This window comes from Burkholderia diffusa (assembly GCF_902499115.1).
Classification (GTDB): Bacteria; Pseudomonadota; Gammaproteobacteria; order Burkholderiales; family Burkholderiaceae; genus Burkholderia; species Burkholderia diffusa.
In genome coordinates this window covers 57,672-103,307 of the sequence record NZ_CABVPN010000029.1, presented here as the reverse complement: position 1 = coordinate 103,307, position 45,636 = coordinate 57,672, and the positions used below count along the sequence as shown (strand labels likewise).

General features: G+C 67.3%; 44 protein-coding genes and 3 pseudogenes (1 of these 47 cut by a window edge). 21 read left to right on the top strand and 26 right to left on the bottom strand.

The genetic code is table 11. The annotated features are described in order from the left end of the window. The first annotated feature begins 304 nt into the window (after positions 1 to 304). Both BTE28158_RS26375 and BTE28158_RS26370 read left to right on the top strand, forming a co-directional pair. A complete protein-coding gene (locus BTE28158_RS26375; protein ID WP_151049049.1) occupies positions 305 to 1,600 on the top strand; it encodes an MFS transporter in 1,296 nt (431 codons plus the stop codon). 54 nt (positions 1,601 to 1,654) lie between these two features. Continuing rightward, entirely contained in the window at positions 1,655 to 2,437 is a 783-nt protein-coding gene (locus BTE28158_RS26370) for a substrate-binding domain-containing protein (RefSeq protein ID WP_151049048.1), read from the top strand. 24 nt (positions 2,438 to 2,461) lie between these two features. On the opposite strand, the gene dctA is transcribed toward BTE28158_RS26370, so the two are convergent. Together dctA and BTE28158_RS26360 are read right to left on the bottom strand one after the other, a co-directional pair. Next, complete coding sequence (dctA, locus tag BTE28158_RS26365; protein ID WP_151049047.1) at positions 2,462 to 3,784, bottom strand: C4-dicarboxylate transporter DctA; 1,323 nt, start codon at positions 3,782 to 3,784, stop codon at positions 2,462 to 2,464. A 43-nt stretch (positions 3,785 to 3,827) separates the two neighbouring features. After that, positions 3,828 to 4,751, bottom strand: a complete 924-nt coding sequence (locus tag BTE28158_RS26360; protein ID WP_059605973.1) for a LysR family transcriptional regulator — start codon at positions 4,749 to 4,751, stop codon at positions 3,828 to 3,830. Between the two features lie 539 nt (positions 4,752 to 5,290). Between BTE28158_RS26360 and BTE28158_RS26355 the strand changes: the two genes are divergently transcribed. Further along, positions 5,291 to 5,938 carry a UdgX family uracil-DNA binding protein gene (locus tag BTE28158_RS26355; RefSeq protein ID WP_151049046.1) on the top strand — a complete coding sequence of 216 codons (648 nt, stop codon included), beginning with the start codon at positions 5,291 to 5,293 and terminating at the stop codon, positions 5,936 to 5,938. A 74-nt stretch (positions 5,939 to 6,012) separates the two neighbouring features. Further along, positions 6,013 to 6,138 (top strand): annotated as a pseudogene (locus BTE28158_RS33000) (divalent metal cation transporter); the annotation flags it as partial. 121 nt (positions 6,139 to 6,259) lie between these two features. On the opposite strand, the gene BTE28158_RS26345 reads toward BTE28158_RS33000, so the two are convergent. From BTE28158_RS26345 to BTE28158_RS26315, 7 genes are all read right to left on the bottom strand, one after another. Then, positions 6,260 to 6,871: a hypothetical protein gene (locus BTE28158_RS26345; protein WP_124901567.1), complete on the bottom strand. Its 612-nt coding sequence runs from the start codon at positions 6,869 to 6,871 to the stop codon at positions 6,260 to 6,262. A 59-nt stretch (positions 6,872 to 6,930) separates the two neighbouring features. After that, a complete protein-coding gene (locus BTE28158_RS26340) occupies positions 6,931 to 7,542 on the bottom strand; it encodes a DUF4142 domain-containing protein (protein ID WP_151049045.1) in 612 nt (203 codons plus the stop codon). A gap of 28 nt (positions 7,543 to 7,570) precedes the next feature. Continuing rightward, positions 7,571 to 8,428 carry an SDR family oxidoreductase gene (locus tag BTE28158_RS26335; protein ID WP_151049044.1) on the bottom strand — a complete coding sequence of 286 codons (858 nt, stop codon included), beginning with the start codon at positions 8,426 to 8,428 and terminating at the stop codon, positions 7,571 to 7,573. Positions 8,429 to 8,540: 112 nt separating this feature from the next. After that, positions 8,541 to 9,107, bottom strand: a complete 567-nt coding sequence (locus BTE28158_RS26330; RefSeq protein ID WP_151049043.1) for a hypothetical protein — start codon at positions 9,105 to 9,107, stop codon at positions 8,541 to 8,543. A gap of 67 nt (positions 9,108 to 9,174) precedes the next feature. Then, positions 9,175 to 9,474, bottom strand: a complete 300-nt coding sequence (locus BTE28158_RS26325; protein WP_059605954.1) for a DUF2795 domain-containing protein — start codon at positions 9,472 to 9,474, stop codon at positions 9,175 to 9,177. 46 nt (positions 9,475 to 9,520) lie between these two features. Then, on the bottom strand, positions 9,521 to 10,549 hold the full coding sequence (locus BTE28158_RS26320; RefSeq protein WP_151049042.1) for an SDR family oxidoreductase: 1,029 nt from the start codon (positions 10,547 to 10,549) through the stop codon (positions 9,521 to 9,523). Positions 10,550 to 10,576: 27 nt separating this feature from the next. Then, positions 10,577 to 10,984, bottom strand: coding sequence for a BON domain-containing protein (locus tag BTE28158_RS26315; protein WP_151049041.1), 408 nt, complete (start codon positions 10,982 to 10,984; stop codon positions 10,577 to 10,579). Between the two features lie 243 nt (positions 10,985 to 11,227). Here BTE28158_RS26315 and BTE28158_RS26310 point away from each other — a divergent pair. Beyond that, positions 11,228 to 11,791, top strand: a pseudogene (locus BTE28158_RS26310) (glycosyltransferase); the annotation flags it as partial. Between the two features lie 8 nt (positions 11,792 to 11,799). Next, positions 11,800 to 11,955, top strand: coding sequence for a hypothetical protein (locus tag BTE28158_RS26305; protein ID WP_174920159.1), 156 nt, complete (start codon positions 11,800 to 11,802; stop codon positions 11,953 to 11,955). Between the two features lie 17 nt (positions 11,956 to 11,972). Here BTE28158_RS26305 and BTE28158_RS26300 read toward each other — a convergent pair whose 3' ends face one another. Continuing rightward, positions 11,973 to 13,340: a sigma-54-dependent transcriptional regulator gene (locus BTE28158_RS26300; protein WP_124625462.1), complete on the bottom strand. Its 1,368-nt coding sequence runs from the start codon at positions 13,338 to 13,340 to the stop codon at positions 11,973 to 11,975. A gap of 351 nt (positions 13,341 to 13,691) precedes the next feature. Here BTE28158_RS26300 and BTE28158_RS26295 point away from each other — a divergent pair, with 351 nt between their 5' ends. Next, positions 13,692 to 14,756, top strand: a complete 1,065-nt coding sequence (locus tag BTE28158_RS26295) for a sigma-54 interaction domain-containing protein (RefSeq protein WP_151049040.1) — start codon at positions 13,692 to 13,694, stop codon at positions 14,754 to 14,756. A gap of 26 nt (positions 14,757 to 14,782) precedes the next feature. Here BTE28158_RS26295 and BTE28158_RS26290 read toward each other — a convergent pair whose 3' ends face one another. The 5 genes and pseudogenes from BTE28158_RS26290 to BTE28158_RS26270 all read right to left on the bottom strand — a co-directional run bounded on the left by BTE28158_RS26290 (position 14,783) and on the right by BTE28158_RS26270 (position 18,694). After that, positions 14,783 to 15,733: a glycosyltransferase gene (locus BTE28158_RS26290; protein WP_124625466.1), complete on the bottom strand. Its 951-nt coding sequence runs from the start codon at positions 15,731 to 15,733 to the stop codon at positions 14,783 to 14,785. Then, positions 15,723 to 16,799, bottom strand: coding sequence for a glycosyltransferase family 9 protein (locus BTE28158_RS26285; RefSeq protein ID WP_151049039.1), 1,077 nt, complete (start codon positions 16,797 to 16,799; stop codon positions 15,723 to 15,725). The genes BTE28158_RS26290 and BTE28158_RS26285 overlap by 11 nt, the downstream gene beginning before the upstream one ends. After that, complete coding sequence (locus BTE28158_RS26280) at positions 16,796 to 17,797, bottom strand: glycosyltransferase family 2 protein (protein WP_151049038.1); 1,002 nt, start codon at positions 17,795 to 17,797, stop codon at positions 16,796 to 16,798. Before BTE28158_RS26280 ends, BTE28158_RS26285 begins: the two co-directional genes overlap by 4 nt. 37 nt (positions 17,798 to 17,834) lie before the next feature. After that, positions 17,835 to 18,050: pseudogene (locus BTE28158_RS26275) on the bottom strand (BON domain-containing protein); the annotation flags it as partial. Positions 18,051 to 18,328: 278 nt separating this feature from the next. Further along, a complete protein-coding gene (locus tag BTE28158_RS26270) occupies positions 18,329 to 18,694 on the bottom strand; it encodes a chemotaxis protein (RefSeq protein WP_170296428.1) in 366 nt (121 codons plus the stop codon). Positions 18,695 to 18,945: 251 nt separating this feature from the next. On the opposite strand from BTE28158_RS26270, the gene BTE28158_RS26265 reads away from it, so the two are divergent. Next, a complete protein-coding gene (locus tag BTE28158_RS26265; protein ID WP_151049037.1) occupies positions 18,946 to 20,535 on the top strand; it encodes a PAS domain-containing hybrid sensor histidine kinase/response regulator in 1,590 nt (529 codons plus the stop codon). 4 nt (positions 20,536 to 20,539) lie between these two features. Here the strand turns inward: BTE28158_RS26265 and BTE28158_RS26260 are convergent, their stop codons facing one another. From BTE28158_RS26260 to BTE28158_RS26240, 5 genes are all read right to left on the bottom strand, one after another. Then, positions 20,540 to 20,872: a four-helix bundle copper-binding protein gene (locus BTE28158_RS26260; RefSeq protein ID WP_108064785.1), complete on the bottom strand. Its 333-nt coding sequence runs from the start codon at positions 20,870 to 20,872 to the stop codon at positions 20,540 to 20,542. Positions 20,873 to 20,901: 29 nt separating this feature from the next. Continuing rightward, positions 20,902 to 21,111, bottom strand: a complete 210-nt coding sequence (locus tag BTE28158_RS26255) for a hypothetical protein (protein WP_151049036.1) — start codon at positions 21,109 to 21,111, stop codon at positions 20,902 to 20,904. A 26-nt stretch (positions 21,112 to 21,137) separates the two neighbouring features. Continuing rightward, entirely contained in the window at positions 21,138 to 22,673 is a 1,536-nt protein-coding gene (locus BTE28158_RS26250) for an FAD-dependent oxidoreductase (protein ID WP_151049035.1), read from the bottom strand. Positions 22,674 to 23,037: 364 nt separating this feature from the next. Further along, positions 23,038 to 23,490 (bottom strand): phosphate-starvation-inducible protein PsiE, encoded by a 453-nt coding sequence (locus tag BTE28158_RS26245; protein ID WP_151049034.1) that lies wholly within the window; start codon positions 23,488 to 23,490, stop codon positions 23,038 to 23,040. Next, positions 23,487 to 23,861 carry a LysR family transcriptional regulator gene (locus BTE28158_RS26240; protein WP_151049033.1) on the bottom strand — a complete coding sequence of 125 codons (375 nt, stop codon included), beginning with the start codon at positions 23,859 to 23,861 and terminating at the stop codon, positions 23,487 to 23,489. The genes BTE28158_RS26245 and BTE28158_RS26240 overlap by 4 nt, the downstream gene beginning before the upstream one ends. Before the next feature lie 416 nt (positions 23,862 to 24,277). Between BTE28158_RS26240 and BTE28158_RS26235 the strand changes: the two genes are divergently transcribed. The 5 genes from BTE28158_RS26235 to trpS all read left to right on the top strand — a co-directional run bounded on the left by BTE28158_RS26235 (position 24,278) and on the right by trpS (position 30,779). Beyond that, positions 24,278 to 25,348 (top strand): Dyp-type peroxidase, encoded by a 1,071-nt coding sequence (locus BTE28158_RS26235; protein ID WP_059605917.1) that lies wholly within the window; start codon positions 24,278 to 24,280, stop codon positions 25,346 to 25,348. Then, the gene (locus BTE28158_RS26230; protein ID WP_059605914.1) at positions 25,341 to 26,156 is read left to right on the top strand and encodes a family 1 encapsulin nanocompartment shell protein; all 816 of its coding nucleotides are present in this window, start codon (positions 25,341 to 25,343) and stop codon (positions 26,154 to 26,156) included. The genes BTE28158_RS26235 and BTE28158_RS26230 overlap by 8 nt, the downstream gene beginning before the upstream one ends. Before the next feature lie 399 nt (positions 26,157 to 26,555). Continuing rightward, entirely contained in the window at positions 26,556 to 28,835 is a 2,280-nt protein-coding gene (locus BTE28158_RS26225) for an FdhF/YdeP family oxidoreductase (protein ID WP_151049031.1), read from the top strand. Positions 28,836 to 29,401: 566 nt separating this feature from the next. Continuing rightward, positions 29,402 to 29,557 carry a hypothetical protein gene (locus tag BTE28158_RS26220; RefSeq protein ID WP_170296427.1) on the top strand — a complete coding sequence of 52 codons (156 nt, stop codon included), beginning with the start codon at positions 29,402 to 29,404 and terminating at the stop codon, positions 29,555 to 29,557. A gap of 208 nt (positions 29,558 to 29,765) precedes the next feature. After that, positions 29,766 to 30,779 carry a tryptophan--tRNA ligase gene (gene trpS / locus BTE28158_RS26215; protein WP_059605907.1) on the top strand — a complete coding sequence of 338 codons (1,014 nt, stop codon included), beginning with the start codon at positions 29,766 to 29,768 and terminating at the stop codon, positions 30,777 to 30,779. A 115-nt stretch (positions 30,780 to 30,894) separates the two neighbouring features. On the opposite strand, the gene BTE28158_RS26210 is transcribed toward trpS, so the two are convergent. From BTE28158_RS26210 to BTE28158_RS26195, 4 genes are all read right to left on the bottom strand, one after another. Continuing rightward, a complete protein-coding gene (locus BTE28158_RS26210) occupies positions 30,895 to 31,308 on the bottom strand; it encodes a VOC family protein (RefSeq protein WP_151049030.1) in 414 nt (137 codons plus the stop codon). Between the two features lie 115 nt (positions 31,309 to 31,423). Beyond that, positions 31,424 to 32,344 carry a bestrophin family protein gene (locus tag BTE28158_RS26205; protein ID WP_151049029.1) on the bottom strand — a complete coding sequence of 307 codons (921 nt, stop codon included), beginning with the start codon at positions 32,342 to 32,344 and terminating at the stop codon, positions 31,424 to 31,426. Positions 32,345 to 32,520: 176 nt separating this feature from the next. Beyond that, complete coding sequence (gene cydB, locus BTE28158_RS26200; RefSeq protein WP_151049028.1) at positions 32,521 to 33,528, bottom strand: cytochrome d ubiquinol oxidase subunit II; 1,008 nt, start codon at positions 33,526 to 33,528, stop codon at positions 32,521 to 32,523. A 3-nt stretch (positions 33,529 to 33,531) separates the two neighbouring features. Beyond that, positions 33,532 to 34,932 (bottom strand): cytochrome ubiquinol oxidase subunit I, encoded by a 1,401-nt coding sequence (locus BTE28158_RS26195; RefSeq protein WP_059605895.1) that lies wholly within the window; start codon positions 34,930 to 34,932, stop codon positions 33,532 to 33,534. A gap of 407 nt (positions 34,933 to 35,339) precedes the next feature. On the opposite strand from BTE28158_RS26195, the gene fdhD reads away from it, so the two are divergent. The 5 genes from fdhD to moaD all read left to right on the top strand — a co-directional run bounded on the left by fdhD (position 35,340) and on the right by moaD (position 39,682). Beyond that, the gene (gene fdhD, locus BTE28158_RS26190; protein ID WP_174920161.1) at positions 35,340 to 36,209 is read left to right on the top strand and encodes a formate dehydrogenase accessory sulfurtransferase FdhD; all 870 of its coding nucleotides are present in this window, start codon (positions 35,340 to 35,342) and stop codon (positions 36,207 to 36,209) included. Further along, positions 36,209 to 37,423 carry a molybdopterin molybdotransferase MoeA gene (locus tag BTE28158_RS26185; protein ID WP_151048121.1) on the top strand — a complete coding sequence of 405 codons (1,215 nt, stop codon included), beginning with the start codon at positions 36,209 to 36,211 and terminating at the stop codon, positions 37,421 to 37,423. Before fdhD ends, BTE28158_RS26185 begins: the two co-directional genes overlap by 1 nt. Positions 37,424 to 37,625: 202 nt before the next feature. Beyond that, positions 37,626 to 38,744: a GTP 3',8-cyclase MoaA gene (moaA, locus tag BTE28158_RS26180; protein WP_151048120.1), complete on the top strand. Its 1,119-nt coding sequence runs from the start codon at positions 37,626 to 37,628 to the stop codon at positions 38,742 to 38,744. A gap of 46 nt (positions 38,745 to 38,790) precedes the next feature. Next, entirely contained in the window at positions 38,791 to 39,354 is a 564-nt protein-coding gene (locus BTE28158_RS26175; protein WP_124625499.1) for a molybdenum cofactor biosynthesis protein MoaE, read from the top strand. 70 nt (positions 39,355 to 39,424) lie between these two features. Continuing rightward, positions 39,425 to 39,682: a molybdopterin converting factor subunit 1 gene (moaD, locus tag BTE28158_RS26170; RefSeq protein ID WP_124625502.1), complete on the top strand. Its 258-nt coding sequence runs from the start codon at positions 39,425 to 39,427 to the stop codon at positions 39,680 to 39,682. A 58-nt stretch (positions 39,683 to 39,740) separates the two neighbouring features. Here the strand turns inward: moaD and BTE28158_RS26165 are convergent, their stop codons facing one another. Then, positions 39,741 to 40,403 carry a glutathione S-transferase family protein gene (locus tag BTE28158_RS26165; protein ID WP_151048119.1) on the bottom strand — a complete coding sequence of 221 codons (663 nt, stop codon included), beginning with the start codon at positions 40,401 to 40,403 and terminating at the stop codon, positions 39,741 to 39,743. A 169-nt stretch (positions 40,404 to 40,572) separates the two neighbouring features. Here BTE28158_RS26165 and BTE28158_RS26160 point away from each other — a divergent pair, with 169 nt between their 5' ends. From BTE28158_RS26160 to acnB, 3 genes are all read left to right on the top strand, one after another. Beyond that, positions 40,573 to 41,583 (top strand): helix-turn-helix transcriptional regulator, encoded by a 1,011-nt coding sequence (locus BTE28158_RS26160; protein WP_151048118.1) that lies wholly within the window; start codon positions 40,573 to 40,575, stop codon positions 41,581 to 41,583. Beyond that, complete coding sequence (locus BTE28158_RS26155; protein ID WP_170296393.1) at positions 41,580 to 41,741, top strand: hypothetical protein; 162 nt, start codon at positions 41,580 to 41,582, stop codon at positions 41,739 to 41,741. The genes BTE28158_RS26160 and BTE28158_RS26155 overlap by 4 nt, the downstream gene beginning before the upstream one ends. Before the next feature lie 348 nt (positions 41,742 to 42,089). Then, positions 42,090 to 44,675 carry a bifunctional aconitate hydratase 2/2-methylisocitrate dehydratase gene (gene acnB, locus BTE28158_RS26150; RefSeq protein WP_124625504.1) on the top strand — a complete coding sequence of 862 codons (2,586 nt, stop codon included), beginning with the start codon at positions 42,090 to 42,092 and terminating at the stop codon, positions 44,673 to 44,675. Between the two features lie 122 nt (positions 44,676 to 44,797). On the opposite strand, the gene BTE28158_RS26145 is transcribed toward acnB, so the two are convergent. Further along, positions 44,798 to 45,636, bottom strand: partial view of a LysR family transcriptional regulator gene (locus tag BTE28158_RS26145; RefSeq protein ID WP_151048117.1) — the 3' portion only. 85 nt of this gene lie beyond the right edge of the window; 839 of the gene's 924 nt are visible here — the last part of the coding sequence; its start codon lies beyond the right edge, outside the window; the stop codon is at positions 44,798 to 44,800.

Below are 45,636 nucleotides of genomic sequence, written 5' to 3'. Positions count from 1 at the left end.
GGCCTACGGGTATCGCGACGAGGAATACTTCTTCCTCAAGATCCGCGCCGCGTTCCCCGGTAATCCGCGATGAACCTTTTTTTGGGGCTTTTTGACGGATCTACGAGGCGTGCCGATCCTTTGAGGCCGGCGTCGTCGGTCGCCGGCCGTGCGCGACTGGCGTAGCGCGCTCCCCGATTGATAACCAAACAACATCAATCCTTCCGAAAATCGCACTTATCGTTTTCTCGTCTTCGGGTGAAGATTACCGAAACGACAATCGATCGTTCCCCGCGCATTTCCCGCATTTTCTGGAGACACCCTGATGCACCCCTCGCCCAGCCTTCCGACCGGACGTTCGAAGGCCGCCGCGGTATTCCGCGTGACGGCCGGCAACTTCCTCGAGCAGTTCGACTTCTTCCTGTTCGGCTTCTACGCCACCCAGATCTCCGCCGTATTCTTTCCCGCCGCGAGCGAGTTCGCGTCGCTGATGATGACCTTCGCCGTCTTCGGCGCGGGCTTCCTGATGCGGCCGCTGGGCGCGATCGTGCTGGGTGCGTACATCGACGACGTCGGCCGCCGCAAGGGCCTGATCGTCACGCTGGCCATCATGGCAAGCGGCACGATCCTGATCGCGTTCGTGCCGGGCTACGCGACGATCGGCCTGCTCGCGCCCGCGCTCGTGCTCGTCGGGCGCTTGCTGCAGGGCTTTTCGGCAGGCGCCGAGCTCGGCGGCGTGTCGGTCTATCTCGCCGAGATGGCGACGCCTGGCCGCAAGGGCTTCTACACGAGCTGGCAGTCTGCCAGCCAGCAGGTCGCGATCGTCGTCGCGGCAGCCCTCGGCTTCGCGCTCAATCAATGGCTGAGCACGTCGGCCATCGCCGCGTGGGGCTGGCGCGCGCCGTTCTTCGTCGGCTGCATGATCGTGCCGTTCATCTTCATGCTGCGCCGCAACCTCGAGGAAACGCAGGCGTTCAAGGCCCGCAAGCATCGTCCGGGCATGAAGGAAGTGTTCGGTACGCTGGCGCGCAACTGGGGCGTCGTGGTCGCCGGCATGATGCTGGTCGCAATGACCACCACGAGCTTCTATCTCATCACCGTCTACGCGCCGACCTTCGGCAAGACGGTCCTGCACCTGAGCACGGCCGACAGCCTGCTCGTGACGCTGTGCGTCGGCGTGTCGAACTTCGTGTGGCTGCCGATCGGCGGCGCCCTGTCCGATCGCATCGGCCGCCGGCCGCTGCTCGTCGGCATGACGCTGCTTGCGATCGCCACCGCGTACCCGGCGCTGTCCCTGCTCGCTCATGCGCCATCGTTCGTCAACATGCTGCTCGTGCTTCTGTGGCTGTCGTTCATGTACGGGATCTACAACGGTGCGATGGTCGTCGCCCTGACGGAAGTGATGCCCGTCGAGGTGCGCGTGGCGGGTTTCTCGCTCGCCTACAGCCTCGCCACGGCCGTGTTCGGCGGCTTTACGCCGGCCATCTCGACGGCGCTCATTCACATGACCGGCGACAAGGCCGCGCCCGGTTACTGGATGAGCCTCGCCGCGGTATGCGGGCTGCTCGCGACGTTCGCCCTGTATCGCCGGCGGACGGTCACGCTGACGCCGGCGCACTGAAACCTCCTCATGCCGAACGACCTGTCCCGACTCCACACGGCCAAGACCACGACCATGAAAACCCTGCTCCTGAAACTCTGCGCCACAGCGCTCGTCGCCACCTCGGCGGTCACCGCGAACGTGCAGGCCGCCGACCTGCACGTGATGAGCTCGGGCGGCTTCACCGCCGCCTACAAACTGCTCGGCCCGCGGTTCGCGTCCCACACGGGCAACACACTCGATACCGCGCTCGGCCCGTCGATGGGCAAATCGCCTGAAGCGATTCCGAACCGGCTCGCGCGCGGCGAGCCGGCCGACGCCGTGATCATGGTCGGCTATGCGCTCGACGATCTGATCCGGCAAGGCAAGGTGATCGCCGGATCGCGCGTCGAGCTGGCCGATTCGCGCATCGGCATGGTCGTGCGCGACGGCGTGGCGAAACCCGACATCAGCACCGCCGAAGGCCTCAAGCAGGTTCTGCTGCATGCGAAGTCGATCGCCTACTCGGACAGCGCGAGCGGCGTCTACATCGAGCGGGAGTTGTTCAGGAAGCTCGGCGTCGAGGACCAGGTGAAATCGAAGGCGACCATGGTCCCGCGAATCCCGGTCGCATCCGTGGTCGCGAACGGCGACTACGAGATCGGCTTTCAGCAGGTGAGCGAACTGCTGCCCGTGAAGGGCGCGACCTTCGCCGGGAAGATTCCCGAGTCGCTGCAGTCCGTCACGCGCTTCGCGGCCGGCATCCCCGTGGGCGCGCAGCACCCGCAGGAAGCGAAGGCACTTCTCGACTATCTCGCGTCGCCCGACGTGCAGGCGGAAGTGAAATCGACCGGGCTGGATTCGGTCTCCGCACACTGAGCACGCACGACGGGAAGGTGCGCGTCAGACCGCCTTCCCGTCGGGCCGGGCGCCGGACTCCGCTCCATCGGCGCCATTCGGGCCAACAGGTCCGGTCCCGTTCAGCATCTGCGCGAGACGCGCACGATCGCACGCCCCTTCCCGCATTGAAACGAAGATCACCGCGCACGCGTTGCTGATCACGCTCGTCAGTGCACGCGCCTCGGACATGAAGCGATCGATGCCGACCAGAAGCGCGACGCCGGCAACCGGCAGGTCGGGCATCACGGCGAGCGTCGCGACGAGCGCGACGAGCCCGCTGCCGGACACGCCGGCCGCGCCCTTCGACGTCAGCAGCATGATGGCCAGCATCGCCGCGATCTGCGGCGCGGAAAGCGTCACATCACACGCCTGGGCGATGAACAATGCCGCGAGCGTCAGATAGATCGCGGTGCCGTCCAGGTTGAACGAGTAGCCAGCCGGCAGCACGAGCCCCACGACGCCCTTGTCGCAACCGAGCGACTCCAGCTTGACGATCAGCCGCGGCAATACCGGTTCCGTGGACGACGTCGCGAGGACGATCAGCAACTCCTCGCGGATGTAGCGCAACAGCCGCCACAACGCGAAACCGTGCAACCGCGCGAGCGGCGCGAGCACCAGCGCGACGAACAGCCCGCAGGCCACGTAGAACGACACCATCAACCGTGCGAGCGAGCCGACCGAACCGATGCCGAAGCGGCCCACCGTGAAGGCCATTGCGCCGAATGCGCCGAGCGGGGCGAGCCGCATGATCATCGCGAGCACGCGAAAGACGATCTGCGCGACGCCGTCGATCAGCGCCAGCACGGGCCGCCCGGCCTGCGGATACGCGTTCAGCGAAAAACCGAACAGCAGCGACAGCAGCAGCACGGGCAGCACCTCGCCCTGCTGGAACGCGCCGAGCATCGTATCCGGGATCACGCTCAGCGCGAACGCGATGAGTCCGCGCGGTTGCGCATGCTGCGCGTATTGCGCCAGAACGCTCGCGTCGAGATGGCGCACGTCGACGTGCATGCCGGCGCCGGGCCGCAGCACGAACGCGGTGACGAGCCCGAATGCGAGCGCGGCGGCGGTCAGCAGGTAGAACAGCACCAGCGCGCGGACGATCGTGCGCCCGATGGCCTTCCCGTTCGCCAGCGACGTGATGCCGGAGACGATCGTGCAGAACACGATCGGCGCGATCATCATCCGCACGAGACCGACGAATGCATCGCTGAGCGGCTTGAGCGACGCGCCTGCCGACGGCCAGAAGTGGCCGACGCTCACGCCGAGCGCCATCGCCAGCAGAACCTGCACGTAGAGCGAATGCAGCGGTCTTCCCAGCCTCACGGTGTGGTCTTCCTCGATGTTCCGGTCGTATTCGTCGCATGCATCACTTCGATGCATCGCTGTGTGGCGCACTGCCGCGTCTGGCGTCGACGATCGCCCGGTGAAACTCCTCCGCGGCCGGCGTCAGCGGGCGTCCACGCCGTTTCACGATGCCCACGCGGCGCTTGACCGCCGGTTCGACGAGGGGCACGCTCGTGAGCAGCGGATGGTCGTGTCCGGGCATCGCCATCGACGGCACCGCGGCGACGCCGAGCCCCGCCTCGACCAGCCCGAGCATGGTCGTCACGTGGCGCGTCTCGCACACGCTCGGCGCACGCGGCGCGACGCTCGTCAATGCCTGATCGAGCAACAAGCGATTGCCGGATGTCTTGTCCACGGACACATACTCGTACTCGTAAAGCTCGTTCCAGGTCACGCGCTTCTTGCGCGCGAGCGGATGATCGCGCCGGCACGCGGCAACGAATCGCTCCTGCAGCAGCAGCTTGAACTCGACCTCGGACTCCTGGCTGCCCATGAAGCTCACACCGAAGTCGGCCTCGCCGCTGATGACGGCACTCAGCACCTCGTTCGCGCTCGCATCGAGCAGCTTGACCCTGATGCGCGGAAAGCGGCGATGATAGCTCGCGATCACGTTCGGCAGAAAGTAGTAGGCCACCGACGGCACGCACGCGATCGTCACGTGACCGAGGCGGCTCGACGAGACGTCGCGGATGCCAAGCAGCGCGACGTCGAGATCGTCCAGCAGTTGCTCGGCGCTCGGCGCGAACACGCGGCCGACCGTCGTCAGCGTGACGCTGCGCGTCGTGCGCTCGAACAGCCGCACGCCGAGCGCTTCCTCCAGTTTGTCGATCCGGCGACTCAACGCGGGCTGCGAAATGCTGATCGCCTCGGCGGCCTTCCGGAAGCTTCCCAGCTCCACCACCGCGCGAAACGCCTGCAAGTCGGTCAAATCGAAGTTGATTCCCACGGGCCTGGTCTCCGCATCTCTGATGCCGGGTATTTTGCACGATTCGGACAAGCACACCCAGCCGGGAAATGCCCGGCTGCGATGCGCCAGCCGCGCCGCCGTATCGCATGCGGCGGGCGAATGCGCTCGGCACGGCGACGCCCGATGCCGTTTTACACGTGCCGTGTAAGGCGCCCGATCGGCCACGCCTGATCGTCCGCGGCCACTCGCCGGTTCCGGACAGGTGCGGCGTCCGCGGCACGGCCGCGCATCACGGCAGCACGTCGCCGGCGCCCGCATCGTCGTAGGGGTCGAATTGTATCGCGGCGTTCTCCCGTAACCGGATGCTGCCCTCAGCGCCAACTGCACACGCGTTTCAACTGCATGCGGCACGCCGGTTGCTGTACGAAGTGCACAGCGTCGATATGGGAACCGTCAATGCGCGCACTACCGATATTCCGACCCGGACAGGCTTTCGATCCGCTGGCCGCCCACCGGCGAGCACGCCGTCGTGCGCACGCCGACGCGAGCCCGGCGCCGACGGGTGCAGGAAGCACCGCATGATGCGCGAAGCGTCCGCAAAGCGCTCGGCGGTCTCGCTCGTCGACGCCGACGATGCACCAGCCACGCTCGACGCCTGCCGCCGCTGCGGGCTGTGGGAACATGCGACGCAGCCAGTGCCCGGTGCGGGGCCTGCTGACGCGCGCATCATGCTGGTCGGCGAGCAGCCGGGCGATCAGGAAGACCGCAGGGGCATCCCGTTCGTCGGCGCGGCGGGCCGCATGCTCGACCGCGCGCTCGACGAAGCCGGGATCGAGCGCACGTCCGTCTATCTGACCAACGCGGTAAAGCACTTCAAATGGGAGCCGCGCGGCAAGCGTCGGCTGCACAAGACGCCCGCGCAGCGAGAGGTCGCGGCGTGCCGCTACTGGCTCGAACGCGAACTCGATGCGATCCGCCCGCGGGTGATCGTCGCGCTCGGCGCGACGGCACTGCGCGCGGTGCTGCAGGACAACGAAGCAACGCTCGAGCGCACGCGCAAGCCGGTTCGCTCACCCGACGGCTGTTTCGTCGTCGCAACCTATCACCCGTCCTACGTGCTGCGCACGCGCGGCGCCGATTCGCGCGAGCACGCATACCGGACGCTCGTGGACGCGCTGCGCACTGCGTCGCGCCTCGCGCGCGGCGCAGCAGGGGACGCCGAATGAGCGGCCCGCGCGGCAACGACGCGGCGCGGGAAACCACGACCGCCGCATCCACCGGTCAGCCGTGGTACCGACGGCTGTCACAGCGACGCGATGCGGCCGGCCAGCCCGGCAGCGGCATCGCATCGAACGTGTTCGGGTGGCTGGCGGGCGTGCTGATGGCGGGATCGGTGATCGTGATGGCCGTGGACATGCTGACCTGACCGGCACGGTGTGGTTGCGTCAGCAACCGTTCAAGCGAGGCGGACGGGGACGGCAGAGCAACGATATCGGACAGCCGGGCGGCCGCGCAAGCAGCATGGCCCGGTTGCCCGATCGGCATGGTTACATCATCTTGCCGCGCGACTTTTCGGCACGCGCCGCGTCGGCCGCCGACTCGACCTTCTTCACTTCCTCCGGCGGCGGGAGCACCGCCTTGAAGCCCATCGATTCGATCCACATCTCGCGCGCCCAGCCGCGAGTGTGATACAGGTGATGGTCCTCGTCGGCCTCGACTTCATCGTGTGCAGCCTTCAGTGCCTTCGCCGCGTCGCCGTCGCGCAACTGGTCGGCCGCATAGCCGATCAGTTCCCAGTTCAGGTGATCCTTGGTTTCGGCCAGCACCACGCATTCGGCCGCGACGACCTGCGCGACCGCCGGCTCGGCCTGCTTCCTCGCCTGCTCGATCACCTGGACGAGCGACTTGCCGGTCGCCTCCACGGCGGCGCGGCCCGGCGACTTCGTATCCGGGTCGAGGCCGAGTGTTTCGAATACCTTGCGCAGTACGTCCTGGTGATGCATCGTTTCGCGGTGGTACTTCTCCCATTCCTTGTGCAGGTCCTCGTCGGTCGCGCACTGGAGCGCGGCCTCGTAGATCTTCGCGCCGCCAAGCTCGGTCTCGTATGCCTGGCAGAGCAGTTCGAGGATGCCTGCATGCTTCGATTGTCGTTGGGCCATGACTGCTTCTCCGAAAGAACGGGCCGCCCGCGCGGCCCTGGGGTTGAAACGGACGCGCGTTACTGCGCGCCCACCTTGCGCTGGAGTGCCTCCGCCATGCTGAGGTGATGCCTGAGCGTCGGCAGCGTGGATGTCGCGAACGCACGCAGTTGCGCGTCCTTGCCGTCGCGCGCCTCTTCCTCGAACAGCGCAACCGCCTTTTTGTGCGCGTCCGGGCCGACCGCGGCAACATAGGCGGTGTCGAAGTCGTGCCCGCGCTTGCCGCGCAATGCCTCGACGTCCGGATCCGTGATCTGCTCGACCTGCGGTTTCATGCCCTTGCGCGCGGCAATCTCGTTGAGCTTCATAGCGGCCTTGCCATGGTCGGCCACCATCCTCTTCGCGAACGTGCGCACGTCCGCGGACTGCGCCTGCTCCAGCGCGAGCTGGCTCGCCTGCACCTCGGCCTTGCCGGCCAGCGCGGCCTTGTCGACGAATTCCGCATCGACGCCCTGCGGTGCTTTCGCGATGCCCGGATCGCCCGCGCCGGCACCCGACGTCGGGTTGATCACGCCGCCCGGCACGTGCGAATTCGATGCGGGCGGCTCGCTCGGCATCTGTGCATGCGCGAATCCCGACACCGCGAGTACACCCGCGGCGAGCGCCGCGATCGTCCAGTTGGGCTGTTTCATGCGCTTTCTCCTTGTGTGGGCAGAATCGTCACCCGCCGACGATCGACCCGCCGTTCGGATGCAAGGTCTGTCCCGTCATGTAACTCGCGCCTTCGGACGCGAGCAGCACGTAGCAGCCGATCAGCTCGTCCGGCTGCCCCGGCCGCTTGAGCGGCACGTTCGCGCCGAACTTCGATACCTGTTCGGCGGTGAAGGTCGACGGAATCAGCGGCGTCCAGATCGGGCCGGGCGCGACGGCATTCACGCGAATGTCGCGCTCGGCCAGCTCGATCGACAGCGAGCGCGTGAACGCGACGATCGCGCCCTTGGTCGCCGAGTAGTCGGGCAGCTTCGGGCTGCCGTGATACGCGGTCACCGACGCGGTATTGACGATGCGCCCGCCCGCCTTCATGTGCGGCAGCGCGGCCTGCGTGCAGAACACCATTCCGTACACGTTCGTGCGGAACGTGCCTTCGAGCTGTTCCTCGGTCACGTCCTCGATGCCCTGCTGCGGATGCTGTTCGCCCGCGTTGTTGACCAGCACGTCGAGGCGTCCCAACCGCTCGACCGTGCGCGCGACCGCGTCGCGTGCCTGCCGGCGGTCGCCGACGTCGCATGCGATCGCCTCGCAACGCCGCCCCGCCTGCTCGATCAGGCGCTTCGTGTGCGCGGCATCGTCCGATTCGTTCAGGTACACGATCGCGACGTCAGCGCCCTCCTTCGCGAAACCGATCGCGACCGCGCGGCCGATCCCGCTGTCGCCGCCCGTCACGAGCGCGACCCTGCCGGCCAGCTTGCCGCTGCCGACGTAATCGGCCGCTTCGTCGCGCGGCTTCGGATGCATCTCCCGCTCGTGGCCCGGCTGTTGCGTCTGCGTCTGGGACGGCGGTGTCCTGGCGATGGTCATGGGTTCCTCCTTGAACGGGTGTCGCGAATGCATCGCAAGCTGCGTGCCGTGTACCGCGCACCGGCCCGCGCTGCGGCACGCCGCGCTGCAGGCGCAGGCGGAAACGACTCGTTCAGCGCGGGCGGCCCTGCGCGGTGCCGTCCGGCCGGCGCACCGGATCGAAGTCGCGCCACTCGCCGTCGTGCCAGTCACCCTCGACGCGCTCGATCGATTGCGCGCCGGTCGCACGCAGCACGTCTTCCGCGGCGGCCGCGTTCGTCGCCGTCACGCGTGCGGCCAGAATCACGCCGGTTTCGGTATGCGCAAGCGTGCCTTTGCCTTCGGCCTGCTCGCCGCGCATCCGCCCGAGCGCGCCGCCGAATGCGCCGAGATACGCACCGGCGAGCGCGCCGGCGGCCGGCACGAACCAGTAGTGCACGCCGAGCGCATAGACGATCAGCCCGACGATCGCGCCGATCAGCAGCCCGCGCAGCGCGCCGACCATCGCGCCGCGGCCACCCGGCTTCGCGGCCGTATCGGCATATACGTCGCCGCCGATCGGAAAGCGCGCGTGCTGGCCGCCCGGGTTCAGGAAGAAGATCGACACGTCGTCCGGGCCGAACGCGCGCTCGTAAAGGTGGCGCGCGCCACCTTCCGCTTCATGGAACGTCGTGAAGCGTCCTGCGACGATCATCGCCATGTTCGTGCTCCTCGTGACCGTAAGCTGCCGCACACGCGACGGCGTGCGCGACGCGACGTGGCGGCGCTCACATCAGCCGCCCGAGCTCCTTCGATACCGATGCCGGCGTGCCATATTCGCGATCGGGTATCTGCCTGAGCATGTCGATTACGCGCGGGTCGGCGTGCGAGCGCTCCGCGCACTGGACGACTTCCGACTTGCTCGCCGGATAGTCCATCCCCTTCAGCGCCTTCTGCACGTCGACCGGGCCCGGCGCCTTGCCGTGCCCCGTCTGGTGGCCGCCCTTGTCGTGGTCCTGCTGCGTGCGCTCGCCTTCGTGCGCGCGAGCGTGGCTGTATTCGTGGCCCGTATGTTGTCGGGATGACATGGAAACCTCCTTCGAATGAGAAACCGGGATACGGAAACGAACGCGGTTACGTCGAGGCACGCCGCGCACGTGCCAGCGCGGCAACCACGAGCGCCGCGGCGCCGAGCGCGACCGCGCCCGCGACCTTCGGCTGCTGCACCACCGCGTTGTACGCACAGCCGCGCAGCACGAGCCCTTCCATTCCTTCGCGCTCGTGCAGCGCATGGCGGGACTCGTACAGCGCGTTGTCGTCGCGCGGGCGCGCCGGTCGCACCGTGCGCTGGCCGCGCGAGAACAGCGTGGCGGCGACGCGATCGAACAGGCGCGGCGCGTGATAGGCGCTGGCCGACGTCAGCTTCGCGGCGCCGCCGACGAACAGCGCTCGGCGCGGGTGCGCGGCGGCGAACAGGATCGCGTCGGCAACGAGGTCCGGGTCGTAAATCGGCGGCGGCAGCTTCGCCTCGACGTTCATGTAGTTCTTCGCGTGCATCACGAACATCGTGTCGATCGCGGCCGGTTTGATGAGCGTGACGGACACGGGCAAGTGATCCGACTCGATCTCGAGGCGCAGCGAATCGGTGAAGCCCTTCACTGCGTGCTTCGACGCCGCATACGCACTTTGCAGCGGCACCGGCGCATCGGATGCCTCGCTGCCCATGTTGATAATCGCGCCGCCGTGGAAATCGCTCTTGCGCCGGAAATGGTCCGACGCGACGAGCGAGCCGTGCACGACGCCCCAGTAGTTGGTGTCGAACAGCCGGCGCTGATCCTCGAGCGGCACGGCCGCCGCCGTGCCGAAGATCGACACGCCCGCGTTGTTGACCCACGTATCGAAGCCGCCATAGGTATCGGCCGCCTTCGCGGCCGCGCGTTGCAGGTCCTCGAGAATGCCGACGTCGCCGGCGACCGGCACCGCAAGGCCGCCGTGCTGGCGGATTTCCTCGCACAGCGTGTTCAGCGCGGCCTCGTTGCGCGCGAACAGCACCAGCTTCGCCCCGCGCCGTGCCGCCTTGCGCGCGGTGACGAGGCCAATGCCGCTCGTGGCGCCCGTGATCACGATCGTCTGCTCGCCGACCGGTTTGAGCATGCAGTTCATCACTGGACTCCTTCTACGAGGCCGAAGTTATTTCGGGCGGATGGTCAACTGGTTGCGCACGTCCTGCACGCCGTCGATCTGCTTGACGACGCTGACGGCCTGCGTGCGCTGCTGTTCATCCGGCACGCTGCCGGTCAGCATCACGATGCCGTGGCGCGTCTTTACATGAATGTCGCCGGCCGACAGGCCGCTCGTGCCGACCAGCTCCGCTTTCGCCTTGGTCGTGATGGTCGCGTCGCGGATCTTCGTACCGGTGCTCGAATGCGTCGCCGACGACATGGATGACGATGCCGTGCCGTCGTCGCCTGCGGCGAACACGTTCGGCGCGACGGCGATACAGGCAGTGGCCGCGGCGATCGCGACCGCCATGCCGAGACGCTTCGCGGCACGACGGCGGAATCGCGGAGCGCGGGCTTGCAACGGGAATACCTTCATCGTGACCTCCTGTCGGGTGATGCCGGCATGGCCGGCGGACATCCGGGTGGCGCAAATCGCGTGCCGCGCGCAATACGCGGCGCGCACGCGCGACGCGCTGACCAGACGCCCTTTCATCCAACGCGTTGTAATTTTTTCGGCACGGGGGCGGGGCATGCGCCCAGCAAAGTGGCGGGTATGGTGATTGCCGAAGGGGGACGCAACGGGGCTGGCCGGCGTGGCCCCGATCTCGGGAGCAGCACCATGCAAGGAATCGCGTTGATCGGTGAAGATGCGTCGCCGCTGGGGGTGATCGGCAGCGTGGATGCGGGCGTGCAGAACATCTACGTCGCGAACGTCACGAAGCGCCGAGCGCGGCCTCGACGTCGACGTCCGCACGCGCTGCGACAATCCGCACCTGCTGGAAGTCGCGCGGATCGGTCCGCGCATGCGCGTGATCCACGTGCCGGTCGGGCCGCCCGCCGATATCGCGAAGGAACGGCTGCTGCCTTATACGGGCACGCTTGCGGACTACATGACGGCGCGCATGCGGCAGGAGCCCGACCCGGTCGACGTGATGCACGCGAACTGCTTCGCGTCGGGCGAGGCCGTGCTACGCGTGAAGAACCATCTCGGGATTCCGCTCGTCATGACGTTCCATTCGCTCGACCACGTACACCGGCTGCATCAGGGTGTGCCGACGGTTTCCCCGACGAACGCTTCGCGATCGAGGACACGCTCGCGCGCCGCGCAGACCGGTTGATCGCGGAGTGCCCGCAGGATGCGCTCGACCGGACCACGCCCTACCGCGCCGATGCCGCGCGCATATGGTCCGCATGTTTCCGCGCCTATGGCTCGAACGCGGCATCGCGCCCGCGTTCGCGAGCCTGTTGTGGATCCTGGGCGAGCGGCGCACGTTGCCGCCGCATGTCGAGCGCATGCGCCGCCGGCTCGACGAAGAAACGCGTCGCCGTGCGGGTGCGCGCGCATGAGCATGTCCGGCACGACATCAGGAATCCGGTTTCTCCACTTCGTCTTCCAGTTGCGCGAGCCGGTTGTAGATCGTCTTCAGGCTGACGTCGAGCACCTCCGCCGCCTGCGCCTTCACGCCGCCGCATTGCGCGATCGTGCCGAGGATCAGCTTGCGGTCGACTTCCTCGAGCGGCGTGCCGAACGGTACCGTCACGCGCTCCTCGTCCGAGTCGACCATGTTCGACAGTTCTTCCATGATCGGCGGCGGCAGCGTGTCGATCACGTCCGCATCGGTGAAGATGCTCGCGCGCTGCACGAAGTTGCGCAGCTCGCGCACGTTGCCGGGCCACGCGTAGGTCTTCAGTGCTTCGCGCGCGGCCGGCGCGAAGCGCAGGTTGCGGCCGCTTTCCTCGTTGTAGCGCTGCAGGAACGCGTCGGCGAGCATCGGGATGTCCTCGCCGCGCTCTCTGAGCGACGGCAGCGGGATCGGAAACACGTTGATCCGGTGAAACAGGTCGGGCCGCAGCTTGCCGTCCGCCATCGCGGCTTCCGGATCGCGGTTGGTGGCCGCGACGATGCGCACGTCGACGTCGATCTCGCGCGTCGAGCCGAGCCGCGTGAGCCGCCCGGTTTCCAGCACGCGCAGCAGCTTGACCTGCGATTCGACCGGCATCTCGGTGATTTCGTCGAGGAACAGCGTGCCGCCGTCGGCGCGTTCGAAGAAGCCCTTGTGCTGCCGCTCGGCGCCGGTGAAGCTGCCGCGGTCGTGGCCGAACATCTCGCTCTCGACGAGGTTCGCGGCGATCGCGCCGCAATTCACCGCGAGGAACGGGCCGCGGCGGCGCAGGCTCAAATCGTGAACCGTCTGCGCGGCGAGCTCCTTGCCCGTGCCCGACTCGCCGGTGAGCAGCACCGACGCTTCGGTGCGCGCGACGCGGCCGATCGCATCGTAGACGGCCTGCATCGCGGGCGAACTGCCGAGCATCCGGCCGAAGCGGCCGAGACGCTTCAGCTCGGAGCGCAATTCGGCGATTTCCTCGTGCAGCGCGGTGGTGCGCGGCACGCGCGCGAAGATGCTGTTCAGCCGCTGCATGTTGAGCGGTTTCACCAGATAGTCGGTCGCGCCCCGCCGCAACGCGTCGATCGCGGTTTCGAGACTTGCGTGACCGGTGGTCAGCACCATTTCGCAATGCGCGTGCTTGGGCAAAGCGTCGAACAGATCCATCCCGTTGCCGTCCGGCAGCACGAGGTCGCACAACACGAGATCGGGGGTATGCGTCGAAACGAGCGTGCGCGCTTCTTCGAGCGTCGCGGCCGTGTCGCAGGCGAGTTGCTGCGCCTGGGCGAGCGTCGCGAGCATCATGCGCGTATCGGCATCGTCTTCGACGATCAGGACATAAGGCATCGAAGCTCCTTGTGATGCGGCCCCGGCGCCAAGCATCGGCCGAAACCGCGGCTGGCATGCAATGCGGGGGCATGACGCCGGTACTTGGCATGCACGTCCGCACTGCACACGAATGAGCAGACTAGCTGTCCTGCCATGACAATCGAGTGCTTAGCAGTATAGAAGAAGCACGTCGCGCAATCGCCACTCATCGAATAAATTTATCCGGCGGCGGCGGTGGCATTGCCAGATTCAATCCGCCTATTTCGGCATAAAAGGTATGATCTCCACATGAAAAAACGACGCGTGCCGGTCATTTTTTCATCGAGTCTTCGACGGTTTCGGTCAATATTTCCCGACGCGATATCACTCATGTCGAAATCCGACGATGACGGCACGCGACTGTTCGGCCGCTCGCGAACGATTCAGAACTTGCTGCTGAAAGTTTCGCGCGTCGCAAGCACACGCGTCAGCGTGCTGGTGGTCGGCGAGAGCGGCGCCGGCAAGGACATCGTCGCGCGGCTCATCCACGACATGAGCCCGCGCCGGCGTGGCCCGTTCGTGCCCGTCAATTGCGGTGCAATTCCGAAAGACATCGCGGAATCCCATTTGTTCGGACATGAGAAAGGCAGCTTCACCGGCGCCGTTGCACAACATGTGGGCATGTTCGAAGCCGCGCGCGGCGGGACGCTGTTTCTCGACGAAATCGCGGAAATGCCGGCGGAATTGCAGGTGAAATTGCTTCGCACGCTCGAGTCGAACACGATCATGCGCGTCGGCGGTCACGAAGCGATTCCGCTCGATGTGCGGATCGTCGCGGCCACTCGTCACGATCCCGTGGAGGCCGTGCGCAGCGGTCGGCTACGCGAGGATCTCTTCTACCGGATCGCGACGATCGCGCTGCACGTGCCCGCGCTGCGGCAGCGCGAGGACGACGTCGGCGACATCGCGCTGCAGATCGTCGAACGGCTGAACGCGCGGCACCGCACGCGCAAGCGTCTGTCGATGCAGGCGATGAAGGCGCTGCGCGCGTATACGTGGCCCGGCAACGTGCGCGAGCTGCGCAACGCGCTGGAGCGCGCGTTCATCCTCGCGGACGAACAGATCGAACTGCAGTTGCCGCGTCGGCAACAGCCGCGAGAGGAAGTCCGACACAATGCGATGACGCTGCATATCGGCACGACGCTCGCGCATACGCAGCAGCGCTTCATCGTCGCGTCGCTGCGTCATTTCAACGGCGACAAGCCGCGCACCGCGAAGGCGCTCGGCATCAGCCTGAAGACGCTGTACAACCGCCTCGCGCTATTGCCCGAACACGAGCGCAATGCCGCGAGCGGCGCGCCAGCACCGGCGTCAGGCGCGAATGATGCAAGTGGTGCAAGTGGCGCCGGCGGCGCCGCGAGCGCGGGCGCGCCACCGAGCGCGACGAGCCCGTAAGCGCGCCGCCTCGGCGGCTGAACCGCTCACGACGCGACGTCGCGCAACGCGCTATCCCATTCACGCACGAACCGCTCGATCCCGAATCGCTCGCACGCATCGCGCTTCGCCGCCGCGCCCCACTCGCGCGCGAGGTCCGGATCGCGGATCAACATGCGCATCGCGTCGATCAATACGGCAGGTCGCGTATCGGCGACCCCGTTGCAGCCACTCTTCACGAGCTGTGCCATCTCCGTCGTTGCGAGCGCAACGATCGGCAGCCCGATCGTCATCGCCTCAATCACCGCGAGCTCGAGGCTCGCGTAGCGGATCGGATTGAAGAAGAAGCGGTAGTGCGACAGGAACTGCGGCAGCGCCGGGTTCGGCACCTCGCCGATGCCGCCGAGCTCGTTCGACCCAATGCCCACCAGATCGAGCGGCACGCTGTGACGCACGACCTCGAACAGGTCAGCACCGAGACACCGCCCGCGCCGCGCGATGTTGTTCACGACCGTCACGCCCTTCGGCAGCGTGCCCCGATACTCCACGCCGTCGGGAATCCGCACGCCATGCTCGATCACGCGCGTCGGCGTGACGCCGTTGTCCCACATCAGCGCGTTGAACGGCGTGACGTGCACCAGCAACACGTTCGGATCCTGCACCGGGTGCAGTGTGTCGGTCGGATGTTCGCGCGGTGGATCGTGTTCGACGAACAGCGCCGGCAACGCACGCTGCGCGTCGCTCAGGAGCCGCAACCGGTCGTGCGCGTAGTGATCGTGATGCTGGTACAGCACGCAGTCGAACTCGGTGTCGCGCACGCACTCGACGCTCACCTCGTGCACGTTGTCGCCCCATGGCAGGTGCCCGGCCCGCCCCGCGTAGCCGGGCGGATGCTGCGGCTTCGTCACGATATGGAAATCGTGCGGCGCCTGCGACAGGTAATACAGATAGTTGCCATGCACGTGCCAGGTGAGCACGCGCAACCGCTTACGTGACATGACGTCTCTCCTCGGCGAGCAGTTCGCACGCCCGTTCCATCACGTCGTCGACACCGATCGCCGTCGCGCACGCGTGCCCGTACGGACACGTGTCGAACGTGCACGGCCGGCAAGCCGGATAGTTCGCGAGCACGCGATGGCGTTCGGCGTCGAGCGGTGCCCGGCGGGCCGTGTCGCTGCCGCACGCGACGACGATGCTCGGCGTGCCGAACGCCGCCGCGACATGCGACACGCCCGTGTCGTTGCACAGCACGAGCCGCGCGCGGCCGATCAGCGCGGCCAGCGCGCCGAGCGGCGTGCGCCCGCACAGGTTCACGCACGGCCGCGCGAGATGTTCGACGAACGCACCGGCCAGCGCAAGCTCCGCTCGCGTACCGGTCAGCACGATCTGCCAGCCGTCGTCCGCGAGCTGCCGTGCCACGCTCGCGAAGCGCTCGGCCGGCCAGCGCCGCGACGCCATCCGTGCGCCCGGATGAACGATCACGTAGCGGCGCGGATCAAGCGCATGTTCGTCGCACAGCACATGCCATAGCGCATAGTCGAGGCCGCCGAGCGGAAATTCCAGGTAATCGCCCCAGTCCGGATACCCGAGCTTGCGCATCAGCGACAGGTAGCGCGTGACCTCGGGCTCCCCGTCGCGCCAGACGAGCGAACAGTCGAGCGCGGTCGTGCCGCCGTCAGGCGGCACGAAGCCGGCGGTGCGCGTCGCACCGAGCGACGCGACGATCGCGTTGGTCTGCGCGCCGCTGCCGTGCAACTGGATCGCCAGATCGAAGTCGCGCGCGCGGCATTCCGCGACGAACGCCTCGCGCGCGGCCGGCTCGGCGTCCGGCTGCTCGTCGAGCCCCGGCGCGCCGGGAAACGGGATGAAGTTGTCGACGTAGTCCGAGAAGCGCGATGCGAACTCGCGAGCCCAAGGCAGCCCGATCAGCGTGATGCGCGCAGCCGGTTCGCCACGCCGCAACGCGCGCAGCGCCGGCACCGCACACAGCATGTCGCCGAGCTGCAGCGCGCGGAATACCGCGATGCGGACCGGACCGGACGACGAAACGGATTCGAGCATCATAGGAAGAACACCCGGAAGTGAAGCGCGCCGCGCATGCGCCAGTACAGCGACACGGGCGGAATCGCGATCGACGTGACGATCATCTCGGCAATGTGCGACGGGGTGAGCCGCGTGCCGCGCAGCCGGTTCGCGCAGAACGCGGCGGTAATCACGGCCCAGGCCGCCGCGCAGGCGATGCCCGGCGCGCGCCACCCGGCCACGAAGCAGCCGATCGCGCCGAGCACGAACAGCACGGCCGCGTAGTAATGCCATGGCGGCATCGGCCGGATATGACGCCGGTAGGTCGCGCGATGCTTCTTGTACAGCAGCGCGTCGAAATACACCTTCGATTGCTGGCCGATGCTTGCGCCCCAGCGCGCGGGGCGCACCGGATGCACGATCCGCGCGGCGTCGACCTCGACGATCGGTCCCGCATGCTCGCGCAGCGCGAACATCAGGTCGGCGTCTTCGCGCCATGCGCGCGTGAAGCGCTCGTCGAACCCGCCGACGCACTCGAGCGCCGTGCGCCGTACGAAGCAGTTCGCGGTCGCGAATTCCGCGCGCGCGACGCCGGCCGCGTCGCGCTCGTAGTCGGTCGGGTGCGCACGCAGCGGCACGTCGATACGCCCCGCCGCAGCCACCGCGGCCGGTTCGGCGAGCAGCGCGGCCGCGCCATGACGCAGCCAGGTCGGATCGGGAATCGTGTCGTCGTGGGTGAACGCGATCAGCGCGCCGCGCGCGCTGCGCCAGCCGATGTTGCGCGCGCCCGCCGGCCCCTGCGTATCGGGTGCGGTCATATAACGGATCACGGGCACATCGCTCACGCGTGCGCGGCACGCGTCGACGGTCTCCCATGCGCTGCCGGCCGGGTCGTCGTCGACGACGACGATCTCGTAGGTGGTCGGATCGAATACCTGCACGCACAGCGCTTCAAGGCAGCGCTCGAGCAAATCGGGCCGCCGATACGTCGGCACGACGACCGACACGACCGGCGGCAGTTGCACGTCGCGCATGTTCATCTCGGCTTCTCCTGCAAGAACGAGCCGGTCACGAGCCCGCCGGGCGCTCGCTCCATTCGCTGCCCCAGTCTTCCGGGCCGACGTCCTCGCTCGCGAAGCGCCGGTGCGCGGATTCGTAGTCGGCATCGTCCCGTCGGAATGGGTCGCCACGGAGATCGCGCTCGCCGGTGTCCCCGTACGCGCGTTCGCGGCGCGCCTGCCAGTCGGGCAGGCCGCTCCGTTCGGCTTGCGGTCCGGGATATCGCCGTTGCATCGTGTCTCTCCTTGATCCGCGCCTGTGCCGCGCACGGCCCCACGTCGCGTCGCGGCGCGCGTCGGGCAACCGGTTGCAAGTCATGTGCCGCCTGCCGGCGCGAAGGGACGGCACGCCGACGTCAATATTCCGGTCGACGCCTTGATCCCCGCACCTCGCGCCCGATGCCCGCCGACGGGCGGCGCTGATCGGCCACTCGTCGCCGCACGTCTCTTGCCGGGCGTCCCTATCTGCAACGGGATTGCAGTTTTTGCGCAGCCGGTCGTCCTGCTATGGCCCTATACGCCGCCCGTGCCGGGTTCCCCCGGCGCGTCCGGATCGTCGATGCCGCCGGGCTCGCTCAGCCGGTCCGTGCGATCCGGCTCGATGTCGGCGGCTTCCTCCAGCCCCGAATCGCCGTCCGCGGACGCGCGCTCGCCGGTGCCCGCGCGGTCCGTATCGCTGTCGAGGGCCGCGTCTCCGCGCTCCAGCGCGTGCTCGTCGAGCGGCGAATCGACGTCGAACGGATAGCGCCGCGCGCCCGCCATGTCGCTGCCGCTGTCGGACGAGTCGCTCGGCCCCAGCGCGCGGCCATCGCGGCCGCGCCGCGCGTTGTCGTCGTCCGGGCCGGCCGGTTCGTTGTCGGGGTTCAGTGTGCTGCTCATGTCGATGTCCTCGTGTAGCCGCAAAGCGCCGCGGCGGACCGGACAGAGATGCAATCGCCATGCCGCACCGCCGCCTCCGGCAGGATTTCGCACCACGTGCGCCGCGCGGCACAGGCCGTGCGTCCCCATTGATCAGGTGAATTGACCTCCCTTATGCTTTCGGGGTGTCAATCCAATTTGAATGGCCGCAGCCAGCCCGGCCGGCTGCGGCGGGGCGGCGTTCCTCCGCCCGCATACGACTTGCCGTTCCGATGAAGACAGACGACACCATTTCCAATCCGCCCCCGCCGCTCGGACCCAACGATGCGCGCGATCTGCGGCACCGCTTCGCCGAGTTTCGCTTCGAGACCGTCGTCGGCGCGATCACCGACTACGCGGTGTTCATGCTCGACGCGCACGGCAACGTCGCGACGTGGAACACGGGCGCCGAGCGCATCAAGGGCTATCGCACGGCCGAGATCGTCGGCCACCATTTCTCGCGTTTCTATCCGCCCGACGCGATCGCGGCCGGGCGGCCCGCATTCGGGCTCCGGGAAGCCGTCGCGCGCGGCCACTTCGAGGACGAAGGCTGGCGCGTGCGCAAGGACGGGTCGCTGTTCTGGGCAAGCGTGACGATCACGGCCGTGCGCGACCATGCGGGCCAGCTCGCCGGCTTCATCAAGATCACACGCGACATGACCGAGCGCAAGCGGCTGGCCGAACTCGAAGTGTCAACGCACCGGCTCAGCGTGTTCATCGCGATGCTCGCGCACGAGTTGCGCAACCATCTCGCGCCGCTGCGCCATTCGGTCGGCGTGCTGCAGAGCCTGCCCGATCCGGCGCCCGAGCTCGCGCAATGCCGCGACGCCGTGCACCGCCAGGTCGGACACTTGACGCGACTGGTCGACGACCTGCTCGACGTCGGGCGCATCACCGCCGGCAAGGTCGAACTCGACGACGCGCCGGTGACCGTGCGCGACCTCGTCTGCCGCGGCGTGGAAAGCATCCAGCCGAAGCTGGCCGCGCGCGGGCAGCACATTCGCGTCGATCTGCCGGCCGATCCGCTGGTGGTGCGCGGCGACGCCACGCGGCTCGTGCAGGTGCTGCACAACCTGCTCGACAACGCGTCGAAATTCTCGCCGCAAGGCGGGCGCATCGACGTCGGCGCGCACACCGAAGGGCCGATCGTCGCGATCCGCGTAACCGATCACGGCGTCGGCATCGCGCCTGGCTCGCTCGAATCGATCTTCGACCTGTTCGAGCAGGAAGCCGTGCCGGGCCGGCGCCCGTCGGACGGCTTCGGGCTCGGCCTTGCGATCTGCCGGTCGTTCGTCGAGTTGCACGGCGGGATGATCGCCGCTGAGAGCAGCGGCCCCGGCCATGGCGCGACGTTCACGGTACGGCTGCCGCTCGAGCATGCCACGCGCGCGACGCCGGGCGATGCGCCCGCACCGCGCACAACCGAACAACCGGCCCGTGCGCCGCTGCGCATCCTCATCGTCGACGACAACCGCGACTCCGCCGACACGCTCGCCGTGCTGCTGCAGGTCAAGGGCCACGCGCCGCGCGTCGCGTACAACGCGGACGACGCGCTGGCGCTCGCGGGCGACCTCGTTCCGCACCTGATGCTCGTCGACCTGTCGATGCCCGACGTCGACGGCTTCACGCTGCTGCACCAACTGCGCGCGATCGACGCACTGGCCGGCATGACCTGCGTCGCGCTGTCCGGCCATGGGAGCCCGGCCGACTTCGCGCGCACCGCGAGCGCGGGCTTCGACGATCACCTCGTCAAGCCCGTCGAGATGGCGGTGCTCGACGCGCTGCTGCAGCGCGTCGCCCGCCAGGTTCGCGACGCGCGCTGATCGCTCAGGTCATCGCGCGGCACATCGCGGCGCAGGTGTCGCATGCCAGCGCGCAGCGGCGGCAGTGGTCCTGCGCGTGCTGCAGGCATTCAGCTGCGCACAGCTCGCAGGCATGTGAGCAAAGCGCGCATACCTGAGGCGCGAGCGCGCTGCGGCGCGCCATCGCGCCCGATGCAAGGCGGCACAGCTGCGCGCACTCGATGTCGAGCGCGATGCAGCCTGCCAGGGTGTGCGATTCCGGTTCCGCCAGGCACCCCGCGATACACGCGTCGCACGCATGCGCACACGCATCGCACGCGGCCATGCAGTTGTCGTAGCGATCGTCGATCTGGTTCATCACAGCCCTCCTCGTTCCGGTTCGCATCGTCATGGCGTCGGTTTCACCTTCATCCAGCCCGGCTCGCGCACGTCGAACGCGCGATACGCGTCGATTGCGTTCGGGAACCGCGTCGCGAACACCTCGATGGAGCAGCCGAAGTCGCGGTTTATCTGCTCATGTCCGGTTCGGCCATCTCCGCGCATGTCGCGACGATGCAACAACCGTTGCATACGCAACATCTTGACCGGAGCGTGCACCGCTCAACGCACAGTCGGCAGCCTGCTCACGCGTGCGTCGCGCCTTGCTGCTCGAGCGCCGCTTCCGCGCGCAGGCAGTCAAGATCGCGGCCGATCGTCGCGACCGCGAGCCGCTTGTCGCCGCGCCAGTACGTCACCGAACCGTCATGCGCGCGCAGATCGCCGTCGATCTCGACGCGATCCCATTGCTCCGCGTGGCCGACATAGCGTACCGTCAGGTCGTAGTGCTGGCTCCAGAAGAACGGCACCGCGTCGAACGGCTGCTGCCGGCCGAGCATGTTGCGCGCCGCGGCGATTCCCTGTCGCTCCGCGACGACCCAGTGCTCGACGCGAATGCGTTCGCCCGTCAGCGAATCGGGCCAGCGCGCGATGTCGCCGGCCGCGTAGATGTCCGGCGCGCTCGTCTTCAGGAAACGGTCGACCGTCACGCCGCGATCGACGAGCAACCCCGCGTCTTGCGCGAGCGCGACGTTCGGATGCACGCCGATGCCGACCAGCACGACGTCCGCCGGCAGCACATCGCCGTTCGACAGCGTTACGTGATCCTGCGCGATCTGCGTGGGCGTCGCGCCAAGATGAAACGCCACGCCGTGCGACTCGTGCAGCGCGCGGATCGTGTCGCCGAGTGCGTCGCCGAGCACGCGCGCCATCGGCCGCGCATCGGGCGCGACCACCGCTACGTCGAGCCCGCGCGTGCGCAGCGCGGCGGCCGCTTCGAGGCCGATGAAGCTCGCGCCGACCACGACGCAGCGACGCGCGGCCTTCAGCTTGCCGATCAGCGCATCGCAATCGGCGCGCGAGCGCAGCACGCACACGTGCGGAAGATCAGCGCCCGGTACGGTCAGGCGGTTCGGCTCGGCGCCGGTGGCGAGCAGCAGCGCGCCGTAGCCGACGCGGCTGCCGTCCGCGAGTTCGACCGCGTGTTGCGCGGGGTCGATCCGCGCGACGCGCGTGCCGCAGTGCACATCGATGCGCTGGTCCGTATAGAACGACGCCCCGCGCAGCGGCAGCCAGTCGGCTTCTGCCGTGCCGGCCAGATAGTCCTTCGACAGGTTCGGTCGATCGTACGGCGGCTCGCTGTCCGCGCTCAGCAGCGTGATCGCGTGCGGGTAGCCTTCCTGCCGCAGCGTCACGGCCGCCGCGATAGCGGCCGCGCCACCGCCGACGATCACCACCGATTCGGGCAATCCGGCCGCGTTCGACACGGGCGGCGACGCGGCAGGCTGCGCGCCGAGCACGACCGCCCGGCCGTCTCGACGTTCGACGCGCCAGCACGTCAGGCCGTCGAGCGCCGGCGCGCGCAGCCGTTCGCCGGTGCGCAGGCAGAACGCCGCGTGATGCCACGGGCAGCGAATCGTATCGCCGACCAGCAGCCCTTCGGCCAGCGGTGCGCCGTAGTGAGGGCATTGCGCGCCCACGGCAAACAGCGCGTCGGCGCGACGCACCAGCAGCACCGTGGTGTCGCCGACCTGACCCTCGATCATCGCGCCGTCAGCGATGTCATCGAGCGAAATGCCCCGCGCAAGATCGGGGCGTGAAGACGATGCGTCGCTTCCAGACATGGCGCGGCTCCCAGCTGAGGTAACGATCCCATTATCGGCGTCCTTCCTGAAAAGAGCAGGTACGGGCGACCCCGCAGCGCACGCAAACGCGGTTCATGGTTCGTATGCGATCCGCGACCGGCATGGAACGTCCGCGACGTTGCGGCGCAACACGCTGGATACGCGTGCGCGGGTGTCCGGCAACCGGAGCAATCCGCATGCCGTGTGCGGCATACGGCCTGGCGAGCGACCCGAGCGGGCGACCCTTGAACGGCCAATCCGTGCCGGGCACGGCAAGCTTGCCTGCTGTGTCCGTTTCAACGATGACACCGTTATCGATGTGGAATCCTTCGTTCTTCACCGACAGCGCCGGCCAGGCGCGGCCTTAACGACGCGTGTGCGCGTCCTCCTCGACATCGTCGACTTCCGCCGGAAAACGGTGCTGACCGAAGCTGAGGATCAGTACGCCCACCGCAAGCAGCACGATCCCGAACGTGGTCATCAGCATTCGCTCGGGGCTGTCGGTGGCGCCGCGCAGGATCAGGTCGCGCGCGAGCGACGTCATCGCGATGAACAGCGGAAAGCGCACTGGCAGCCGGCCGAGTCGCAGGTAGCGCACGTCCATCGCGAGCACTTCGAGATACAGGAACATCAGCAGCAGGTCGGTCAGCGACACCTCACCCGCGAGCACGACTTTCCACGCTTCCTGCGCCATCGCGAACGCGGTCGCTAGGCCGATCACGATCAGCCCGACCAGCTCGGCCGCATGGAGGAAGTGTCCGAAGCGGCGGCGGATGCGCTCGGCGGCCGTATCGGCGGAAACAGTGGACGTATTCAACGCGATGACTCGTGCAATGGCATAGGTTCCGCGATCGAAGATCCGTCGACACGGTCGATGGTTTCGAGCGGCGGAAAGCCCCCGACGGGTAAATCCTGAACGGTTGCGCACGCATCGATCTGGGCGATGGCTTGCGCGGCCTCGGACAGCGTGCTTCGGCAGCACGGGTGGAACGCGACGCCAGCATCGGTACACGCCATGGCGTCGCCTGCGCGGTCCGGCAACGATCTGCAGCCGGGATCCCGTTCGAGGCAATCGACCCGCGCGTTCACCTGCGCGTCGCCGCGTTTCAGGTCGGACGCCGCGCCGGACGCCCCGCCATGCGCGACCACCGCGATTAAAACCGGCATCGCTTCCAGCAGGTTCATCATGACGGTCCTCGTCGGTGGGCGGAGCGAACCTAATCTACTGCACGCGCCACACCCGCTCAAGAGCACAGCGCCGCGCGCTTCAGGAGTACAGCCGCGCGCCCGCGACGCGAAAACGGACTCCGATCAATCCATTCGAATCACAGATTGCCGATACGTGTTCCAAAGACCCGCCGAAGCTGCTAGATTGCAGGCTCGACGACGTTACGCGGTGCGGCGAGGTCATGCGCCGGGCGAACGCGCGGCCATCCTGCCTGCCTCCCCTTGCGCGCCCGGGCGGCAGGCCGCCGCTGCCACGGCCCGTTGCGCGATGCCCGTGCAACGTCCTTCATCCGCATGTCACAAAGAGAACAGTCGCATGACACAGTCCAACCGTGCGTCTTCGCGCGCCGCGACATCCTCGGCACGTCCGTCCCGACATGACTGACCGGCAGGCCGCGATGCAAACCCTTCCCCCGCTCTCCCAGGCCGTTCACAGTCCGATCACGCGCAGCGCGATCTTCCTCGTCGCAACCGTCAACCCGGGCGCCGACCGAGCCGACACGATCCGCGCGTGGTGCGGCGACATCGCCGCGCTCGTGCGCTCGGTCGGCAAGCGCGTGCCGGGCGGCAACCTGTCCTGCGTGTGCGGCTTCGGCGCCGACGCATGGGATGCGCTGTTCGGCGATCCGCGCCCCGCGTCGCTGCATCCGTTCCGCGAATTCGGCGCCGGCCAGCGTGTCGCGGTCGCGACGCCGGGCGACATCCTGCTGCACATCCGCGCCGAGGCGATGGACCTGTGCTTCGAGCTCGCAACGCAATTGCTCGGCGCGCTGGGCGACGCAGTCACGGTCGTCGACGAGGTGCACGGCTTCCGCAACTTCGACCAGCGCGCGATGATCGGTTTCGTCGATGGCACCGAAAACCCGGAAGGCCGCGAGGCGGTCGACTTCACGGTGATCGGCAACGAGGATCCGGCATTCGCGGGCGGCAGCTACGTGATCGTGCAGAAGTACCTGCACGACATGGCCGGCTGGAACGCGCTCGCGGTCGAGACGCAGGAGCGCATCATCGGGCGCACCAAGCTGTCCGACATCGAGCTCGCGCCGGACGTGAAACCGTCGTGCTCGCACAGCTCGCTGACCACGCTCGACGAAGACGGCAAGGAAGTGAAGATCCTGCGCGACAACATGCCGTTCGGGCGCCCCGGCTTCGGCGAATTCGGCACCTATTTCATCGGCTACGCGCGCTCGCCGGCGCCGATCGAGCAGATGCTCGAGAACATGTTTGTCGGCCGCCCGCCCGGCAATTACGACCGGCTGCTCGACTACAGCCGCGCGGTCACCGGCTCGCTGTTTTTCGTGCCGTCGGCCGACCTGCTCGAAGCGCTCGCCGATCGCGCCGCACCGGCCGACGCCACCGCCGCGCCGCCGGCCCCCACCTCGCCCGAGTCGCGTCGTGACGGCTCGCTGAATATCGGATCGCTGAAAGGAGCCAAAGCCCATGAATAACCTGCACCGCGAACTCGCGCCGGTTTCCTCGTCCGCCTGGGAGCAGATCGAGGAGGAAGTGGCACGTACCTTCAAGCGCTCGGTGGCCGGGCGCCGCGTGGTCGACGTCGAGGGCCCGGCCGGCCCTGAGCTGTCGGCCGTCGGCACCGGGCATCTGCGCGAGGTCGCCGCACCGCGCGAGCAGGTGAACGCACGGCTGCGCGAAGTGCGCACGATCGTCGAGCTGACGGTGCCGTTCGAATTGAGCCGCGATGCGATCGACAGCGTCGAGCGCGGTGCGCGCGACGCCGACTGGCAGCCGGCGAAGGACGCCGCGCAACAACTCGCATTCGCGGAAGACGGCGCAATCTTCGACGGCTATCTCGCCGCGGACATCGTCGGCATCCGCGAAGGCACGTCGAACCGCAAGCTCACGCTGCCGGCCGACGTCAGCGCGTACCCGGACGCGATCAGCGACGCGCTGGAAGCGCTTCGGCTCGCCGGCGTCGACGGCCCGTACTCGGTCGTGCTCGGCTCGGACGCCTACACGGCGCTGAGCGAAGCGCGCGACCAGGGCTACCCGGTCCTCGGCCACATCAAGCGCATCGTCAGCGGCGAGATCATCTGGGCGCCAGCGATCAGCGGCGGCTGCGTGCTGTCTACCCGCGGCGGCGACTATGAACTGCACCTCGGCGAAGACGTGTCGATCGGCTACACGAGCCACACAGACAAGGTTGTTCGCCTGTACCTGCGCGAAACGTTCACGTTCCTGATGCTGACGAGCGAGGCATCGGTGGCCGTGGCGCCGCAGGGCAACGCGGCGACCTGACGTCCCGCCCGCGCGTGATGCCTGCCGGGCATCGCGTGCGCCTCTTCCCGTTCAACACGTGCCGCGCCCGACGCGCCACTGTCGCACCGCGCTTCGCGCGCGTCGCACGCCGCCACCTTTTCATGTCCCGCACGCGGCACCCGCATGCGCGCTCGTCTGTACTCCTTGCGTCTCCCGAGCACACGCATGTGAGGGTGCAATTCCCTGCCTGGCCGATGCCGAACTGTGTCTTGGAGGCCATGGGCCGATTCGCTATTTTGATGGATGCGCACTGACACTCGACGGGCCCGGATGCACGGGCGCGCATGACTGGCTCCGTTCGCCGGACGGAGCCGCCTCACGCCGCGACGCGGCGCAACCCGAGCCACCCCGCAGCGGGTCCGGCTCATGGAGATTCACATGACAAATCGACGCGAGGTGCCAGGCATCAGGAAGTACGATGGGCCCGCTGGCGGTTGGGGCGCGCTTCGCGCGACAGCCGAGGCTGTGCGCACGCAGATGGAAACCATCGAAGCGCCGATCGTGCTGATGCGGACCAACCAGCCCGACGGTTTCGACTGCCCCGGCTGTGCATGGCCCGACAAGGAACACAAGTCGACGTTCCAGTTCTGCGAGAACGGCGCGAAGGCTGTCACGTGGGAAGCGACGACCAAACGCGTGACCCCCGAGTTCTTCGCGGCGAACACGGTATCGTCGCTGCTGCGGATGTCCGACTACGAGCTGGAGAACATGGGCCGGCTCACGCATCCGCTCGTCTACGATCGCGCGACCGACACGTTCCGCGCGGTCGAATGGGATGACGCATTCGCGCGCATCGGCGAGGTGCTGCGCGCGCTGCCACCGGAGCAAGTCGAGTTCTATACGTCGGGCCGCGCGTCGAACGAAGCCGCGTACCTGTATCAGCTCTTCGCGCGCGAGCTCGGCACCAACAACTTCCCCGACTGCTCGAACATGTGCCACGAGCCGACCAGCGTCGGCCTGCCGCAGTCGATCGGGATCGGCAAGGGCACGGTGTCGCTGGAGGATTTCGACCACTGCGAGCTGATCATCTCGATCGGCCACAACCCCGGCACCAACCACCCCCGGATGATGGGCACGCTGCACGAGTGCTCGCGCCGCAACGTGCCGATCATCGTGTTCAATCCGCTGCGCGAGCGCGCGCTCGAACGCTTCGCGGATCCGCAGGACATGATCGAGATGGCGTCGCTCGGCTCGACGCGCATCGCGTCGACGTACTACCAGGTCGACGCGGGCGGCGACGCGGCCGCGCTGAAAGGCATCATGAAGGCGCTGCTGCAGCTCGAGGCCGAGCGCGGCGACGTGCTCGACCGCGACTTCATCGCGCAGCACACCGACGGCTTCGACGCGTTTTCCACCGACCTGCAGGCGACGTCGTGGGACGACATCGAGCGCGCGAGCGGCCTGAGCCAGGCGCAGCTCGAGCAGGTCGCGCTCGCCTATGCGAAGTCGAACGCGACGATCGTCACGTACGGGATGGGCGTCACGCAGCACAACAAGGGCACCGCGACCGTGCGCCTGATCGCCGACCTGCTGCTGATGCGCGGCAACTTCGGCAAGCCCGGTGCGGGCATATGCCCGCTGCGCGGCCACTCCAACGTGCAGGGCAACCGCACGGTCGGCATCACCGAGAAGCCGTCGGCCGAGTTCCTGCAAAAGATCGAGGACGTGTGCGGCTTCAAGCCGCCCGCGCATCACGGGCACGACGCGGTGCAGGCGATGCAGGCGATGATCGACGGCCAGGCCAAGGCGCTGCTGTGCCTCGGCGGCAACTTCGCGGTCGCGCTACCCGACCCCGAGCTGTCGTTCCCCGCGATGGCGAAGCTCGATCTGAGCGTGCATCTCGGCACGAAGCTGAACCGCTCGCATCTTCTGGTGGCAAAGGAAACCTACATCCTGCCCGTGCTCGGCCGCACCGAGCTCGACATGCAGGCGAGCGGCCGGCAGTCGATCACCGTCGAGGATTCGATGTCGATGGTCCATGCGTCGGCCGGCAAGCTCAAGCCGGCGTCCGACCAGTTGCGCTCGGAGCCCGCGATCGTCGCGGGGATCGCGCACGCGACGCTGCCGAACAGCAAGGTCGCGTGGCTCGACCTGATTGCCGACTACGACCGCATCCGCGACCTGATCGACAAGACGGTGCCCGGCTTCGAGGCGTTCAACGAGCGGATCCGCGCGCCGGGCGGCTTCCGCCTGCCGCTGCCGCCCACCGAGCGCGTGTGGCCCACGCCGACCGGCAAGGCGATGTTTTCGGTCTACAAGGGCGTGAAGGAAGACGCCGACGTGCTCGGCGCCGAGCAGGTGCTGCGGCTGATCACGCTGCGCAGCCACGACCAGTACAACACGACGATCTACGGGCTCGACGACCGCTATCGCGGCGTGTTCGGGCGGCGCGACGTGCTGTTCATGAACGCGACCGATCTCGCGAAGTACGGGCTCGAACACGGCGACCTCGTCGACATCGAGACGATCACCGCATCCGGCCGCACGCTGCGCCTCGAGCAGATCACGGCGATCGAGTACGACATCGCGCCGGGGTCGGTCGGCGCGTATTACCCGGAAGCGAACGTGCTCGTGCCGCTCGACTACATCGACAAGGAAAGCGGCACGCCGTCGTACAAGTCGGTGCCGGTGCGGGTCGCGCGTTCCGCTGTCGTGTAATCCGCGGGCGGGCAGGTTCGCGACGTACCGCACGCCACGAACCTGAATCTGCCCGCCGCCGCTCGTCACCCTCTCCCCGGCCGCCGCATTGCATCGGATGCGGCGGCCGCTCCCTTTCATCGCGTCGAACGATCCGCTTATCGCACCGCCGACGACGGCAGCTGCGCACCCGTCTGACGAGGCAGCCCGGTCCTTGATGCAATCGGCCGACGGATACCTTACGATCGTCGGGCAGGAAAAATTGCATCGCTGCATCTGGACGACGACAGCCCGGGCTGGCAGCGTCTCAACGACTCGACGCTGCCCTTGCGGCCCCTGTCCCGACAATTCTTGACCTTGTCCACACCGCCGAACTGGTAGGATGCCCGTCGCCTGGGCATGGACGGCAGCCAAACGACGTTCAACCGTCCCTTTTTTATGCCCGCGATCGGCCAGCCCGGCCGTCCGCCCAGACGACACGGTGCCCCAACCGCACCCAGCCCCCGTTGAAGCCCGCAACACCCCGGCGTCGCTCCATGCGACCCGTTGCAGCAACCGTTGGAGTGGCGCACGTTGCGCCTGCAAGCATGAAGAAACTGAAGCAGCACATCCGCACCCTGAACGACATGGACCGCACGCCGCTGGCACGCGCCGGCGCGCTGCTGCTGATGGCCGGCCTGCTGTACCTGCTGTGGCCGTCGGCAGAAACCGCCTATCTCGCGATGGAGTCGGTCCTGCGCTGACGCAACACCCATCCCCGCACTACGCTATACTCGCGCAATGCAAACCAAACCTGCCTCGCCGAACGTGCATCGCTGGTGGCGCGCCTGACCCAGGCGGCCCGTTTCCTTTTGCATGTCCCGAACGTGATGCCGCCAGCCATGGCGGCATTGTCGTTTCTGCGCTCACGTCATGGCTGGTGGCTTCGATAATCCGGAGCCAATCCACACCATGACGCACCCGACCCAACCGACCATCCTCACCGGCGACCGCACGACCGGCCCGCTGCATCTCGGCCATTACATCGGCTCGCTGCGCGCACGCGTGCAGATGCAGCACGAGGCGACGCAGTTCCTGCTGCTCGCCGACACGCAGGCGCTGACCGACAACATGGGCCGCCGCCAGCGCGTCACCGAGAACGTGATCGAGGTCGCGCTCGACTACCTGGCCGTCGGCATCGATCCGGCGATCTCGACGATCGTCGTCCAGTCGCAGGTGCCCGAGCTCGCCGAGCTGTCGCAATACCTGCTCAACCTCGTGACGGTCGCGCGCCTCGAGCGCAACCCGACCATCAAGGAAGAGATCCGCCTGCGCGGCTTCGAGCGTGACATCCCGGCCGGCTTCCTGACCTATCCCGTCAGCCAGGCCGCCGACATCACCGCGTTCAAGGCGACACACGTGCCGGTCGGCGACGACCAGCTGCCGATGATCGAGCAGACCAACGAACTCGTGCGCCGCTTCAACGCGACGGTCGACAAGCCCGTGCTGGTGGAATGCGAGGCCGTGCTGTCGGCGGTCACGCGGCTGCCGGGCATCGACGGCAAGGCGAAGATGAGCAAGTCGCTCGGCAACGCGATCACGCTCGGCTCGACGCCCGACGAGATCGCGCAGGCCGTGAAGGACATGTACACGGACCCGAACCACCTGCGCGTGAGCGATCCCGGCCAGGTCGAAGGCAACGTCGTGTTCACGTTCCTCGACGCGTTCGAGCCCGACGTGCAGAAAGTCGACGAACTGAAGGCGCACTATCGCCGTGGCGGACTCGGCGACAGCGTCGTCAAGCGCGTGCTGAACGAGCGGCTGCAGGCGCTGATCGAGCCGATCCGTGCGCGTCGTCGCGAATTCGAGGCGGACAAGGCGGAGGTGATGGCGATCCTGAAGCGCGGCACGATGCATGCGCGCGAGGTGGCCGGCGCGACGCTGGCCGAGGTGAAAGGCGCGATGGGGCTGACGTACTTCGATTGACGCGCGCGATCAACGCAAGCGGGCGGCGACGCGCGGCGGCATGCCTGCGCCGCGCTTGCTTGCTACCCGGCGGGACAACGCCGTGCCGCCGGCAGTCAGCCGGCGAAGCCTGCCGTCACGGCCGCTCGTGTGCCGACGGCGCAGCGTGGCATACGGCCTCGATCCGGTTGCCGGCCGGGTCGATGACGAAGGCGGCGTAGTAGTCGGCGTGATAGTGCGGCCTCAAGCCGGGGTCGCCATCGGGCCGCCCGCCCGCCGACAGCGCTGCCTCGAAAAATGCATGTACCTGCGCGCGAGAAGCGGCCTTGAAGCACCAGTGCCGCTTGCTCGCCCCGACTTCGGCGGGATCCAGATAAATCGCCAGGAAGGTGGAGGCGGTGTCGTCGGCATTGCAACGTTCGCCGTAACCAAGCGCGATGCCGCGGTCATAAACCCGGGTCGCGCCCAGCGCGGCCATGACACCGTCGTAGAAAGGGCGTGCCTGGTCGATATCCGGAACGCCGATGGACACGTGGTCGAGAAGTTGCATGTTGTTGGCTCCATTGAACGAGCACGAGTCTACACAAACTTCCCTGGCCGGTTCCCCCAATGTCGCGCCTGCGGGCCGGACCGACGAAGCATGCGCGGCCGCGTCGCCGCGCCGCTCACGTGATCTGATACGTCGACGCCGGCACGAACTCGTCCGGCATCGCGCGATCGCCCAGCTCGAGCACCGACCGCTCGATCGTACGCGCCATCGCATCGAGCGCCAGCGCGTTCGGTGCGAGGCCGAACGGCTCCGCTACCTCGTTTGCGATCGCTTCGAGCGCGATCAGCGTGTACGAGATGAATACGCAAATGAGCGGCGTAAAGAATTCCGTCGAATCGACGAGGCCGAACGGCAGCAGCACGCAATAAGCATAGACGGTGCGATGCAGCAGCACGCTGTACGAAAACGGGATCGGAGTCGTCAGGATCCGCTCGCAGCCGCCCACCGCCTTGCCCAACTCGGCCAGTTGCGCATCGAACATCCAGCACGTTGCTTCGCTGCCTGGCGCGCGGCCCAGCGCGCGGACGATTCCGCCGCGCAGGTCATCGAGAATCGCGACCGGCTGATAGCACTTGTGCGCGAACAAGGCGGCGCGCTCGGCGCCAAGGATGCGCTGCAGGTCCTGCGCCGGATCGGTATGACGCAGCTGATGCTTCAAGGCATACGTGAACGCGATCAGCAGATCGGCGAGCCGGTTGCGCTCCGCGTCGCCGACGCTGTCGGGCAGGTAGCGCCGCAGCTGCGACGTGACGGTGCGCGCCGCGATCAGCAGGTTGCCCCACAAAAGCCGCGCCTCCTTGAAGCGCTCGAAGCTCGCGTTGTTGCGAAACGCGAGGAAGATCGCGAGTGCCAGCCCGAATAGCGTGAACGGCGCGGTGTTCAGCGGAATCTTCTCGCCGAAGATGCGCCCGTTCGTGAAGACCGCCAGCGTGCTGACGATCGCCATGAACACGAGTTGCGGAATGATCGACTGCAGCACGGAGCCGTTCCATACGAACAGCATCCTGAGCCAGTTTTGTCGTGGTCTGACGATCATGGTGTTGTCTCGACTGCCGATGAAATACGCAATGCGAATCACCGTCGCCCGATGTGCAGCGGCCCGCGCGTGGCGGGCCGCTGTCCGGTCGATACCGGGCCGGGTGACGCGATTCACCGCGCTTGCGCGTGATGATACGCCCGCGCACACCCTGCCCCGTCACCGGAGCGCGCCGGTCAGTGATAGCCGGCGTCACCCTCGCGAACCTTGCCGCGGAACACGCGGTACTGCATCGCGTTGTACACGAGGATGACCGGCAGCACGATCACGGTGCCGACGAGCGCGAACAGCTGGCTCGAATGGCTCGACGACGCGTCCCAGATCGTCAGCGACGGCGGCACGATGTTCGGCCAGATGCTGATCACGAGCCCGGTGTAGCCGAGGAACACGAGCGCGAGCGTCAGCAGGAACGGCGTCGCCTCGTGCTCGCGCTTGACCGTATGGAAGATGCCCCACACGCACGCGACAACGAGGATCGGCACCGGCAGGAACCAGCCGAGGTTGCCGCTGCCGAACCAGCGGTGCGCGACGGCGGGCAGCCCGATCACGGTCCACAGGCTGACAACGCCCATCACCGCGAGCAGCACGCCCGCGAGCGGCTTCATCAGCATGCGCATCTTGCGCTGCAACTCACCGTCGACTTTCAGGATCAGCCAGCCGCAGCCGAGCGCCGCATAGGTGACGAGCACGCCGATCCCGCAGAACAGGCTGAACGGCGACAGCCAGTCGAACGGCCCGCCCGCGAACTGGTTGTTCTCGATCTTGATGCCCTGCAGCAGCGAACCGAGCACGATCCCCTGGCAAAGCGCCGCGAGCGCGGAGCCGCCGATGAATGCGAGATCCCACATGTGTTGCGTGCGGGTCGCCTTGGCGCGCAGCTCGAACGCCGCGCCGCGGAAGATCAGCCCGACCAGCATCAGCACCAGCGGCAGGTAATTCGCCGGCAGCAGCGTCGAATACACGACCGGGAACGCACCGTACAGGCCCGCGCCGCCGAGCACGAGAAAGGTCTCGTTGCCGTCCCATACCGGCGCGACGGTATTCAGCATGACTTCGCGTTCGGCCTTCGCGTCGAAGAACGGAAACAGCAGGCCAATGCCGAGGTCGAAGCCGTCGAGCATCACGTAGATGAACACGCCGAGGCCGATGATCGCGGCCCACACGACAGGAAGATCGATGAGCATGGCTTACTCCGCTTCGGTGACATTCAGCGGCGTGGACAGCGCGCTCTTGCGCAGCCCCGGATGCCGGTGCAGCTCGATGTATCCGGCCTCGGCGGCCGGCCCGCGCTTCATCAGTTTCATCATGTAGTAGATACCCGTCCCGAACACCAGGAAATACACGACCACGAAGATCAGCAGCGACACGCCGACCTGCTGCGCGCTGAGCGGCGCGACCGAATCGACGGTGCGCAGCACGCCGTATACGGTCCACGGCTGCCGCCCGACCTCGGTCGTGATCCAGCCGGCCAGCAGCGCGACGATACCCGACGGCCCCATGCCCACCACGAACCACTGGAACCAGCGCGTTTCATACAGGCGCCCGCCCTTTCTCAGCAGCAGCCCGAGCAGCGCGGTCAGCAGCATCAGCATCCCGAGGCCCGCCATGATCCGGAACGTCCAGAACACGATTGGCGAATACGGGCGGTCCTGCGGCGGGAATTCCTTCAGCCCGCGGATTTCGCCATCCCAGCTGTGCGTGAGGATCAGGCTGCCGAGGTGCGGCACCTGGATCGAATAGCGCGTGGTTTCGGCCTGCATGTCGGGCAGCCCGACGAGGTTCAGCGCGGTGCCGCCCTTCTCGGTTTCCCACAGCCCTTCGATCGCCGCGATCTTCGCCGGCTGGTATTCGCGCGTGTTCAACCCGTGCGCATCGCCGGCGACGATCTGGATCGGTGCGAGCAGCAGCAGCATCCACAGCGCCATCGAGAAGCTGCGCTTCACGGGCTCGTCGCGGCGCCCCTTCAGCAGGTGCCACGCGCCGCACGCGGCGACGATGAAGCCCGCGACGATGAACGCCGCGATCGTCATGTGCACGAGACGGTACGGGAACGACGGATTGAAGACGACCTTGAACCAGTCGACCGGCACGACGAGACCGTTCTCGATCTTGTAGCCCTGCGGCGTCTGCATGAAGCTGTTCGACGCCAGGATCCAGAACGTGGAGATCAGTGTGCCGACCGCGACCATCAGCGTCGCGAAGAAATGGGCGCGCGGGCTCACGCGCTGCCAGCCGAACAGCATCACGCCGAGAAAGCCGGCTTCGAGGAAGAACGCCGTCAGCACTTCATACGTGAGCAGCGGGCCCGTGATGTTGCCGGCGACGCGCGAGAAGCCCGCCCAGTTCGTGCCGAACTCGTACGCCATCACGACGCCGGAGACGACGCCCATCCCGAAGCCGATCGCGAAGATCTTCGACCAGAACTGGAACATGGATTTGTAGGCGGCATCGCCGGTGACGAGATAGCGCCATTCCAGCACCGCGAGAAAGCTCGCCATGCCGATGCTGATCGCCGGAAACACGATGTGGAAAGACACCGTGAACGCGAATTGCAATCGGGCGAGATGGAACGCATCGAAGATTTCCATGACCGTAAAGTGCTCGTGGTTGTGAGAACGTCAGCTCGAAGCAGGAAGTCGCGCGACGGCTTCGCGACGGCACGTGCAAGCGTGGACGGATCGCGAGACACGGCAACGAAGCGTGAATGACGATATCGCGTTTCCGACGATACTCGCAATCGCGCGAACGTGCGCTGAAACTGTGCTTTCCCCTGGGCCGAAGATGTGTGTACGGAAAACCCGTTGCGGGGCCGCGAGGCCCTCAGCTGTACTGCTTTCCGCACCGCGACGCTGTGCATCCGCCGCACGGCCGAACGCCCGTACCATCGACTCGTAGCCTGCCGGTGGCGAGCCGGCGCGACACCGCGCACCACCCCGGCATAATTCGCGCCCATCGCTCGGCGCACGCGCCGAGCGATCTCCCAGGAGAAAACAGCATGGAGCCCAACGACCGCCCCGACGATCCGGCCGGGAGCTGCGCGTGTCACGTGACGCGTCATCGTGCCGGCGAAACATGGGACACCGTCGATCGCGTCGTCGACGAAACGCCGGTTGCACTCGTGTTCAACGGCATCGCACACGCGGTGATGATGGCGACGCCGATCGACCTCGACGCGTTCGGCCTCGGCTTCGCGCTGAGCGAAGGGATCGTCGAGCGCGCGTCGGACGTCTTCGACATCGAAAGCGAATATCGGCCGACCAGCGCCGAAGTACGGCTGACCGTATCGCAGCAGGCGTTCATGGCGCTGAAGGCACACCGGCGCGCGCTGGCCGGCCGCACCGGCTGCGGTGTCTGCGGGATCGAAAGCATCGCGCAGCTCGACCTCCATCCGCCGCGCATCGCGGCCGCGGGTGCGGCGGCCGGCATCGGTGCCGACGCCGTCGCGCGCGCGGCCCGCGCGTTGCCGCAGCGGCAGCCGCTGATGCGGGCGACCGGCGGCATCCATGCGGCCGCATGGTGCGACAGCGACGGCGCCGTTCAGGAAGTCTTCGAGGACGTCGGCCGCCACAACGCGCTCGACAAGCTGATCGGCTGGCTCGCGCGGCGTCGCGCCGACCTGAGCGCGGGCTTCGTGTTCCTGTCGAGCCGCGCGAGCTACGAGCTCGTGCGCAAGGCGGCGCGCGTCGGCATCCCGATGATCGCGACGATCTCGGCGCCGACGTCGCTTGCGATCGACGTCGCGCGCGAAGCCGGCGTGCGGCTGCTCGGCTTCTGCCGCAACGACGGCTTCGTCGAATACGTGTCGCCCGACGCGCTCCCGCTACCCGAACCAACGCGTGCGCAACCGCATGCGCTCACCGCTTGATGAAACCCCTGACCGATTTCGATACCGCCCAACGGCAGTTCGCCGCCGCGTTCGCGCCGCCGCATGCGGCCGTCTCCATTCCGGTCGAGCAGGCGGCCGGCCACGTGCTCGCCACGCCGCTCTCCGCCGTGCTCGACCAGCCGCCCGCCGACCAGAGCGCGATGGACGGCTATGCGGTCCGTCACGCCGACCTCGAACACGGCGAGCCGCTGCGCGTCGCGCAGCGCTGCTACGCGGGCGACGCGCCGTCGCCGCTGGCACCGGGCACGGCAGCGCGAATCTTTACCGGCAGCCTGATTCCGCCCGGTGCCGACACCGTCGTGATCCAGGAGCACGCGCGCGAGCAGGACGGCGGCGTCACGTTCGACGCACCGCAGCGCAGCGGATCGCATATCCGCCGCCGCGGCGAGGAAGTGCGCGCGGGCGACCTGCTGATGCCTGCCGGCGTGCGGCTCGGCGCGATGCACGTCGGCGTCGCAGCCGCGCAGGGTTGCGCGCGCATCGCCGTGCGGCCGCCGCTGCGGGTCGGCATCCTGACGACCGGCGACGAACTCGTCCCGTGCGGCGAGCCGCGTGCGCCCCGGCAGATCTACAACAGCAACGCGCCGATGCTCGCGGCTCTGGTATCGGGAACCGGTGCTGGCGTCACCGCGAGCGAACACGCCGCCGACACGCCGGCCGCCGTCGATCAGGCACTGCGCGAAATGGCCGCGCGCTGCGATCTGGTTGTCTGCGTCGGCGGCGCATCGGTCGGCGACAAGGACCTGCTGCGCCCCGCGCTGACCGCGCTCGGCGCGTCGTTCGTGGTGTCGGGCGTGCGGATGAAACCGGGCAAGCCCGTCGCGCTCGCGCGGCTCGACGAACGGCCCGTGGTGCTGCTGCCCGGCAATCCGGGCGCGGCGATGATCGCCTTCGCGCTGTTCGTCGCGCCGCTGATCCGCTGTCTGCAGGGACGCGACGACTGCCTGCCGGCCGTACCGTCGCTGCCGATCGACATCGACGCCGAACCGGATGCGCAGCGCGAACGCTTCGTGCGCGTGCGCCGCACCATCGACGCCACCGGCGCGCCCGTCCTCGACACACTGCGGCAGCAAAGCGCCGGCACGCTGCAATCGCTGCTGCAGGCGACCGGGTTCGCACGGCTGCCGGCCGGCCGACGCATCGCGCGCGGCGACGCCGTGCCGTATTACGATTTCGCGCACTGGCTCGCATGAGCACGAACATGAGCATGCGGCGGCTCGCCATGCCCATCTTTCGCGCATCCAGGATGACGAACTGTATTCCTGTATTCCAGGCGGGATTGTGTCTCTGCCGATGGAAGCCGGCGACCTATCCTCACGATGAGGCTCGTCACGACCCGTACGCCGACACGTCGGCACACGCACGGCCGATCGGCGACGCCGTTCCGCTCACTTCCTGCAGGCAGACGAACCCATCGTGAATGCCATCGCTTCCGCGCCGGCCGCCGCCGAATCCGGCAGCGCATCGCCCGGTGCCTTCTCCCGCCCGCTCGACACGCTCGCGCGGCCGCTGCGCGATCTGCGGCTGTCCGTCATCGACCGGTGCAATTTCCGCTGCGGCTACTGCATGCCGCGAGACAGCTTCGGTTCCGACTATGCGTTCATGCCGTCGTCCGAGCGACTGTCGTTCGCGCAAATGGAGAAGATCGCGCGCGCGTTCGTCTCGCTCGGCGTCGAAAAGATCCGCATCACCGGCGGCGAGCCACTGCTGCGCCGCAACCTCGAAGCGCTGATCGAACGGCTGGCGACGCTGACGACCGTCAACGGCAAGCCTGTCGAAATCGCGCTGACGACCAACGGTTCGCTGCTCGCCGCCAAGGCACGCGCGCTGCGCGATGCGGGCCTGTCGCGCGTGACCGTGAGTCTCGACGCGATCGACGATGCCGTGTTCCGCCGGATGACCGACACTGACGTGCCGGTGGCGCGCGTGCTGGCCGGCATCGAGGCCGCGCAGGCGGCCGGGCTCGCGCCCGTGAAGGTCAACGCCGTGATCGAGCGCGGCGCGAACGACAGCCAGATCCTGCCGCTCGTGCGCCACTTCCGTCATAGCGGCGTGGCCGTGCGCTTCATCGAATACATGGACGTCGGCGGCGCGAACGCGTGGTCCGGCGACAAGGTCGTGCCGGCCGCGCGGATGCGCGAAATCATCGAAGCGAGCTATCCGCTCGTGCTCGTCGGCGAACCGGGACACGATGCCACCGCGATCCGCTGCCGGCACATCGACGGCGCGGGCGACGTCGGTTTCATCGCGAGCGTGTCGCATCCGTTCTGCGGCACGTGCTCGCGCGCACGCGTGTCGGCCGACGGCCAGCTCTATACATGCCTGTTCGCGATGCAGGGCACCGACCTGCGGCCGTGGCTCGACGATGCCGAATCGATCGACCGCCTTGCCGACACCGTGCGCGCGCGATGGATGCGGCGCGACGACCGCTATTCCGAACGGCGGGCCACGCGTGCGGCCAGGCCGTCGGGCAAGACCCATTCGATCGTGCGCATGTCGCTCGTCGGCGGCTGACGGGCTGCCGCGCGAAGCGGAGCGCACCGCCTACTGGAGAACCGTCATGACCAGATTCACCGAATCCCGTGCCGCGTCATCCGACGATCCGTCGCGTGACGGCGGACATTCCGAACCCGTCGACCCACACACCGAGCCGCCGCCGGCGATCGCAGCCGGCTTCGAGGTGCGTGTGCAGTACGCGACGATCGACGCCGGCGCCGAGATCGCGCCGTTCATTCGCAATCCGAATGTCGGCGCGGTCGTGAATTTCCTCGGTGTCGTGCGCAACGAAGGCGACGTCGACGACGTGATCGCGCTGGAAGTCGAGCACTATCCGACGATGACCGAGCAGGCGCTGTGGAGCATCGTCGAGGAAGCCAGCGCGCGCTGGCGGCTCGAGGCGGTCAGGATCGTGCATCGCGTCGGGCGCATTCCGCTCGGCCACGCGGTCGTGATCGTCGTGGTGGCCGCCGCGCATCGCGCGCCGGCGTTCGATGCGTGCGAATTCATCATGGACTTCCTGAAGACGCACGCGCCCTTCTGGAAGAAGGAGATCCGGCACGACGGCGTGGCCGGCTGGGTCGAGCCGAAGGCGCATGACGATCAGGCGATGCGTCGATGGGGATGAACGTGCCGGCCAACGCCTTTCCGATTCCGCCGATATCACCGACTTCACCGATTTCGCTCGGGACATCGCAATGAAACTGACGATCAAATACTTTGCGAGCATTCGCGAACAACTGGATACCGACGAGGAAGTCATCCAGATCGATGCGCATGAGCTCACCGTCGACGCGCTGCGCGCCACGCTCGCCGCACGCGACGCGCGCAGTGGTGAAGCGCTGCGGATAGACCGGCCCGTGCGCGCGGCCGTGAATCGCGAGATGGTGACCGGCGGATTCGTCGTGCGGGAGGATAGCGAGGTGGCGTTCTTTCCGCCGGTGACAGGCGGGTGATTCGTGCACATCCAGCGGCGACTGACAGATCGTAGCCGCTCGATGCGCAACCGGCTGGCTAATAGAGCCCGCGAAGAAAATCCGGAACCGGATGGTCGATCGAAGCGAGATAATCCGCCATCGCACCGGCCACTTTCCGCACGGCCGGACGCGCGGTCATCCGTTCGCGCCAGGCGAGCAGGTTCGGTGTCTCCGCCGTCATCGGCGCGCCCTTGCGCGCGCCGAACAACTGCGCCATGTAGAACGCGATGTCGGCGTACGAATAGCTTTCGGCGAGGAATTCCCGGTCCGCCAGCACGCGCTCCATGCGTCGACAGTATTGCCGCGCTTCGCCGCGTGCGGCCTGTGCCGCGGGATGATCCGGCGTCTCTTCGAGGCCCATCAACCGGATCACGTGCGGAAAATAAACCTCGTCGCTGCAGTGCTCGAGCTGACGCGCCACCGCGCGCGCTTTCGGCTGCGCGGGCCATAGCGCCGGATCGGGCTTCAGGTCTTCCAGGTACTCGAAGATCTGCGTGGAATCGAAAATCTCCAGGTCGCCGTCGATCAGCACCGGCACCTGACGCTTCGGATTGATGCGCAAGACGTCCGGATGCTTCGGATCATAGCCGCGCTGCTGGCTGAACGGCGCCAGCACGCGCTCGAAGGCGATGCCCTTCTCGTGCGCCGCAATTTCGACTTTCGCGCCGAACATGCTCAGCGGACCCGTGATGATTTTCATGTGTCGCTCTCCTCGATGGGTTTCGCGCAGCGGCCTTCACGTGAGCACCGCCCGCGTGTCGGCAAGCCCGCGCCCGACTCCGTTGCGCGCAGGCCGATCGCGGATGTGTCGGATCATAGATCCGATAACATGACATCCTGTGTCATGTATTCCGGATCAGGTGCCGCACATGAAAGCCAGCCGGCTGTTGTCGATCATGATGATGTTGCAGGCGCGCGGCCGCATGACCGCGCCGGCGCTGGCTGCCGCGCTGGAGGTGTCCGAGCGGACGATCCTGCGCGATATCGACCAACTGTCGACGGCCGGCGTGCCGATCTGGGGCGATCGCGGACGCAACGGCGGTTTTCAGTTGCAGGAGGGCTGGCGTACCGATCTCACGGGACTGACCGAGCAGGAGGCACATGCGTTGATTCTGGCGGGTCTGCCGGGGCCGGCGCGAGAACTCGGGCTCGACGGGATGGCCGCGTCCGCGCGGCTGAAGATGATCGCCAGCCTGCCGCCGGACTCGCGCGAGCATGCCGATCGTGTCGCGAGCCGGCTGCATGTCGATACCATGGATTGGTATCGGGCGCAGGAAACACCGGCGTTTCTGCGCGAGGTCGCCGATGCCGTATGGCAGTCGCAGCGGATCGAGGTGACGTACGAGAGCTGGCGCGGCGTGTCGCGCCGGGCACTCGATCCCCTCGGCCTGGTGCTCAAGGGCGGTGCGTGGTACGTGGTGGCGAAGGTCGCCGGCAAGCGCGATGCACTGACTTTTCGGCTCGCGAACATTCGGGAACTCGCGGCGTCGCGCCGGCGATTCAAGCGGCCCGCGCGGTTCGACCTGCCGCAGCACTGGCGTGATGCGATGAGCCGGTATGAGGCGGAGCTTTACCGGTTGAGCGCGCACGTCGCGGTGTCGGCGCGCGGAGAGCGCTGGCTGGTCAATGCACGCGTGAAGGTCGTGCCTGTCCTGGAGAGCGCCGGCAATGCCGCGGTTCCGCCGGGATGGAAAGAATTCCTGATGCCGATCGAATCGATCGAGCACGGTGCGCGGAAGCTGCTTGGATATGGTGCGGAGTTGAAAGTGCTCGGGCCGCGGGAACTCGTGGTTCGACTGACCGACGAGGTTGCAGCGACGAAGGCGCTGTACTCACCCGCGCCGCCGACGATCGACGACGCGCCAACATTTGCGGCGTGATCAGCGCGAAGTTGCTCGCACTCGCCGTGTTCACCGCGCACACCACCGTGATGGGCGCTTTTCGGACGCCGCCGCCGGTCGAGACCGCCTGGATCGGCATCGGTGTCTTCATCGTGCTCTATCTTGCTCGTCGCGCTCGTCATCCGTTGGGATCCTGAAGCTTCCTGACCTCGACCGGTTCACCCCTGGATTTTCCACATACTGAAATCGCACCGGTCGAGCGAATGCCTCATCTGCGACGTGCGTACGCCCCACAGCGCCCCGATCCGCGATCACTCCCTGCACCACGCCGCTACCTAATCCGCCGAATTCTTCCGCAAGGTGCGCCGCGACAGCACGCGTTTCTCGACGTTCCACAATCAACTCTTATATAAGACATAAGACATTTGACGCCTGACCATATTGGGATTAGAATCCCGTCCAAGCAGTGAAGCAGTGTCCGGAACAGCAGCCTCGGCGTGCCTGGAAAGCCCTTCCCCTGAAACGCAATCTCAGCAGGTCCCCCCATGCTTGAAAACTTTCGTGCTCACGTGGCCGCCCGCGCCGCGCTCGGTATTCCTCCCCTGCCGCTGACGGCTCAGCAAACCGCCGAACTGGTGGAACTGCTGGCGAACCCGCCCGCAGGCGAAGAGCAGACGCTGCTCGACCTGATCACCCACCGCGTCCCCGCCGGCGTCGACGAAGCCGCGCGCGTGAAGGCCGGCTTCCTGGCCGCCGTCGCGAAGGGCGAGACGGCCTGCCCGCTGATCTCGCGCGAGCGCGCGACCGAACTGCTCGGCACGATGCTGGGCGGCTACAACATCCAGCCGCTGATCGAGCTGCTGTCCGACGACGCAGTCGCGGCCGTCGCTGCCGACGCACTGAAGAAAACCCTGCTGATGTTCGACCAGTTCCATGACGTGAAGGAACTCGCCGACAAGGGCAACGCGCACGCGAAGGCCGTGCTGCAGAGCTGGGCTGACGCCGAATGGTTCACGAGCCGTCCGGAAGTGCCGGAAAGCCTGACCATCACCGTGTTCAAGGTCACGGGCGAAACCAACACTGACGACCTGTCGCCGGCCCCGGACGCCACCACCCGCCCGGACATCCCGATGCACGCGCTGGCGATGCTGAAGAACGCGCGCCCCGGCATCACGCCGGAAGAAGACGGCAAGCGCGGCCCGGTCAAGTTCATCGAATCGCTGAAGGAAAAGGGTCATCTGGTCGCCTACGTGGGCGACGTGGTCGGCACCGGCTCCTCGCGCAAGTCGGCCACCAACTCGGTGCTGTGGTTCACCGGCGAAGACATCCCGTTCGTCCCGAACAAGCGCTTCGGCGGCGTGTGCCTCGGCGGCAAGATCGCCCCCATCTTCTACAACACGATGGAAGACGCCGGCGCGCTGCCGATCGAGCTCGACGTGTCGCAGATGAACATGGGCGACGTGGTCGAACTGCGCCCGTACGAAGGCAAGGCGCTGAAGGACGGCAACGTGATCGCCGAATTCCAGGTCAAGTCCGACGTGCTGTTCGACGAAGTGCGCGCCGGCGGCCGCATTCCGCTGATCATCGGCCGCGGCCTGACCGCGAAGGCACGTGAAGCGCTCGGCCTCGCACCGTCGACGCTGTTCCGCCTGCCGCACCAGCCGGCCGACAGCGGCAAGGGCTTCTCGCTCGCGCAGAAGATGGTCGGCCGCGCATGCGGCCTGCCGGAAGGCCAGGGCGTCCGCCCGGGCACGTACTGCGAACCGAAGATGACCTCGGTCGGCTCGCAGGACACCACCGGCCCGATGACCCGCGACGAACTGAAGGATCTGGCCTGCCTCGGCTTCTCGGCCGACCTCGTGATGCAGTCGTTCTGCCACACCGCCGCTTATCCGAAGCCGGTCGACGTGAAGACGCACCAGACGCTGCCGAACTTCATCAGCACCCGTGGCGGTATCGCGCTGCGCCCGGGCGACGGCGTGATCCACTCGTGGCTGAACCGCATGCTGCTGCCCGACACCGTCGGCACCGGCGGCGATTCGCACACGCGCTTCCCGATCGGCATCAGCTTCCCGGCAGGCTCGGGCCTGGTCGCGTTCGCGGCCGCCACCGGCACGATGCCGCTGGACATGCCGGAATCGGTGCTGGTCCGCTTCAAGGGCAAGATGCAGCCTGGCGTCACGCTGCGCGACCTCGTCAACGCGATTCCGCTGTACGCGATCAAGCAGGGCATGCTGACGGTCGCCAAGCAAGGCAAGAAAAACATCTTCTCGGGCCGCATCCTCGAAATCGAAGGCCTGCCCGATCTGAAGGTCGAGCAAGCGTTCGAACTGTCGGACGCATCGGCGGAGCGTTCGGCAGCCGGTTGCACGGTGCACCTGAACAAGGAACCGATCATCGAGTACCTCAACAGCAACATCACGCTGCTGAAGTGGATGATCGCGCAGGGCTATCAGGATCCGCGCAGCCTGCAGCGCCGTATCGTGGCGATGGAGCAGTGGCTGGCCGACCCGCAACTGCTGTCGCCGGATGCCGACGCCGAATACGCGGCCGTCATCGAGATCGACCTGGCCGACATCCATGAACCGATCGTTGCGTGCCCGAACGATCCGGACGACGTGAAGACGCTGTCCGACGTCGCCGGTGCGAAGATCGACGAAGTGTTCATCGGCTCGTGCATGACCAACATCGGCCACTTCCGTGCCGCATCGAAGCTGCTGGAAGGCAAGCGCGACATCCCGGTCAAGCTGTGGGTCGCGCCGCCGACCAAGATGGACCAGAAGCAACTGACGGAAGAAGGTCATTACGGCGTGTTCGGCACGGCCGGCGCCCGCACCGAAATGCCGGGCTGCTCGCTGTGCATGGGCAACCAGGCGCAGGTGCGCGAAGGCGCGACGGTGATGTCGACGTCGACCCGCAACTTCCCGAACCGCCTGGGCAAGAACACGAACGTGTACCTCGGCTCGGCGGAACTGGCGGCAATCTGCTCGCGTCTCGGCCGGATCCCGACCAAGGACGAGTACATGGCCGACATGGGCGTGCTCAATGCCAACGGCGACAAGATCTACAAGTACATGAACTTCGACCAGATCGAAGACTTCAAGGAAGTCGCCGACACCGTGCAGATCTAAGCATGCGGTCGAGCTACGGCGGGCTGTGCCCGTCGTGGCGACACGCAATGGCGCCACGGGCTGAATGCCTGCGGCGCCATTTTTTTATGCTGCCGGCATCGCGCATCGATCCGGCTCACGCGTCAGACCATCGTCTTCAGCCAATCGCGCAGCGCCCACTGCGCGCTCCCGTCCTTCACGGGCGCCGGCGTCAGCAGACAATAGTGCGAGCCGTCCTCGACGAAACCCATCGGCGCGACCAGCACGCCGCTTTCGAGGTCATCGCGAACGAGATGCCACGGACCGATTGCGACACCCAACCCCGCGACGGCCGCCTGAATGCTGAAATAGAAATGGTCGAACACCAGCCCGCGCCCGCTGCCCGGCGGTCGATGCGCGGCCGCCGCCCATTCCTTCCACGCGTCCGGCCGTGTCCGGGCATGCAGCCGCGGCGCGCCGCGCTTCAGCGCGCGACCGTCCCGGCTGCCGGAAAACCACATGTCCACCTTGTCGGGCCGGCACACCGGCCCCACCCTTTCTGCGAACAGTTTCTCCGCGTGATAACCGTCGGGCCACGCAAAGTCATTGCGGCGGATCGCCATGTCGATGCCGTGGTCGAACGAGAACGGGCCACCCGCCGCGGCTAGGTGGATGTCGACGCCCGGGTACATTGCCTGGAAGTTCGGCCAGCGCGGGATCAGCCAGCGCATCAGCAGCGTGGGTTCGCACGACAGCACCGAACGCTGCGCACGAGCCGCCTCGGTCCGCAATTCATGCGCGGTCTGCCTGATCAGATGCAGACCTTCATGGACGGCCTGCGCCAGCTTGCGGCCCGCATCGGTCAGGAACACACGGCGACTGCGCCGCTCGAACAACGCCACGCCCAGATCGTCTTCGAGCAGGCGCACCGCGCGACTGACGGCGCCGTGCGTCACGTGCAGTTCATCGGCGGCGCGGCTGAAATGCTCATGGCGAGCCGCCG

Bases quoted from the DNA above. Each gene is read 5' to 3' on its own strand.
- BTE28158_RS26280 (WP_151049038.1), bottom strand. From the start codon at position 17,797: ATGAACATGCGCGACGTGCAACTGCCGCCGGTCGTGTCGGTCGTCGTG.
- BTE28158_RS26165 (WP_151048119.1), bottom strand. From the start codon at position 40,403: ATGAAAATCATCACGGGTCCGCTGAGCATGTTCGGCGCGAAAGTCGAA.
- trpS (WP_059605907.1), top strand. From the start codon at position 29,766: ATGACGCACCCGACCCAACCGACCATCCTCACCGGCGACCGCACGACC.
- BTE28158_RS26160 (WP_151048118.1), top strand. From the start codon at position 40,573: ATGAAAGCCAGCCGGCTGTTGTCGATCATGATGATGTTGCAGGCGCGC.
- BTE28158_RS26185 (WP_151048121.1), top strand. From the start codon at position 36,209: ATGAAACCCCTGACCGATTTCGATACCGCCCAACGGCAGTTCGCCGCC.
- BTE28158_RS26355 (WP_151049046.1), top strand. From the start codon at position 5,291: ATGATGCGCGAAGCGTCCGCAAAGCGCTCGGCGGTCTCGCTCGTCGAC.
- BTE28158_RS26230 (WP_059605914.1), top strand. From the start codon at position 25,341: ATGAATAACCTGCACCGCGAACTCGCGCCGGTTTCCTCGTCCGCCTGG.
- BTE28158_RS26290 (WP_124625466.1), bottom strand. From the start codon at position 15,733: ATGTCACGTAAGCGGTTGCGCGTGCTCACCTGGCACGTGCATGGCAAC.
- BTE28158_RS26240 (WP_151049033.1), bottom strand. From the start codon at position 23,861: ATGATGAACCTGCTGGAAGCGATGCCGGTTTTAATCGCGGTGGTCGCG.
- BTE28158_RS26220 (WP_170296427.1), top strand. From the start codon at position 29,402: ATGAAGAAACTGAAGCAGCACATCCGCACCCTGAACGACATGGACCGC.
- BTE28158_RS26285 (WP_151049039.1), bottom strand. From the start codon at position 16,799: ATGATGCTCGAATCCGTTTCGTCGTCCGGTCCGGTCCGCATCGCGGTA.
- BTE28158_RS26300 (WP_124625462.1), bottom strand. From the start codon at position 13,340: ATGCCTTATGTCCTGATCGTCGAAGACGATGCCGATACGCGCATGATG.
- BTE28158_RS26295 (WP_151049040.1), top strand. From the start codon at position 13,692: ATGTCGAAATCCGACGATGACGGCACGCGACTGTTCGGCCGCTCGCGA.
- BTE28158_RS26195 (WP_059605895.1), bottom strand. From the start codon at position 34,932: ATGGAAATCTTCGATGCGTTCCATCTCGCCCGATTGCAATTCGCGTTC.
- BTE28158_RS26210 (WP_151049030.1), bottom strand. From the start codon at position 31,308: ATGCAACTTCTCGACCACGTGTCCATCGGCGTTCCGGATATCGACCAG.
- BTE28158_RS26305 (WP_174920159.1), top strand. From the start codon at position 11,800: ATGTTTCCGCGCCTATGGCTCGAACGCGGCATCGCGCCCGCGTTCGCG.
- BTE28158_RS26205 (WP_151049029.1), bottom strand. From the start codon at position 32,344: ATGATCGTCAGACCACGACAAAACTGGCTCAGGATGCTGTTCGTATGG.
- BTE28158_RS26330 (WP_151049043.1), bottom strand. From the start codon at position 9,107: ATGGCGATGATCGTCGCAGGACGCTTCACGACGTTCCATGAAGCGGAA.
- BTE28158_RS26320 (WP_151049042.1), bottom strand. From the start codon at position 10,549: ATGAACTGCATGCTCAAACCGGTCGGCGAGCAGACGATCGTGATCACG.
- BTE28158_RS26370 (WP_151049048.1), top strand. From the start codon at position 1,655: ATGAAAACCCTGCTCCTGAAACTCTGCGCCACAGCGCTCGTCGCCACC.
- BTE28158_RS26375 (WP_151049049.1), top strand. From the start codon at position 305: ATGCACCCCTCGCCCAGCCTTCCGACCGGACGTTCGAAGGCCGCCGCG.
- BTE28158_RS26315 (WP_151049041.1), bottom strand. From the start codon at position 10,984: ATGAAGGTATTCCCGTTGCAAGCCCGCGCTCCGCGATTCCGCCGTCGT.
- BTE28158_RS26265 (WP_151049037.1), top strand. From the start codon at position 18,946: ATGAAGACAGACGACACCATTTCCAATCCGCCCCCGCCGCTCGGACCC.
- BTE28158_RS26250 (WP_151049035.1), bottom strand. From the start codon at position 22,673: ATGTCTGGAAGCGACGCATCGTCTTCACGCCCCGATCTTGCGCGGGGC.
- BTE28158_RS26325 (WP_059605954.1), bottom strand. From the start codon at position 9,474: ATGTCATCCCGACAACATACGGGCCACGAATACAGCCACGCTCGCGCG.
- moaD (WP_124625502.1), top strand. From the start codon at position 39,425: ATGAAACTGACGATCAAATACTTTGCGAGCATTCGCGAACAACTGGAT.
- BTE28158_RS26225 (WP_151049031.1), top strand. From the start codon at position 26,556: ATGACAAATCGACGCGAGGTGCCAGGCATCAGGAAGTACGATGGGCCC.
- BTE28158_RS26345 (WP_124901567.1), bottom strand. From the start codon at position 6,871: ATGGCCCAACGACAATCGAAGCATGCAGGCATCCTCGAACTGCTCTGC.
- BTE28158_RS26270 (WP_170296428.1), bottom strand. From the start codon at position 18,694: ATGAGCAGCACACTGAACCCCGACAACGAACCGGCCGGCCCGGACGAC.
- fdhD (WP_174920161.1), top strand. From the start codon at position 35,340: ATGGAGCCCAACGACCGCCCCGACGATCCGGCCGGGAGCTGCGCGTGT.
- BTE28158_RS26175 (WP_124625499.1), top strand. From the start codon at position 38,791: ATGACCAGATTCACCGAATCCCGTGCCGCGTCATCCGACGATCCGTCG.
- BTE28158_RS26235 (WP_059605917.1), top strand. From the start codon at position 24,278: ATGACTGACCGGCAGGCCGCGATGCAAACCCTTCCCCCGCTCTCCCAG.
- BTE28158_RS26260 (WP_108064785.1), bottom strand. From the start codon at position 20,872: ATGAACCAGATCGACGATCGCTACGACAACTGCATGGCCGCGTGCGAT.
- cydB (WP_151049028.1), bottom strand. From the start codon at position 33,528: ATGCTCATCGATCTTCCTGTCGTGTGGGCCGCGATCATCGGCCTCGGC.
- acnB (WP_124625504.1), top strand. From the start codon at position 42,090: ATGCTTGAAAACTTTCGTGCTCACGTGGCCGCCCGCGCCGCGCTCGGT.
- BTE28158_RS26335 (WP_151049044.1), bottom strand. From the start codon at position 8,428: ATGACCATCGCCAGGACACCGCCGTCCCAGACGCAGACGCAACAGCCG.
- BTE28158_RS26340 (WP_151049045.1), bottom strand. From the start codon at position 7,542: ATGAAACAGCCCAACTGGACGATCGCGGCGCTCGCCGCGGGTGTACTC.